This is a genomic window from Micromonospora sp. C31, from assembly GCF_018070575.1.
In the GTDB taxonomy this organism is placed as follows: Bacteria; Actinomycetota; Actinomycetes; order Mycobacteriales; family Micromonosporaceae; genus Micromonospora.
In genome coordinates this window covers 1-53,901 of record NZ_JAGPXN010000029.1, presented here as the reverse complement: position 1 = coordinate 53,901, position 53,901 = coordinate 1, and the positions used below count along the sequence as shown (strand labels likewise).

General features: G+C 73.7%; 43 protein-coding genes and 2 pseudogenes. 21 read left to right on the top strand and 24 right to left on the bottom strand.

The features are described 5' to 3' along the window. The 7 genes from KBX06_RS26255 to KBX06_RS26225 all read left to right on the top strand — a co-directional run. A partial coding sequence (locus KBX06_RS26255; RefSeq protein WP_210839629.1) for an endo-1,4-beta-xylanase occupies positions 1 to 494 on the top strand: 494 nt, incomplete at its 5' end. Between the two features lie 176 nt (positions 495 to 670). Further along, positions 671 to 1,567: a bifunctional helix-turn-helix transcriptional regulator/GNAT family N-acetyltransferase gene (locus tag KBX06_RS26250; protein ID WP_210839628.1), complete on the top strand. Its 897-nt coding sequence runs from the start codon at positions 671 to 673 to the stop codon at positions 1,565 to 1,567. Between the two features lie 162 nt (positions 1,568 to 1,729). After that, a complete protein-coding gene (locus KBX06_RS26245; protein WP_210839627.1) occupies positions 1,730 to 3,082 on the top strand; it encodes a PHB depolymerase family esterase in 1,353 nt (450 codons plus the stop codon). 140 nt (positions 3,083 to 3,222) lie between these two features. After that, positions 3,223 to 3,585, top strand: coding sequence for a hypothetical protein (locus KBX06_RS26240; RefSeq protein WP_210839626.1), 363 nt, complete (start codon positions 3,223 to 3,225; stop codon positions 3,583 to 3,585). A 184-nt stretch (positions 3,586 to 3,769) separates the two neighbouring features. Further along, entirely contained in the window at positions 3,770 to 4,747 is a 978-nt protein-coding gene (locus KBX06_RS26235; protein ID WP_210839625.1) for an ATP-binding protein, read from the top strand. A 165-nt stretch (positions 4,748 to 4,912) separates the two neighbouring features. Beyond that, positions 4,913 to 5,305 (top strand): SCO5389 family protein, encoded by a 393-nt coding sequence (locus KBX06_RS26230; protein ID WP_210839624.1) that lies wholly within the window; start codon positions 4,913 to 4,915, stop codon positions 5,303 to 5,305. Next, entirely contained in the window at positions 5,295 to 6,344 is a 1,050-nt protein-coding gene (locus tag KBX06_RS26225) for an LLM class flavin-dependent oxidoreductase (RefSeq protein ID WP_307854764.1), read from the top strand. The genes KBX06_RS26230 and KBX06_RS26225 overlap by 11 nt, the downstream gene beginning before the upstream one ends. 96 nt (positions 6,345 to 6,440) lie before the next feature. Here KBX06_RS26225 and KBX06_RS26220 read toward each other — a convergent pair whose 3' ends face one another. Together KBX06_RS26220 and KBX06_RS26215 are read right to left on the bottom strand one after the other, a co-directional pair. Beyond that, positions 6,441 to 7,643 carry a hypothetical protein gene (locus KBX06_RS26220; RefSeq protein WP_374225677.1) on the bottom strand — a complete coding sequence of 401 codons (1,203 nt, stop codon included), beginning with the start codon at positions 7,641 to 7,643 and terminating at the stop codon, positions 6,441 to 6,443. Positions 7,644 to 7,721: 78 nt separating this feature from the next. Further along, positions 7,722 to 9,176: a glucose-6-phosphate dehydrogenase gene (locus KBX06_RS26215; protein WP_210839621.1), complete on the bottom strand. Its 1,455-nt coding sequence runs from the start codon at positions 9,174 to 9,176 to the stop codon at positions 7,722 to 7,724. A 224-nt stretch (positions 9,177 to 9,400) separates the two neighbouring features. On the opposite strand from KBX06_RS26215, the gene pgi reads away from it, so the two are divergent. Continuing rightward, positions 9,401 to 11,035 carry a glucose-6-phosphate isomerase gene (gene pgi / locus KBX06_RS26210; RefSeq protein WP_210839619.1) on the top strand — a complete coding sequence of 545 codons (1,635 nt, stop codon included), beginning with the start codon at positions 9,401 to 9,403 and terminating at the stop codon, positions 11,033 to 11,035. Positions 11,036 to 11,170: 135 nt separating this feature from the next. Here pgi and KBX06_RS26205 read toward each other — a convergent pair whose 3' ends face one another. Together KBX06_RS26205 and KBX06_RS26200 are read right to left on the bottom strand one after the other, a co-directional pair. Beyond that, positions 11,171 to 12,730 (bottom strand): metallophosphoesterase, encoded by a 1,560-nt coding sequence (locus KBX06_RS26205; protein ID WP_247686714.1) that lies wholly within the window; start codon positions 12,728 to 12,730, stop codon positions 11,171 to 11,173. 348 nt (positions 12,731 to 13,078) lie between these two features. Then, positions 13,079 to 14,980, bottom strand: a complete 1,902-nt coding sequence (locus KBX06_RS26200; protein ID WP_210839614.1) for a serine/threonine-protein kinase — start codon at positions 14,978 to 14,980, stop codon at positions 13,079 to 13,081. Between the two features lie 259 nt (positions 14,981 to 15,239). Here KBX06_RS26200 and KBX06_RS26195 point away from each other — a divergent pair, with 259 nt between their 5' ends. Both KBX06_RS26195 and KBX06_RS26190 read left to right on the top strand, forming a co-directional pair. Then, positions 15,240 to 15,674 carry a hypothetical protein gene (locus tag KBX06_RS26195; protein ID WP_210839612.1) on the top strand — a complete coding sequence of 145 codons (435 nt, stop codon included), beginning with the start codon at positions 15,240 to 15,242 and terminating at the stop codon, positions 15,672 to 15,674. Between the two features lie 150 nt (positions 15,675 to 15,824). After that, complete coding sequence (locus tag KBX06_RS26190) at positions 15,825 to 16,739, top strand: mechanosensitive ion channel family protein (RefSeq protein WP_210839610.1); 915 nt, start codon at positions 15,825 to 15,827, stop codon at positions 16,737 to 16,739. Here KBX06_RS26190 and KBX06_RS26185 read toward each other — a convergent pair. Beyond that, the gene (locus KBX06_RS26185) at positions 16,697 to 17,941 is read right to left on the bottom strand and encodes a cation:proton antiporter (RefSeq protein ID WP_210839608.1); all 1,245 of its coding nucleotides are present in this window, start codon (positions 17,939 to 17,941) and stop codon (positions 16,697 to 16,699) included. The genes KBX06_RS26190 and KBX06_RS26185 overlap by 43 nt on opposite strands. Before the next feature lie 200 nt (positions 17,942 to 18,141). On the opposite strand from KBX06_RS26185, the gene KBX06_RS26180 reads away from it, so the two are divergent. Beyond that, positions 18,142 to 19,347 carry a DUF2254 domain-containing protein gene (locus KBX06_RS26180; RefSeq protein ID WP_210839607.1) on the top strand — a complete coding sequence of 402 codons (1,206 nt, stop codon included), beginning with the start codon at positions 18,142 to 18,144 and terminating at the stop codon, positions 19,345 to 19,347. Between the two features lie 58 nt (positions 19,348 to 19,405). On the opposite strand, the gene KBX06_RS26175 is transcribed toward KBX06_RS26180, so the two are convergent. After that, on the bottom strand, positions 19,406 to 20,197 hold the full coding sequence (locus KBX06_RS26175; RefSeq protein ID WP_210839606.1) for a potassium channel family protein: 792 nt from the start codon (positions 20,195 to 20,197) through the stop codon (positions 19,406 to 19,408). A 133-nt stretch (positions 20,198 to 20,330) separates the two neighbouring features. Here KBX06_RS26175 and KBX06_RS26170 point away from each other — a divergent pair, with 133 nt between their 5' ends. Both KBX06_RS26170 and KBX06_RS26165 read left to right on the top strand, forming a co-directional pair. Continuing rightward, positions 20,331 to 20,756, top strand: coding sequence for a MarR family winged helix-turn-helix transcriptional regulator (locus KBX06_RS26170; RefSeq protein WP_247686712.1), 426 nt, complete (start codon positions 20,331 to 20,333; stop codon positions 20,754 to 20,756). A 380-nt stretch (positions 20,757 to 21,136) separates the two neighbouring features. Further along, a complete protein-coding gene (locus tag KBX06_RS26165; protein WP_210839604.1) occupies positions 21,137 to 22,447 on the top strand; it encodes a cytochrome P450 in 1,311 nt (436 codons plus the stop codon). A gap of 54 nt (positions 22,448 to 22,501) precedes the next feature. Here the strand turns inward: KBX06_RS26165 and KBX06_RS26160 are convergent, their stop codons facing one another. After that, a complete protein-coding gene (locus KBX06_RS26160; protein WP_210839603.1) occupies positions 22,502 to 23,017 on the bottom strand; it encodes a DUF421 domain-containing protein in 516 nt (171 codons plus the stop codon). A gap of 214 nt (positions 23,018 to 23,231) precedes the next feature. Between KBX06_RS26160 and KBX06_RS26155 the strand changes: the two genes are divergently transcribed. Further along, positions 23,232 to 24,056, top strand: a complete 825-nt coding sequence (locus KBX06_RS26155; RefSeq protein WP_210839601.1) for a c-type cytochrome — start codon at positions 23,232 to 23,234, stop codon at positions 24,054 to 24,056. A 53-nt stretch (positions 24,057 to 24,109) separates the two neighbouring features. Beyond that, the gene (locus KBX06_RS26150) at positions 24,110 to 25,141 is read left to right on the top strand and encodes a Rieske 2Fe-2S domain-containing protein (protein ID WP_210839599.1); all 1,032 of its coding nucleotides are present in this window, start codon (positions 24,110 to 24,112) and stop codon (positions 25,139 to 25,141) included. 255 nt (positions 25,142 to 25,396) lie between these two features. Here KBX06_RS26150 and KBX06_RS26145 read toward each other — a convergent pair whose 3' ends face one another. Both KBX06_RS26145 and KBX06_RS26140 read right to left on the bottom strand, forming a co-directional pair. Beyond that, entirely contained in the window at positions 25,397 to 25,981 is a 585-nt protein-coding gene (locus tag KBX06_RS26145; RefSeq protein ID WP_210839597.1) for a DUF3558 family protein, read from the bottom strand. Between the two features lie 31 nt (positions 25,982 to 26,012). After that, positions 26,013 to 26,165: a hypothetical protein gene (locus KBX06_RS26140; protein WP_210839595.1), complete on the bottom strand. Its 153-nt coding sequence runs from the start codon at positions 26,163 to 26,165 to the stop codon at positions 26,013 to 26,015. A 105-nt stretch (positions 26,166 to 26,270) separates the two neighbouring features. Here KBX06_RS26140 and KBX06_RS26135 point away from each other — a divergent pair, with 105 nt between their 5' ends. Further along, positions 26,271 to 26,984: a hypothetical protein gene (locus KBX06_RS26135; protein WP_210839593.1), complete on the top strand. Its 714-nt coding sequence runs from the start codon at positions 26,271 to 26,273 to the stop codon at positions 26,982 to 26,984. A gap of 9 nt (positions 26,985 to 26,993) precedes the next feature. Here KBX06_RS26135 and KBX06_RS26130 read toward each other — a convergent pair. Then, positions 26,994 to 27,086: pseudogene (locus tag KBX06_RS26130) on the bottom strand (bL33 family ribosomal protein); the annotation flags it as partial. A 119-nt stretch (positions 27,087 to 27,205) separates the two neighbouring features. Continuing rightward, positions 27,206 to 27,988 carry a type I methionyl aminopeptidase gene (gene map, locus KBX06_RS26125; protein WP_210839591.1) on the bottom strand — a complete coding sequence of 261 codons (783 nt, stop codon included), beginning with the start codon at positions 27,986 to 27,988 and terminating at the stop codon, positions 27,206 to 27,208. A 66-nt stretch (positions 27,989 to 28,054) separates the two neighbouring features. On the opposite strand from map, the gene KBX06_RS26120 reads away from it, so the two are divergent. Next, positions 28,055 to 28,357 (top strand): helix-turn-helix transcriptional regulator, encoded by a 303-nt coding sequence (locus KBX06_RS26120; protein ID WP_210839589.1) that lies wholly within the window; start codon positions 28,055 to 28,057, stop codon positions 28,355 to 28,357. 85 nt (positions 28,358 to 28,442) lie between these two features. On the opposite strand, the gene KBX06_RS26115 is transcribed toward KBX06_RS26120, so the two are convergent. From KBX06_RS26115 to KBX06_RS26090, 6 genes are all read right to left on the bottom strand, one after another. After that, positions 28,443 to 29,450, bottom strand: coding sequence for a hypothetical protein (locus tag KBX06_RS26115; RefSeq protein ID WP_247686706.1), 1,008 nt, complete (start codon positions 29,448 to 29,450; stop codon positions 28,443 to 28,445). A 283-nt stretch (positions 29,451 to 29,733) separates the two neighbouring features. Then, positions 29,734 to 31,659 (bottom strand): hypothetical protein, encoded by a 1,926-nt coding sequence (locus KBX06_RS26110; protein ID WP_210839587.1) that lies wholly within the window; start codon positions 31,657 to 31,659, stop codon positions 29,734 to 29,736. Further along, positions 31,656 to 35,384, bottom strand: coding sequence for a DUF5682 family protein (locus KBX06_RS28135; protein WP_247686710.1), 3,729 nt, complete (start codon positions 35,382 to 35,384; stop codon positions 31,656 to 31,658). Before KBX06_RS28135 ends, KBX06_RS26110 begins: the two co-directional genes overlap by 4 nt. A gap of 2 nt (positions 35,385 to 35,386) precedes the next feature. After that, entirely contained in the window at positions 35,387 to 36,574 is a 1,188-nt protein-coding gene (locus KBX06_RS26100) for an AAA family ATPase (protein ID WP_210839586.1), read from the bottom strand. 113 nt (positions 36,575 to 36,687) lie between these two features. Continuing rightward, complete coding sequence (locus tag KBX06_RS26095) at positions 36,688 to 41,757, bottom strand: hypothetical protein (RefSeq protein WP_210839585.1); 5,070 nt, start codon at positions 41,755 to 41,757, stop codon at positions 36,688 to 36,690. A 5-nt stretch (positions 41,758 to 41,762) separates the two neighbouring features. Further along, on the bottom strand, positions 41,763 to 42,617 hold the full coding sequence (locus KBX06_RS26090) for a DUF4132 domain-containing protein (protein WP_210839584.1): 855 nt from the start codon (positions 42,615 to 42,617) through the stop codon (positions 41,763 to 41,765). Between the two features lie 299 nt (positions 42,618 to 42,916). On the opposite strand from KBX06_RS26090, the gene KBX06_RS26085 reads away from it, so the two are divergent. Continuing rightward, positions 42,917 to 43,972 (top strand): hypothetical protein, encoded by a 1,056-nt coding sequence (locus KBX06_RS26085; RefSeq protein ID WP_210839583.1) that lies wholly within the window; start codon positions 42,917 to 42,919, stop codon positions 43,970 to 43,972. Between the two features lie 230 nt (positions 43,973 to 44,202). Here the strand turns inward: KBX06_RS26085 and KBX06_RS26080 are convergent, their stop codons facing one another. The 3 genes from KBX06_RS26080 to KBX06_RS26070 are packed head-to-tail and all read right to left on the bottom strand — an operon-like array spanning position 44,203 to position 46,619. Then, positions 44,203 to 44,667, bottom strand: coding sequence for a hypothetical protein (locus KBX06_RS26080; protein WP_210839582.1), 465 nt, complete (start codon positions 44,665 to 44,667; stop codon positions 44,203 to 44,205). After that, entirely contained in the window at positions 44,642 to 45,280 is a 639-nt protein-coding gene (locus KBX06_RS26075) for an RNA polymerase sigma factor (RefSeq protein WP_210839581.1), read from the bottom strand. Before KBX06_RS26075 ends, KBX06_RS26080 begins: the two co-directional genes overlap by 26 nt. 31 nt (positions 45,281 to 45,311) lie before the next feature. Beyond that, positions 45,312 to 46,619, bottom strand: a complete 1,308-nt coding sequence (locus KBX06_RS26070) for a S8/S53 family peptidase (RefSeq protein WP_307854762.1) — start codon at positions 46,617 to 46,619, stop codon at positions 45,312 to 45,314. Between the two features lie 187 nt (positions 46,620 to 46,806). On the opposite strand from KBX06_RS26070, the gene KBX06_RS26065 reads away from it, so the two are divergent. Further along, a complete protein-coding gene (locus tag KBX06_RS26065; protein WP_210839580.1) occupies positions 46,807 to 49,437 on the top strand; it encodes a CHAT domain-containing protein in 2,631 nt (876 codons plus the stop codon). Positions 49,438 to 49,449: 12 nt separating this feature from the next. On the opposite strand, the gene KBX06_RS28130 is transcribed toward KBX06_RS26065, so the two are convergent. The 3 genes and pseudogenes from KBX06_RS28130 to KBX06_RS26055 all read right to left on the bottom strand — a co-directional run bounded on the left by KBX06_RS28130 (position 49,450) and on the right by KBX06_RS26055 (position 51,607). Beyond that, entirely contained in the window at positions 49,450 to 50,493 is a 1,044-nt protein-coding gene (locus KBX06_RS28130; protein ID WP_307854761.1) for a cation transporter, read from the bottom strand. 290 nt (positions 50,494 to 50,783) lie between these two features. Continuing rightward, positions 50,784 to 51,386 (bottom strand): annotated as a pseudogene (locus KBX06_RS28125) (CNNM domain-containing protein); the annotation flags it as partial. Positions 51,387 to 51,427: 41 nt separating this feature from the next. After that, positions 51,428 to 51,607: a hypothetical protein gene (locus tag KBX06_RS26055; RefSeq protein ID WP_210839578.1), complete on the bottom strand. Its 180-nt coding sequence runs from the start codon at positions 51,605 to 51,607 to the stop codon at positions 51,428 to 51,430. Positions 51,608 to 51,842: 235 nt separating this feature from the next. Between KBX06_RS26055 and KBX06_RS26050 the strand changes: the two genes are divergently transcribed. Then, complete coding sequence (locus KBX06_RS26050) at positions 51,843 to 52,115, top strand: GlsB/YeaQ/YmgE family stress response membrane protein (protein ID WP_210839577.1); 273 nt, start codon at positions 51,843 to 51,845, stop codon at positions 52,113 to 52,115. A gap of 141 nt (positions 52,116 to 52,256) precedes the next feature. Further along, positions 52,257 to 53,204, top strand: coding sequence for a cation diffusion facilitator family transporter (locus tag KBX06_RS26045; RefSeq protein ID WP_210839576.1), 948 nt, complete (start codon positions 52,257 to 52,259; stop codon positions 53,202 to 53,204). 182 nt (positions 53,205 to 53,386) lie between these two features. Here KBX06_RS26045 and KBX06_RS26040 read toward each other — a convergent pair. Next, the coding region (locus tag KBX06_RS26040; RefSeq protein WP_210839575.1) for a cellulose binding domain-containing protein at positions 53,387 to 53,901 on the bottom strand (515 nt) is incomplete at its 5' end.

Sequence of the window (53,901 nt, the reverse complement as noted above, 5' to 3'; positions counted from 1 at the left end):
TGGTCAACGACTGCCTCGCCGTCGCCCGCTGCACCGGCATCACCGTCTGGGGCATCCGCGACACCGACTCCTGGCGGGCCAGCGGCACCCCGCTGCTCTTCGACGGCAACGGCAACAAGAAGCCGGCGTACGACGCGGTCCTCGCCGCCCTGAACAACGGCACTCCCCCGCCGACCACGCCGCCGCCGACGACCGGCCCGACCACCCCGCCCCCGGGCGGGGGAAGCTGCACCGCCACGCTGCGCGACGGCACCCGCTGGGGCGACCGGTTCAACAGCGACGTCACGGTCAGCGGCGCCACCAACTGGACGGTCGTCGTCGCGGTGACGCCGCCGCAGAAGGTCTCGGCCACCTGGAACGGCACCCCGAGCTGGGACGGCAGCGGAAACGTCATGACCATGCGCTCCAACGGCAGCGGCAACGTCTTCGGGTTCACCACGATGGCCAACGGCACCTGGACACGTCCACAGGTGCGCTCCTGCACCGCCTCCTGAACACGACCGCCGGGCGATCCCGGGGTGGCGCCGGCCGCGCCGCCCCGGGACCGCCAGGTCGACGCCGGCCCCGGCCGGCACGGCGGGGCCGGCGGGGTGGTGCGCGGAGGGTTTCGCGCGTGCCGCCGGGGAGGCACCGACGCGGACGGCCATATCGCTGACTAAAGTCAGGCTTCATGGAAGCGGAACTCATCGCCGCCGTGCGGCGGTTCAACCGGACGGTGACCCAGCGGGTGGGGGCCCTCGACGACGAGTACATGGCGCGCGCCCGTCCCCTCGCCCAGGCCCGTCTGCTGTGGGAGATCGGCCCCGGCGGCGCCGAGGTCGCCGCGCTGCGGTCCCGGCTCGGGTTGGACTCGGGGCACCTCAGCCGCCTCCTGCGCGCCCTGGAGGGCGACGGCCTCGTCGCCGTCGGGCCGTCGGAGCAGGCCGGCGGGGACGGGCGGGTGCGGATCGCCACGCTCACCGGGGCCGGCCGCGCCGAGTGGGCCGAGCTCGACGAGCGCTCCGACGGGTTCGCCCGGTCGATCCTCGCACCGCTCACCGGGCGACGCCGCGAGCGGCTCGTCGCGGCGATGGCCGAGGTGGAGCGGCTGCTCGTCGCGTCGATGGCGCTCATCGGGCCCTGCCCGCCGGGCGACCCGCGGGCACGCGCGTGCGTGCGTGCGTACGCCCGGGAGGTGGCACGACGCTTCGACGGCGGGTTCGACCCGGCCCGGAGCAACCCGGTCCGCGACGAGGAACTCGTCCCCCCGGCGGGCGTGTTCCTGCTCGCCACCCTCAACGCCGAGCCGGTCGGCTGCGGCGCGGTGAAGCTCCACCGTGGCGCACCCGCCGAGATCAAGCGGGTCTGGGTGGCGGACGCCGTACGCGGGCTCGGGCTCGGCCGGCGGATGCTCAGCGAGCTGGAACGGTACGCCGCCGGACGGGGCTGGACCGCCGTCCGGCTGGACACCAACCGCAACCTCACGGAGGCGATCGCGATGTACCGGGCGGCCGGCTACCGGGAGATCGAGGCGTACAACGCCGAGCCCTACGCCCACCACTGGTTCGAGAAGCGACTGGCGCCGTGACGACGCGAGCGGCGCGACGGCCGGTCACCCGCGGCCGACGCTTGCCAGACCTTCGGCACTTATAGATACTTGTCGATGTTCTTGAGCCGGACGTGATCGGGCAGCCGGGCAGCCCTCGATCGGAACCCCACCCTGTCCACCGTCCGAGGAGAGGAACGGCCCATGAGAGCAAGACTCCGACTGCTGGGCGCCGCCCTGGCCGCCGCCGCGCTGACCGCGCTGGCAGCGGTGGCGCTCGCCCCACCGGCGTCCGCCGCGACCCTGACCGAGGTGACGAACTTCGGCCCCAACCCCAGCAACCTGCGCATGTACCTGTACGTGCCGGACTCCGTCGCGCCCCGGCCGGGGCTGCTGGTCGCGGTGCACTACTGCACCGGCACCGGCCCCGCCATGTACGCCAACACCCGGTACGCGGCGCTCGCCGACCGGTACGGCTACATCGTCGTCTACCCGTCGGTGACCCGCAGCAGCCAGTGCTTCGACGTCTCCTCCCCGCAGGCACTGCGCCGCGACGGCGGCAGCGACCCGGTGGGCATCAAGTCGATGGTCGACCACGTGCGGCAGCGGTACGCCGTCGACCCCGACCGGATCTTCGCCACCGGCATCTCGTCCGGGGCGATGATGACCAACGTCCTGCTCGGGCTCTACCCCGACGTGTTCAGCGCCGGGGCGGCGTTCTCCGGGGTCCCCTTCGGCTGCTTCGCCACCACGAACGGCTCCGAGTGGAACAGCGAGTGCGCCAACGGCCAGGTCACCAGGACCCCGCAGCAGTGGGGGGACCTCGTCCGCGACGCCCACCCGGGATACACCGGCCGCCGGCCCCGCATGCAGACGTGGCACGGGACGAACGACGAGGTGCTGCGTTACCCGAACTTCGGCGAGCAGATCAAGCAGTGGACCGACGTGCACGGGCTGAGCCAGACGCCGACGTACACCGACAGCCCGCAGGCCGGCCACACCCGCACCCGCTACGGCGGCAGCGGCGACCGGGCGCCGGTCGAGGCGATCAGCATGCAGGGGGTCTCGCACAACCTGCCGGTCGACGCGGCGCAGGCGATCCGCTTCTTCGGGCTCGACACCACCGCGCCCCCTACGACGGCGCCCCCCACGACCGCGCCGCCGACGACCCCGCCCCCCACGACCGCGCCGCCGACGACCCCGCCGCCGACGACCCCGCCGCCCAGCACTCCCCCGCCGGGCGCCTGCCGGGTGGGCTACACCGTCGACGCCTGGAACGCCGGGCTGACCGCCGCGGTCACAGTCACCAACACCGGCGCCGCGACGGTGGACGGTTGGTCGCTGGGCTTCACGCTGCCCGCCGGCCAGCGCATCACCAACGGCTGGAACGCGACGTACGCCCCGACCAGCGGCGCGGTCACCGCCCGCAACGTCTCCTACAACGCCACCATCGCGCCCGGCGCGTCGGTCAGCGTGGGCTTCCAGGCCACCCACACCGGTGACACGGGCCGGCCCTCCTCGTTCACCCTGAACGGCGCCACCTGCACGTTCGCCTGAACCGCCCGGGGGCGGCGTCGACACCGGCGCCGCCCCCGGGTCAGCCGGCGCCGGGCGTTCCGGTGACGGACGCACCAGGAGCGGGCCGCGTACGGCCGCACCGCCCCGCGAGACCGGCTGCCGGTTGCTACCCTCCCCCGGTGCGGTGGACCGTGGCCCGACGCAGTCTCGCCGTGCTGGCCGGCTGGTACGCCCTCGCCGTGCTCGCGCCGGTCGCGGCGGCGACCTGGATCCTCGGCCCGGAGTTCCTGGGCCTGGCCCCGGAGCGGCCCGGCCCGGTGCAGCCATGCACGGAGAAGACCCTGGCCTGCTACGGCGGCCCGGGCGTGTGGGACCTGCTCCGGCTCGGCGCGCTGCCGCTCGCGGGCAGCCTGGTCGTCTCGCTGCTGACGCACCGGTTCCTCGTCGACCGGCTCGCCTCGGCGACGGCCACGGGCACCCTGGCGGCGTTCACCGGCTGGCTCGGCTGCGCGCTGCTGGCCTGCGCCCTCGTGCAGCGCTGACCCGGACGCGACAGGGGCGCAATCAGCGCCCGGCTCCGCGCCTGAGCCCGGCGCGGTCCTCTTGTCGTCGCCGTCCGACCCCGACACGCCGCGCCCCGGCGGTCTCCGGACAAGCAGGGTCGCCAACCACTACAGTGCGTGTCATGGAAATGGTTTCCATATCCGGAGAGTGGGAGCAACCCTGATGAAGATCGCATTCGTCGGAAAGGGCGGCAGCGGGAAGACGACCCTCGCGGCGCTCCTCGCACGTCACCTGACCGACGGCGGGCACCCGGTGCTGGCCATCGACGCCGACATCAACCAGCATCTCGCGGTGGCACTCGGCGGCACCCCGGAGTGCGCGGCGCGGCTCACCCCGCTCGGGGAGTTCCTGCCGCAGATGAAGGAGTACCTGCGCGGCGAGAACCCACGGATCGCCTCGGCGGCGGAGATGGTCAAGACCACCCCGCCCGGCGCCGGCTCGCGACTGCTGAGGGTGGACGAGGAGAACCCGATCTACACCGCGTCGGTCCACCGGATCGGCGGCGTACGCCTCGCCGTGACCGGCGCGTTCACCGAGGACGACCTCGGCGTGGCCTGCTACCACTCCAAGGTCGGCGCGGTCGAGCTGCTGCTCAACCACCTCGTCGACGGCCCCGGCGAGTACGTGGTGGTGGACATGACCGCCGGCGCGGACTCCTTCGCCTCCGGCCTGTTCACCCGCTTCGACCGGACCTTCCTGGTCTGCGAGCCGACCCTGCGCAGCGTCGGTGTCTACCGCCAGTACGCCGGCTACGCCAGCGACTACGGCGTCGCGCTCTCGGTCGTCGGCAACAAGATCGAGGACTCCTCCGACGTGGCCTTCCTCCGCGAACACGTCGGCGCGGACCTGCTGACCTGGGTCAGCCGGTCGCCGTACATCCGGCGGGCGGAACGGGGCACCGTCGGCCCGCTGGACGATCTCGAGGCCACCAACCGGGCCGTGCTGCACCAGCTGACCGACGCCGTCGACGCGACGGTCCAGGACTGGCCGGCGTTCACCCGTCACGCGCACGACTTCCACCGCCGGAACGCCGCCGCCTGGGCCAACGAACGGACCGGGACGGACCTCACCGCCCAGATCGACCCCGACTTCCTGATGGGACCCGCGACAGTGCGCCCCAGCACGCCGGCGCTCGGCTGAGCCCGGGTCAACGGCGCCCCGAGCCCACGCGGCCCGGCTGCGACAACTCGCCCCGAAGTCACCCGACACCGGTCCACGCATTGACGCCGACCGCCGTCACGTGTGTGCTCATGCCGCTACAGGGCAACGACAACCGTAGTCATTATCGGTATCCCGAGGAGGATCATGTCCCTCACCGTCCCGCCCGCCCTGCTCGAAGCAGCCGAACGAGGTCACGTCGACGACGCCGACTTCGTCGCCTGCGTCCGGGAATCGCTCCCGTACGCCTGGCAGACGCTCAGCCGGATCGTCGCCGACCTGGAGTCCTCCTCCGCCGACTTCGCGGACAACGTCATCCCGCCGGCGAACGAGGCGGAGCGCGGTCAGCTGCTGCGGGCGCTGGCCAGTGACGCCATCAGAGGCGGTCTGGAACGACACTTCGGCGTGAAGTTCGCCTTCCAGAACTGCCATCGGGCCGCCGCGTTCCGTCCCGGCGCCGTCGACTCGGAGTCCTACCGCCGGTTCACCTCGGTGCGGGGCCAACTGCTCAACCAGTCCCCCGAGCTGCGTGACTGCTGACCCGCCCGCTGGCCTGCTGGCAGGAACGGGTGTGCACCCGCACCTGTTCCTGCTCGCAGGGCTGCCCGCCGGGACGTCTCACGCCCGGGCTCTCGCCGACGCCCACGCCTACGGTCTCGCGGCCGAGAACGCGGGCTACGCCGGGGTGTGGATCGCGGAGCACCACTTCATCTCCTACGGGGTCTGTCCCTCGGCGGTCACGTTCGCCGGGCACCTGCTGGGCGCGACCCGCCGCATCGCGGTCGGGACAGCCGCCTGCGTCCTCTCCAACCGGCACCCGGTCGCGCTGGCCGAAGAGGCCGTCCTGCTCGACGAACTGTCCGGCGGCCGGTTCCGGCTTGGTGTGGCGCGCGGCGGCCCCTGGGTCGACCTGGAGGTGTTCGGCACCGGTCTGGACCGTTACGCGGAGGGATTCGCCGAATCCGTGGACCTGCTCTCCAGGTGGCTCTCCGGGGCGGAAACCGTGTCGAGCACCGGCCGGTTCACGTTCCGACCGGTACCGGTCGTGCCCCGTCCGCGCCGCCGCGTACCCACCTGGATCGCGGCGACGTCGGCCGCCACGGTGGACATCGCGGCGGCCAGGGGCATCCCGCTGCTGCTCGGCATGCACGCCACCGTCGAGGAGAAGGCCGGGATGCTCGACCGGTACGCCGACGTGGCCACCCGCCACGGGCACGACCCGGACGAGATCCGGCACGCGAGCACCCACCTGGCGTACCTGGCGGACAGTGACCGGGCCGCCGAACGGGCGGTACGGGGCGCCCTGCCGGACCTGCTGGCCGGCACCGGCGAATACGTCCGCGTCGACGGCGCCACCGCCGCGCGACGTGACCCCGACCGGTACGTCGACCACCTGCTGGACATCCATCCGGTCGGCGCGGCCCCACGGTGCAGGCAGACCCTCGCCGCGGCCGCCGCGCTGCCCGGGGTCGGACACCTGTTGTTGATGGTGGAGGGGGCCGGCGGTCCGGAACGGACCGTCGAGAACATCACCGGACTGGCCGTCGAGGTCCTCGGCCTCGACCCCGCCGCCGGCTGAGCCGCACCAGCGGAACACCCGGCCGGCACCGTGCACGTTGCCGATGGGCATCGGGGCAACTCGCCAACTGCTGGAGCGACCCCGCCACACTGGCGGTCAGCTGAGCTTGGAGTTGGTCACCGTGGGGTTGCGGGCGCCGAGGAAGAAGATGCCGGGGTAGCCGCGCGTCTCGAAGCCGTCGCTCGGGTTGCGGCGCAGGGCGGAGTTCTCGATCCGCATCGTGCCGGTGCGGTTGTTGCTGACGAAGAAGACGGCCCCGCCGCCCTCGTTCGCCTTGTTGCCCTCGATGATCGTGCCCGCGATCCGGACGGTGAACTCGTTGCCGTCGCAGTAGATCGCCCCGCCGCTGCCGCCGCCAGGCGTGCCGGCCCTGGCCGGGTTGGCCCCGGCGCCGACCGCCCGGTTGTCGCGCAGGACGCTGTTCAGCACCACCCAGGAGACACCGATGCTGCTCAGTGCGCCGCCGTTGGCGCACACGCCGCCGTCGAACGTGCTGCCCACGACGTACACCGGCCTGTTCTCGTACTGGCTGAGCACCCGGATCGCCGCGCCGCCCAGGTCGGGGCCGGTCCGCTCGCAGCGGTTGCGGACGAAGCGCGAGTTGACCACCTTGAACCGGCCGCCCCGCACGAAGACCGCCCCACCGCCGCCACCCTCGGTCCGCTCGCCGGTGGAGTTGCCGTCGGCGAACGTCAGGTTCTGCACGGTGAGCTGCGGGTGGTCCTGGTTCTGGCAGTGGGAGGTGGTCCAGCCCTGCGCGCCGTCGCAGGTGTTCATGTACAGGATCCGGCGCTGTCCCTGGCCGCTGAGGGTGACCTTGCCGCCGCCGTCCAGCACCACCCTCGGCCCGTTGGCGTTGCGGACCTTGGCGGTGGCCGTCATCTTGATCGTCACCGGTTCCGGCCCGCAGTCGAAGGTGATGACGCCGCCGGCCGCGACCGCCTTCACCACCGCGGCCGACGTGCAGCTGGCAGCGGTGCCGCCGCCGATCGTCCGGGTCGGCTTCGACGTGTCGACGGCCCGCGCCTCGGCCGGCACGGGCGCGCCGCCTCCCGGGTTGCCGGCCCTCAGCGTCCCGGCCGCCTTCGTCGAGGGCCTCGGGCTCGCACTCGCCGAGGGCCCGCCGAAGCCGGAACGGGCCGCCGGGGTACGCCTGGAACCGGTCGCCTCACCACCGCCGGCCGGCGCCGACGCGGCTGCCGGGGCCGGCGTCGTGTCGCCGTTCGGGGCGGACTTCCCGCAGGCGGGCAGGCCCGCCCCGGCGAGGGTCAGGACGAGCAGGGCGACAAGCGACTTCACACGCACGCCGTGATGGTCGTGAACGGCACCGCCAGAGTCAAGCGGAGGCCGCAGCCACCCGGTGGCGGGCGGGCGTCCTCAGCGCCACCGCGCGTCGCCGGGCGGGCAGGCCAGGAGGGAGTCCCCCGGTCCGTGGCTGCCCGCCGGGTACTCCTGCAACGGCACCGCCCCCGCCCGCCACGCTTCGAGCACCGGCCCCACGATGCGCCAGCACTCCTCGGCGGTGTCGCCCCGCACCGAGAGCGTCGGGTCGCCGTCGAAGGCGCCGCGCAGCACCTCCCCGTACGGCGGCAGGCCTCCGGGACCGAAGTCGGCCGTCAGGTGCACCTGGTCGAGCTCCAGCGGGTTGCCGGGGCCGTTGATGTTGACGTCGAGGCCCAGCCGGTCCGGGCCGAAGCCGATCCGGAGCCGATCCGGCTGCTCGAGCCCGGTGAGGCCGGTGGGCACCCGGGGCGGCTGTTTGAAGGTGACGACGGCCTCCTTGCGGGTGCCGGCCAGCGCCTTGCCCGAGCGCAGCCGGAACGGCACGCCCGCCCACCGCCACGTGTCCACGCCCAGCACCACCTCCGCCAACGTCTCGGTCCCCCGGGTCGCCTCGATGCCCGGCTCGTCGGCGTACGCGGGCAGCCGTCGCCCGCCGACCTCGCCGGCGGTGTAGCGGGCCCGCCGGCTCCACCTCGCCGGGTCGCCGTCCCACACCCGCGTGGCCCGCAGCACCTGCGCCTTGCGCCCGCGCAGGTCCCGCGCGTCGAGGGTGGGCGGCGCGTCCATCGCCATGAGCGCGAGGATCTGCAACAGGTGGCTCTGCACCATGTCGACCAGCGCGCCCGCGCCGTCGTAGTAGCCGGCACGACCCTCGAGGCCCAGCGTCTCGTCGAAGACGATGTCCACGCACGCCACGTGCGCGGCGTTGAGCACCGGCTCGAAGATCCGGTTGGCGAAGCGCAACCCGAGGATGTTCACCACGGTGGACTTGCCGAGGAAGTGGTCGATGCGGTGCACCTGGTCCTCCGGCACGAGCCCGGCCAGGATGTCGTTGAGCGACCGCGCCGAGACCTCGTCGGTGCCGAACGGCTTCTCCAGCATCAGTCGGGTGCCGGGCGGCAGGCCGACGCGGGTCAGCGCCGCGGCGGCCCGGGCGGTGACCGTCGGCGGCAGGGCGAAGAAGATCACCAACTGGCCGTGGCAGGTGGCCAGCAGCCGCCGCAGGTCCTCCTCGCGGGTCACGTCCGCCGGCACGTACCGGGCGGCGCGGACCACCTCGGTCTCCGCCGGCCCGTCCGCACCCACCATGGCGAAGGACTCGGCCACGCGGCGACGCCACCGCTCGTCGTCCCAGTCCTCCGCGCCGCTGCCGACCAGCCTCAGCCCGGGCTGGGCTCCGCCGCCCACCAGCCGACCCAGCCCGGGCAGCAGCAGTCGCGCGGCCAGGTCGCCGCTGGCACCCAGCAACAGCAGCGTCTGGGGTACGCGGCCCCCGTCGGCGCGACGGTCGGCCACGGAACTGGCGGCGCTCGGGGTCGATGTCGTCATGCACCCACCATGCCCTGCCGGCGGGGCGGGTACGCATCGGTTGCGCGGACCTGTCCCATTCCCCGGCCCCGCGGGCGGGCTGTGGTCCGGACGGGCTCAGCATCCGGGAGTGTCCGCGTCCGACTCGCACGTCGATCTTCGTGCTGGCAGGCTGAGGTCACCTGCCCCGTCGGCAGTCCGGACGCCGACGGGATGCCGATCCTTCAGAGGAGACGATCGACCCGATGGCTGCGGACGTCACCAGCACCGCCGAATGGCAGGCACTGCACAGGCACGCCGAGGAGATCCGCGGGCTCCATCTGCGCGACCTGTTCGCCGCCGACCCGCGCCGCGGCGAACGGCTGGCCGTCGAGATGGCCGACTTCTACGTGGACTACAGCAAGAACCTGGTCACCGACACCACGCTCGGGTTGCTCACCGCGCTGGCCCGCCGCGTCGGGCTGACCGATCGGATCGCCGCGATGTTCTCCGGAGCGCACCTCAACGCCACGGAGGACCGCGCCGTGCTGCACACCGCGCTGCGACTGCCCCGCGGCGCCTCGCTGATCGTGGACGGGCAGGACGTGGTCGCAGACGTGCACGAGGTGCTGGACCGGATGGCGGCCTTCGCGCGGACAGTGCGCGCGGGGCAGTGGCGCGGGCACACCGGTGAGCGGATCCGCACCGTGGTCAACATCGGCATCGGCGGTTCCGACCTCGGCCCGGTGATGGCGTACGAGGCCCTGAAGGCCTACCGCGACGGCGGGCTGACCTGCCGGTTCGTGTCGAACATCGACCCCACCGACATCCACGGGGCCACCGCGGACCTGGACCCGGCGACGACTCTGTTCGTGGTGGTGTCCAAGACCTTCTCCACGCAGGAGACCCTGGCCAACGCCCACCAGGCGCGGCGCTGGCTGCTGGGCGGGCTCGGTGCCGACGAGGCCGCCGTCGCCCGGCACTTCGTCGCCGTCAGCACCAACGCGCAGCGGGTCCGCGACTTCGGCATCGACCCGGAGAACATGTTCGGGTTCTGGGACTGGGTGGGCGGTCGGTACTCGCTGCCCTCGGCGGTGGGCCTGTCGGTGATGTTGTCCATCGGACCGGAGCGCTTCCGGGAGATGCTGGCCGGCTACCACGCCGTGGACGAGCACTTCCGTACGGCGCCGCCGGAGCGCAACGTGCCGGTGCTGCTGGGGCTGCTGAACGTCTGGTACACCAACTTCCTCGGCGCGCAGACCCACGCCGTGCTGCCGTACGCGCAGTACCTGCACCGCCTCCCCGCGTACCTGCAGCAGCTCACCATGGAGAGCAACGGCAAGTCGGTCACGGTCGACGGCACCCCGGTGGCGCACGACACCGGGGAGATCTTCTGGGGCGAGCCCGGCACCAACGGCCAGCACGCCTTCTACCAGCTGATCCACCAGGGCACCCGGCTGGTGCCCGCGGACTTCATCGCCTTCAGCGAGCCGAACCACGACATCGGCGACATGCACGACCTGTTCATGTCGAACTTCTTCGCCCAGACCGCCGCGCTGGCGTTCGGTCGTACCGCCAAACAGGTGGCGGCGGAGGGCACCGCGCCGGAGCTGGTGCCGCATCGGGTGATGGCCGGCAACCACCCCACCACCTCGATCGTCGCCCCCAGACTGACTCCGGCCACGTTCGGGCAGCTGGTGGCCCTCTACGAGCACGTCGTGCTCACCGAGGGCGCGATCTGGGGCATCAATCCGTTCGACCAGTGGGGCGTCGAGCTGGGCAAGGTGATGGCCAACCAGCTCGCGCCGCTGCTGCACGAGGGCGAGCCGGACCTCGGCGGCACCGATTCGTCCACGGCCGCCCTGATCCGCCGCTACCGTCGGCAGCGCGGACGCGACTGACGCCCCGGGAGCCGCGGCGGCCGGATCCCCCCGGCCGCGGCGGCCGCCACGAGCCGCGGTGACTGCTGCACCGCCCTGCTCTCCGGCTGTCGCTGCGGAACAGGCGATCGAGCTGGTGGCCGGCGGGGGCTCGACCTACCGGTCCCCGGGGCGGACCGTGGGGCTGGGCACAGCGGACGGGCTGGGCGCAGCCGCCGGGCTGGGCACGCCGGACGGCACGGTGGCACTGATCGCAGGCGCCTCGATCACCTTCCGGTCGAGGCTGACCTGTGCGGTGCCGGTGCCACCGACCCGGATGTCGTCGTACGCCTTGAGCTGGCGGTCCGGGCCGAAGTAGAGCACCGACATGGCCAGCGGAGTCGGCTCCTCGCCTTCGAGCCCCCGCAGACCCGCCCCACCGGTGGATCCCTGCACGGCCAGTCGCGTGGTCACCTCACCGGTCTTCGGCAGCACCGTCACCTCGCGCCGGTGCGTGTGCCCCGCGAGCACGACCGGCGTGACCCCGTTGAGCGCGGCGGCGGACGCCGGGTCGTGCACCAGTGCGATGTCCACGGGTGCGTCCAGGGCCCGGATGGTGGTGGCCAGGAGCCTTCCGGCGCCCTCGACCGTCGTCGGCGACTCTGCCCAGGGACCGGAGGCGTCGTCCCGTTTGTCGGGGGTGAAGCGGGGGTCGGCGATACCCGCGATCCGCAACCCCGCGACGACCGTGACGGAGTTGTCGAGCACGATCGCGTTACGCTGGCTGGCCACCGCGGCGGCGGTGCGGGGCGAGTCGTGGTTGCCGCGGATGTAGACGTACGGCACGTCGAGCTGGCTGATCATGGAGACGTAGTTCGTCTCGGGTTCGCTGCCCCAGTCGGTGATGTCGCCGGTGTCGATCACCGCGTCGATGTCGTACTGCTCGACGACGGTCCTGATCACCGGCCAGGCGGCGGGGTTGAGGTGCAGGTCCGAGACGTGCAACAGCCGGGTGGTGTCGGGGGACGGTTGGTAGATCGGCAGGCTGGACACGGAGGCGTACAGCTTGCCGACGTTGCCCACCAGTCGTTGCAGCTGCTCGGCGTAGCGGCCGTAGTCGTCGGCGATCCGCTGGGCGTCACCGATCAACGCGGGGGCGTTGGCCAGTAGTCCCTCGTAGCGCGGCTCCGCCAGCGCCTGCGGTCGCAGTGTCGCGGCGGCGGTGCCGAGGGTGCTGCCGGTCATGAGCAGTGCCAGGCCGCCGGCCCAGGCGACCCGGCGGACGGACCGGAAGGTCACGGCCGCGAGCAGCATCGAGGCCAGGACCGCCACCCCGAGCGTACGCAGCCCGAGGCGCACCAGCGCGTCACGGAGGTCCTGCGGTGCGCTCTCCCCGGCGTGGGCGAGAGACGCGGGGTCGTTGATCAGCGCCTCGGTCCGTCGTTGGTCCAGCGAGTCGAGGCGAGCGGTCAGCTGGGCCGGACCGTCGTGGCTGTCGAGGAAGAGTGATCCCAGGGGTGGCACGGCCACCTCGGTGCCGCCGTCCGTGGCGAGGGTCACGTGGAACGCGACCCGGAACGGGCCGACGTCGCTCTCGCCCCGGCCACCCAGCAGGACACCGACCGTGACGCCGATGGTGGTGACGGCCACCACCGCGGCCACGGTCATGACCCGCCTGGCCCACCGGGAGCGGACGAGTCGGGACGCACCGGTCCTGATGCCTCGTATGGTGGGCAGCACGTCGCGGTAGCGCGACCGACGGGCACCGGGGTGTGGGGTCACGGTCGGAGTCCGATCTGTTGCTCGGGAGGGGGTGGCCGGACGCGCAGCACCACAGTTCCGGTCCCGACCGCGCGGGCGTGCGCCTTCCGGCTGCCCTGGCCTTCGACCTCACCGACCGAAACCTGCACGCATGCAACAATCCCTGCGCGATGCCACGCTACCCGCAGGAACGCCGGCGGGCCAGATCGACCCACGGCCCCGACCGTGGGCGGGCGCGCAGGTGCGAGGGCCTGATCCCCCCGCACGGTCGGACGGGCGCCACACTCCGTCCACCCGTCACGGCGGCCGACCCTGGCGGGGCTGTCACACCGCGATCGGCGGTGCTCCGGTCGCGGATTCGTCCACCTCCGTCGGCGACCCGGTGACGGACGGGCCGACGGTGGTCGGTGTGGCGCTGGGTCGAGGGCCGGAGGTGGGCCCGTCGCCGGGCGGCGGCGGTGGCGGGGGGCTGCTCGGCGCGGGCTCGCCGCTCGGTGACGGGTCGGTGCTCGGTGACGGGTCGCCGCTCGGTGACGGGTCGCTGGTCGGCGAGGGTTCCGTGCTCGGCGACGGGTCGCTGGTCGGCGAGGGATCGACGGGCGCTGGAGGGGTGGCCGTTGCCTGCGGGTTCCCGGTCGCCGGCGGGCTGGCGGGCGGCTGCGGGCCACCGCCCGGGCCGGGTCCCGGCGGGAGCGGATCGCTGTCCGCCGGGGCCGTGGGCGGCTCCGGCTCGTCGCCGGACGGCGGCGGGGCGGCAGCTTCGCCGGCCGGCCCGCTTCCCGGTGCCGCCGGGGCGGAGGCGGGTGGCGGGGCGGATCCGACGACGGGCGACGCGATCTGACTGACCACCCGGTCACACGGAAGTCCGTTGACGGAGAACACGACCGGGGCCTTCAGCCGCTCGGCCTCGACGGTCCCCCGCAGCGCCGCCGCCAGGGTCGCGCCGGGCGCCAAGGGACTGGCCGGGTCGAGGGTCACGTGGCGGCGGTCCTGGTCCCAGGACGTACCGGTGGTGAGGAGCCGGTGGCCGGGCGGCAGGGCGAACGCCAGTGACCAGTCACGCAGCCACTGCCCTCCGATGTTGGTGACGGTCAGGTCGGCACGGAACCCGCCGTCCGGCATCCGGTGGGCGGTGTACCGGGCGGCGCAGCCGCCGGACTGTGCTTCGGCGCCGCCGGTGTCGCTGTCCGCGGCGTCGTGCAGCGTGGTGAGGCCGGGTAGCTGACCGGCGAGTACCGCGGCGAGCAGGACCGCCGGCACGCCGACCGCGGCCCGGGAGCGGAGCCTGCGCAGGCGTGTGGGGCCCGCCGCCCGGACGGTCCCCGGTCGCGTGCTTCCGGTGCGGGCCGGAGCCCTCGGGCCATCGGTGGGCGCACGGGTCGATCCGGTGGCCGACGGCAGGTCGGACACGGGGCCCGCGGGCCGCACCACCACCGGCACGCCGGCGGTGCACCGGAGGGCGACTGCCACCTCGGCGGCCTCCGGCCGGTGATCCGCGTCCGGTGACAGGCAACGCCCCAACAGATCGGCCACCCCGTCGGGCAGTCCGGGGACGGACGAGAGTTCGGCCCCACCCCCGTCGTGCCGCAGCCCGGCGGGGCTCTGTCCGGTGACGCACTCGGCCAGCACCAGACCCAGGGCGAAGACGTCACCGGCTGGGGACGCCGTGGCACCGGCCGCCTGCTCCGGAGCCAGGTATGCCGGCGTACCCCAGATCAGCCCTCCCTCGTCGGCGGGATCCTGGCCGACGCCCGCGGCGATGCCGAAGTCGACGACCTTGATCCCCCGGGAACCGAGCATCACGTTGCCGGGCTTGACGTCGCGATGGACGAGTCCGTCGGCATGCGCGGCGGCGAGGGCGTCCGCCACGGCGGCGCCCACCCGGGCGACCTCGTGCCAGGGCATCCGTCCCGACCGGCCCAGGCAGGCGGCCAGGGTCTCGCCGTCGACGAACTCCATGACGAGGAAGGGCGCCGGTCCCCTGCCCCGGCGCCGCTGCTCGCCGTAGTCGTAGACGCCGGCGACGTGCGGATGGTCGAGCCTCGCCGCGGCGAGTGCCTCACCACGCAGCCGCCCACGGGCCGCCGGGTCGTCCAGCAACTCCGGGGAGAGCATCTTCACGGCGACCGTACGCTGCAACCGCAGGTCGAAACCGCGCCAGACCACCGCCATGCCACCCTGCCCGACCGGTTCGTCGAGCCGGTAGCGCTGTTGCAGGAGTCGCATGTCTTCGTCTCCCCGGTCGTCGTACGGCTTCGACGCGGATCTGGGTGGCGTTGCGCCCCGGTCGCGCCGATGTTCCCGTCGACGCTGGGCGGTACCCGGCACCCGTGATCCAAAACCCCTGCTCAGCGACCCTGCCGTCAACGGCGGGGATCGTCACGCAACCGTCATGGTTTCGCGATTGTGCCGCCACACGCGGGGGAAGTTCCTGTACATGCGGCATGACGGAGAGCATTCGGCACGACGAAGCGGAGCGACCGCGATGGGCGGATGGCACAGCCGGGTGCGTCCGGCGCTGGCGGCGCTCCCGGTGGTGGTCCTGCTCGTCGCGGGTTGCACGAGCCCGCCCGCGGCGCCGCCGCCCAGCCCCGAGCCGGTGGTGCCCACCACCCGACCGGGCACCGTCGCCCGGGCGGAGGTGGGCGACCGGCTGACGGTCACCGCCGCCGTCGACCGGGTCATCACCGACAGCGCGTTCGTCGTACGCGACGCGGACCTGACCGGCGGAACCCTGCTCGTGCTGACGACGGGTCTGTCGGCGCCGGCTCCGCCGCAGCTCGTGACCGTGCGGGGCACCGTGATCCGGTTCTCCCACCGCGACCTCAGCGACCGTTACCGTCTCGGGTCCCCGGGACCGTACCGGGCCTTCGAAGGCGGGCGGGCGCTCGCCGCACAGGAGGTGAAGGTCTGGCAGTGAGTCACCTCGCCGCTCGGCGGATCACCGGCTGGGCGGCCCAGGCGTATTCCGAGATGTCGCCGCCGAGGGCTGCCTATGGTGGAGGCGACGCGACGGCCACGCATCGCCGGTCGCCACCGAGGACGATGGGCAAACAGCATGGACCGGTTCATGGAGGCTTTCTGGGACACGAGCAGCGTGGGTGGCCGCCTCGTGACCAGCGCCGTCCTGATCCTGCTGGCCCTCGCGCTCGCCCCGCTGGCCGGCCGCCTCGCCACCCTCCGGGTGCACGACACCACCAACCGTTACTACCTGCGCAAGGCGGTGCACTACCTGACCGTCGTGGCGTTGCTGTTCGCGCTGGCGCTGCTGTGGCGACCGTTCGCCGGCCGGATCGGCTTGGTCGTCGGACTAGTCGGCGTCGGTCTCGCGCTGGCCCTGCAGGAGGTCATCGGCGCGTTCGCCGGGTGGATCAGCATCCTCACGGGGCGGCAGTTCCGCGTCGGTGACCGGATCCAGATGTGCGACGTACGCGGCGACGTCCTCGACATCACCCCGCTGCGCACCCGCATCCTGGAGAGCGGCTCCTCCACCGATCCGGGATCCTGGATCCGCGGCCGCCAGTACACCGGCCGGGTGGTGTCCCTGTCGAACCGCTTCGTGTTCTGCACACCGGTCTACAACAGCAGCACCGTGCTGGACCACCTGTGGGACGAGCTGACCTTCCCCATCCCCTACCAGGCGGACTGGCACCTCGCGGAGAGCATCCTGTGCGAGGAAGCGCGGAACATCTCCTCGACAGCCGAGGCACGCAGCGCAATCGAGCAGATGCGCCACCGCTACCCGGTCGCCGAGGCGGAGGTGGACGCCCGCGTGTTCGTTCGCGCCACCCCCAACTGGGTCGAGCTGTCGGCGCGGTTCGTGGTGCCGGTGCGTGCCGCCCGACAGGTCAAGGACCAGGTCACCCGGCGGGTGCTGGACCGCTTCGCCGAGCACGGCATCCGGGTGGCGTCGGAGACGCAGGACATCACCATCTATCCGCCTCAGGCATCGGCCGCCGGCGCCGCCCCGGACAGCCGTCGGTGACCGGTCGGCGACCGTCGGGCGTACCAGCGACGGCCGGGCATCGCGGTGATCCCGTGCAGCACGGTGCTCGCGACCACGACCAGGCTGCCGACGGCCCACAGCCGGGGGTCCCGGGCTCCCTCCTCCTGACTGTGGGTGAGATAGAACAGCGCCGACACGCCGATCGGCCCGAACCAGCCCAGGAACACCACGCTCCGCCAGGACATCCCCAGTACGGGCTTCAGCGCGAGCACCACCGGCAGACGGCGCAACACCAGCACCGCGGCCACGAAGGCCACCAGAGGCCAGCCCAGAGCAACCCAGTCACGCCACGGCACCTCGATGCCGAGCAGGAAGAACAACGGCAACACCAGGTAGCGGGTCAACGCGTCGTCGAGCTGCTGCTCCGACGCCCGCGACCGGTCCCCGATGACCGCGTTGTAGGCCAGGCCGGCGACGAACACCGCGAGGATGCCGTCCGTGCGCGCCAGTCGGGCAACTCCCAGCGCCGCGACGCCGAGCACGAGCGTGAAGATCAGCAGGGAACCCTCGTCCACGTCCTCCCGCGCCTCGGCCGTCATGACGGCCCGGCCTGCCGCGTAGCCGACCGCCAGACCGACCACCACGGCCCCCACCACCCCCCACGCCGCCTCGGCGAGGTGCCCGGCGAGGGACCCGGATGTCACGGCGGCCAGCGCAAGCACGACGAACACGAAGGCGAGCCCGTCGTTGGCGCCCGACTCGCCGCTGATCACCTGACGTAGCCGAGCGGGCAGCTGCCGTTCCGCGGGGCCCCCCGAGACGATACTGGAGGCCAGAACCGGATCCGTCGGCGTCAGACAGGCGCCCAGCAGCGCGGCCAGGGCCACCGGAAGGCCGAGCACGAGCCAGGCCAGGCCGGCGCTGACCACGGCCATACCCGCCATCGCGACGGCGAGGAGCACACCGACCGGACGGATCACCGACCGGTAGTCCGGCAGCGGGAAACGCAGCGCGACGGCCATCAGCGAGACGGCCAGCAGGATCCGGCTCGCCTCCAGCGTCAGTACGGATGCCTGGCGCTGGGGCAGGTCGATCAGCCCGAGGAACGGACCGACCAGTACGCCCAACAGCAGCGCGAGCAGAGGTTCGCTGACCGGTGCCCGACGGATGGCGCTGGACCAGAAGGCCAGCAGCACCCCCAGGACGCCGACCAGGGCGTAACCGAGGTGAAGCAGATCCATCCCACCGCGCTACCCCCGGCGTCCCCGGTTCACACAGACGCGGGTACGCCTCACGCGGGGACGGTTCGCGTGCCGGCCACCGCTGAGGCCGGCCAGGCGTACCGTCGAAATTCGCGTCCGGTGGCCGCGTCGAGGCGATGGAGCGCGCCGCAGACCGACGTACGCCACGATGAGTGGGTGACGTTGAGGAACCGGTCGTCGTGAGCCGACCCCGTACCCTGTCCGCGCGGCTCGCCGAGGTGCGGGAGAGCTTCTGGCTCGTGCCGGGGATGTTCGCGGTGGGCGCGGTGGTGGCGGCCGTCGGCCTGTCGATGCTGGAGCTGCAACTGGACCTTCCCATCGAGGGGATCCTGCCCAGCAATCCCGCAGGCGCCCGGTCACTGCTGTCGTCGATCATCACGGCGATGATCTCCTTCACCGCGCTGGTCTTCTCCATCACGGTCGTGGCGCTGCAACTGGCCAGTAGTCAATACACCCCGCGGGTCCTGCGGACGTTCCTCCAGGATCGGATCATCCAGGCGACGCTCGGTACGTTCGTCGCCACCTTCCTGTTCGCCATGGTGGTGCTCGCCGCGCTGCCGGCCCGGGACGGAGAGCGGTTCCCGGAACTGTCGCTCGCGATGTCCATGTTGCTCGTCCTGGCCAGCAGTGGCGTCTTCATCTACTACCTGCACCACATCACCACGGTGATGAGGGTCTCGCACATCATCGCCTCGATCGGCGCGCAGACGCGGCGGTCGATCGCCCGCCTTCCGGCGCCGGACGGGCGGTCGGCGGTGGTGCCCGGCGAGGTCACGCAGACCGTGCCGGCCCCGGACCCCGGCATGATCACCCACGTCGACATCCCCCTGCTCGCCCGCCTGGCACGCGGGCACGACTGCGCCATCACCGTCGTCCCCGCCCCGGGTGACTTCGTCGTCGAGGGGGCACCCCTGGTGCGCGTCCACCGGACAGCCGGCGCGACGACTCGCCCGGTGCCGAGCGACGAGGTCAACCAGGGCGTCACCATCGACATGGAGCGCACCCCGGGCCAGGACGTCGGTTTCGGTTTCCGACAGTTGGCCGACATCGCCGAGCGCGCGCTGTCCCCGGCCGTCAACGACGTGACCACGGCCGTGCGGGCGGTGCAGGAGGCGCACGACCTCCTGCGCCGACTCGCCAACCGCCCCGACCCCGTCCACGTCGTCCGGGACGACGACGGTACGGTGCGCGTCCGGATGAACGGGGTCCCGTACGACATCCTCCTGGCCATGGTCGTCGACGACGTCCGCCTCGTCGCCGGTGAGCAGCCGCGCGTCGCACGGCTGCTGGACGCCGTCCTGCGCGACCTGGCCACCGTCGCGCTCCCCGCGCACCGGACGGCGATCGTGCGTCGGCTACCGTCGACTTCCGCCGGTAGTCACTGACAGCCTGGCCCGGGCGACGCCGGGCCCGCGTCCGTCGGCGGGTGCGGAGCGACCGTGGTCAGCGGGCGGGTCGGGGTACGTCGTCCCGCCCCTGCCGTTCGTCGCCGGTCCGCGGCGCCGACGGGTCGAGCTGCTGACGCAGGGCCGCGATCTCGGCGCGGAGGACGGCGATGTCCTCGCTCGTGGCCGCCGCCGGCTGCCCCTTGTCGGAGACCCGCTCCACGATCCAGGTGGCCAGCGAGCCCGTGACGAAACCGATCAGGCCGATCCCCCCGACCATGAGGCCCAGAGCGACGAACCGTCCGGCGTCGGTGACCGGATAGTGGTCCCCGTAGCCGACGGTGGTGATGGTCACCGCCGCCCACCAGAGGGCGTCGTCGAACGAGACGATGTTGGCGTCCGTGGCGGACTGCTCGGCGTCGAGCACGGCCAGCGCGGACACCAGCACGAGCAGCATGGTGGTCACGCCGACATAGATCGCGAGCCGGCCACGGGCCCACGTCTCCGTCCTCCGGCTGAGCGTCAGCACGACGGTGACCAGCCGTAGTGCGCGCAGCGGCCGCAGGACGGGCAGCGCCAGCACGGCCAGGTCGAACAGGTGGTCCCGCAGGAACCGTCGCCGGTGGTCGGTCAGCGCCAGGCGCACCGCGAGATCGGCCCAGAACACCAACCAGATGACGATGGTGGCGACCTCGCACGTCCGCTGCCAGGTCGCGCCCATGTCGGGCCGGAGGATGGGCGCCGCGTAGACGACGAGGAAGGCGACCGCGATGATCGTCAGTGGGAGCCCTGTGCGGCGTTCCCAGCGCGCCGCCCGGTCGGCGGGACGCGTGTGGTTTTTCGCCTGCATGAGCGGTTCCGTCCCGAAAGTTTGCGTGTATCCATGCAATCATTGCCGGGTGGGACTTTACGCGGGAAGCGATACGCGGTCGACACTCGGCGGCGAGGATCTGGTCGACGGACTCTCGGCCCTCAGCCGCACCATGGTGGGAATCACCGCCCGGACGCTGGCGACCCTGGACGTCGAGGTCACCCTGTCGCAGTACCGGACCCTGGTCATCCTCGCCTCCCGAGGCCCGCTGCGCACCGTGGACCTGGCGGCTGCGCTGCACGTGCACCCGTCCACGGCGACGAGGACCTGCGACCGCCTGGTGCGCCGCGACCTGGTGGCCCGGCACCACCGGCCGACGGACCGACGGGTGGCCCTGCTGACGCTCACGGAGGCCGGCAAGACCCTGGTGGGCGACGTCATGCGGCACCGGAGCGACGAGATCCGACGCCTCGTGCAGGCGGTGGCCAGCGGCCCGCAGACGACCGCCGAGATGATCAACTCATTGGTGATCGCGGCCGACGAGCCCACGGAGGAACAGTGGTGGCACCGTTGGCAGGAGTGCACCAGACTCCCCTAGCCCTGCCCCCGCATCGGCGCCGACGCTCCGCACGGTCACCGCGCGACGAGCGGAACGTCGGACCTCGGGTTCGCGGTCGCCGGGGCACCACACGGCACGAACCCATTGCGCGCACGTCGCCCCTGTGGGAATGTCAGGAGGTCCCATCCGCATTCATCGATGCGAGGTGCTTCATGGCACAGACCCTGCGAAAGGTGGCCGTCCGCCTGCTGGGCAGGAAGCGGATCAGCGGTCGTTACATCTACTGGCCCTACCACTACGAGTAGGCCGGCCCCGCCGGCCAGAAGACGTCCACCGGGAGGTGGATGGCGGGCGAGCACAGGATCCTGGCTGCCAGGATCCTGTGCTCGTGTGGTGCGACAGGCGCGAGAGGCGCGGCGATGCGGGACGAGGAGAGCCGACGGCCACCAGGTCCGCCCGGGCACTGGCTGAGGGGCAACAGCCCCGCGTACGAGGCTGACCGGATCGGGTTCCTCCGGCGCTGCCACCGCGAGTACGGTGACGTCTTCTCCTTCGACGAGCAGACCGTCTGCGTTGTCGACCCGGACCTGGCCCACGAGGTCCTCACCCGCACCGGCTCCGGGTTCCTGACCGAACTGCCCCCCTTCGACGCCCGGCCGGACCTTGACGGGGCAGCGGCGCAGGCCCATGCCTGGATGTCCGCCCGCCGCACCGTGTGGCCGGGGCTCAACCACACCGCCGCCGCGGCCCACGACGGGCGGATCGTCCAGATCCTCGACACGATCGTCGGGCCCGCCGCCGGTCACGAGATCGACGTGCTGGCCATGACGCACCGATTCACCGCCGAGGCGGTCACCGACTACTGCTTCGGCCCCGGCCCCTCCGAGATCCCGGGCCTGCTCCGCGAGAACGCCGACGCCGTCGAGCGGTTCGCGGCGGGGTCGCACCGCCTGCCCGCGTTCATTCCGCGCCGCCGCGACCGCCGCTTCTTCCGGGTGCACCGGCGTACCGTCGACACACTGACCCGTATCGTCGGCGCACGGCGGGCCGAGGGCGCCGGCACCCCGCCGGCAGACCTGCTCGACCAGCTGCTGGACGCCGACCCCCGACTGCCGGACCGGACCGTGGTGTCGACGCTGCGCGGCGTCCTGCTGGGCGGCCACGGCGTGCCCGCCGCCGCGCTCGCCTCCATCGTCCGGGAGCTCGCCCTGCGCCCCGGCCTCGCCGCCGAGCTGCGTGACGAGGCCGGCGGGACCGCCGGCGGCTGCGCTCCACCACCGGCCCGGCTACGGCTGGCCGAAGCCGTGGTGCGAGAGGTGCTCCGGCTGTATCCACCGGCGTGGCTGATGACCCGCACCGCGCGGACCGCCCAGCCCCTGGCGAGGTGGTCACTGCGCCCCGGCGACGAGGTACTGCTGCCCGCCTACCTGATCCACCGCGATCCACGATGGTGGCGGCGACCGGACGACTTCGACCCGGGCCGCTGGTTGGCCGGGCGGCCGGCGCGGGGCACGACGTACCTCCCGTTCGGCGCCGGTCCCCGAGTCTGCCTCGGCGCGGCACTGGCCATGCGGCAGCTCTCGCTCGCCACCTCACGCCTGGCGCAGCGCTACACCATCACGTCGTCGAACGCCACCTCCGCCGTTCCGAAGCCGGGGGGCCGGCTGGCACCCGACGGCCTGCGGGCACGCTTGCAGCCGGTTGTTCCGCACGCCACCGCCACATCCTGAGCCCCCGGCCCCGCCGTTGCCCTGATCCGGCTCGCCACCAACCGGTCCTGCGCGTTACCCCTCGTGGTCGACGACGTCGGCGAGACTGCTGCCGTCGCCCAGCTGTGACCGCGTGACGACGCTCATGCTGCCATCGGTCTCCAGCACCACCGCCGCGAGGCCGTGGAGATCACCCGTGCCCTGGCTGCGAGCGGCCTGCCGGATCTCGCTCTCCGCGACCCGGGCGCTGCGCATCGCGGCGTGGCGCAGCTGCCCGTCGCACAACAGCATGGTCGGTCGTGCCTTGATCAGCCGCTGTGACGGCGGCCAGCGCACGCCGAGCAGCGCGACCACGTACTGCAACGCCACCAGCAACGCCAACGCCAGGATGCCCTCCACCAGGGAGACGTCGCGCGACAGGAGGATCGTGGCCAGGGTGGAACCCAACGCCACGGTGACCACGAGATCGAACGCGTTGAGCTTGGACAGGGTCCGCTTGCCGGACAGTCGCAGGATGAACACCAACGTCGGATAGACGATCATCGCGACCACGAGTAACCGCAGCAGGTCGGCGGGGTTCTTCAGCACCATCTCACCGCCGTACCCGCGATGCCCGCCTCGCACGCGCCGACGTGCGTCCTCGCGCGCACGAAGTCGGGAGGGGTACGCGGCAGGGTGCCGACGGCGTCGGTGGCCAGCGGCACCGGGCAGGGGCGACGAAACGCGGCACCGCGACCGCAAGGACGTATACCTTTAACCTGCACATAAGCCGTCTTTCGGACTGCCCCGAAGAACAGAGGACGCCATGCACGACCCGCACCCCGGACGCACCCGGCCCGGAGGACCTGCCCGCCTCAGCCGAGCCCGACGAAGAGCCGCCGGCGTCGGGCGGATGGTCGCCGCGCTGCTCCTGGCCGGTGGCGCCTACGTGCTGTTCGCGCCCACCGCCGCGGCCCAGGAGGAACCACGGTCGAGCGCGGCCGCGGCCGAGGGCGAGGCGTTGTTCGAGGTCGGCTGCATCACCTGTCACGGCCGCAGCGCCGGAGGCGTCGAGGGACGCGGACCCAGCCTGATCAACGTCGGTGGCGCCGCGGTGGAGTTCCAGGTCGGCAGCGGCCGGATGCCGCTGGCCCGCCAGGAGGCCCAGGCACAGCGCAAGCCCCCGCTGTACACCGACGAGCAGGTACGTCAACTCGCCGCGTACATCGACTCCCTCGGCGTGGGACCCGTGGTACCGGATGACATCGACGCCCTGGTCGACGACGCCAACCTCGCCCGCGGCGGCGAGTTGTTCCGGGTCAACTGCTCGCAGTGCCACGCCTTCGGCGGCGGTGGCGGGGCGCTCTCCTCGGGCAAGTACGCCCCCAGCCTCTACCCCGCCAGCGACCGGATCATCTACGCCGCCATGCTCAGCGGCCCGCAGAACATGCCGGTCTTCGGCGACAGCACCCTGACGCCCGAGCAGAAGGCCGACCTCATCGCCTACATCCAGCAGGTCGTCCAGACCGACAACGATCCCGGCGGGTTCAACCTCGGCCGCTACGGCCCGTCCACCGAAGGCTTGGCGATCTTCCTGGTCGGGATCGTCGCGCTGGTGTTCGCCAGCATCTGGATCGCGGGCAAGTCGTGACCGGACACACCGGCCGGCGGAGCGGCAGACCGGTCGACGTCACCGATCGGGCGATGTCCCGCTTCGAGGTGACCCGCGAGGGTGCGCGGCGTGACGACATCGAGATCGTGCACTACGAGCCCCAGGTCGCCGCCGGCTCCAAGGGCGAACGACGGCTGGTCCGCACCATCGCGGCGTTCTTCCTGGTCGCGGGGCTCGCCAGCACCGCGTTCCTGGTGGTGTTCATCTGGTGGCCGTGGCGCTACCAGCTCCTCGGCGAGATCGAGGAGTACTACACCCCGCTGCTCGGGACGACGATGGGCATCGCCCTGCTGGGCATCGGGTTCGGCGTCCTCGTGTGGGGCAAGAAGCTGCTGCCCAAGGAGGTGTCGATCCAGGACCGCCACGAGGGTGCGGTCTCCCCCGACGACCGGGCCGTCACCGGGCAGACCATGCTCCACATGGCCGACGAACTCGGGGTCAAACGCCGTCCCCTGCTGGGTGTCTCCCTGCTCGCGGGCCTCGTTCCCCTCGGCGCGGTCGCCGCCGCGCCCCTGGTCGGCGGTCTCATCACCGACCCCCACGCGGACAACCAACTGTTCCGCACCGGCTTCGCCCCCGCCGACGACCAGGGCGCCGTCACCCGCGTGCGGATGGTCCGCGAGGACGGCCGGCCCGTACGCCCCGCCGACCTGCTGCCCGGCGGGCAGGTCACCGTCTTCCCCGGCATCCCGCACGGCGTCAGCAACCAGTACGCCGACTCCGTCACCCTGCTCATCCACCTGCGGGCCGAGGACGCCCGGCAGGCGCGTGAGAACAACGAAGAGGCCGGCAAGCAGGACTGGATGTGGGGCAACTACATCGCCTACTCCAAGATCTGCACCCACGCCGGCTGCCCCGCCAGCCTCTACGAACAGCAGACCAACCGGCTGCTCTGCCCCTGCCACCAGTCGCAGTTCCTCATCACCGACAACGCCAAACCCATCTTCGGCCCCGCCAGCCGGCCCCTTCCCCAGCTGCCCATCGAGGTCGACGACGAGGGCTTCTTCGTCGCCACCTCCGACTACCAGGATCTCGTCGGCCCCGACTTCTGGGAACGCCCCTGACACGCGTCGCCGCCCACCGAGACGGCAGCGCCTTCCACCACGAGGGCCGACTCGTCGCACCGCTCGGAGGGGTACGTGCTGCGCGTCGACCCCGCCACCGGCCGGCCGGGCCCCGACGCCGACGGCCGCTACCAGTACGACCTCCGCGGGTACCGCTGGACGCGGTGACCGTCGACCGGCACGCCGCGTCGGACGGAGCCCGGCATCCGCGGTCTCGTCCGGCGCGGTATCGAAGGCACGAGCCGGTGACGCCGGTCAGACGCGTGTGACGAGCACCTGGGCGACCTGCCTGGCGTCGGCCAGGTTCTGCGCGTCGGAACCGCCGCGGGAGTAGACGTCGATCTGCACCGTGCCGTGCAGGAAGTAGAGGTGCCCGGAGTGCCAGTGCGCCTCCTCGCCGACGCCGTCCACCGGCTTGGCAGCCGCGACGGTGACCCCGAACTCGACGGCGGTGGTGCGGCTCAGGCATACCGCGAGCTGACCGCTGGCCTGCTGCCACTGGCAGAAGCGGGTGACGTCGCCGGCATCGCCGCCGTCCTCGTCCCTGCGGATGACGGTGCGGCCGGTCAACTCGACCACCTCGGCCCCGGTGAGCAGGGTGCACGGGTCGGGGATGTCGCCGGAGTCCTTCACCAACCCCGAGCTGCCGCCCCCGGTCGCGCTCGGCGTCGCGGCGGCGGCGTCAGTCGCGCTCGGCGTCGCGGCGGAGGCCCCGGCGGTCGGCGCGATCGTGGCGCCCGCGGTCGGTGGCCCCTCGGCGGTGGTGGACTCGATGAGGTCGCAGCCGGTGGTGAGGCAGACGGCGACGAGGGCGGCCAGGGTGACGAGACGGTGCTTCACGAGATCTCCTCGCAGGGGTACGGGATCCGGATCACTCGGTGCCGAGGCCCTTGTCGAGCACCTTGGCCGAGGCGGTGACGGTCGTGGAACGCACGGGGCCGCCGCCGACCGTGTAGAGCGCGTAGGTGTGTGTCTCCGTGCTGCCGGCCGCGCCGGTGATCTTCCACTCGATGACCAGGGGCACCGGTTCGGCCCGGAAGACGGCGGTGCCCGGCCGTGAGGTCCATCGTCCGCTGCGCGCAGAGCGGCGACGGACTAGGCTCGTGAAGATCCACTTAAGGAGTTGGCCATGCTGAACCTGTCGTCGGGCGCCACGGCTGTCCCCCGTGCCGCCGTCGCGGTCGCGCTGGCCGTTGGTGTCGCCGCGTCCATGCCGGCCTGCACCACGGCGGCTCCCACGGCCGGGGAGCCCACCGCCTCGCCGGTGCCGTCGGCACCCGCCAGCGGGACCGTCGACACGCCCTCGCCGACCGGCTCGAAGCCGACGACCGAGTCGCCGCCGGCCAGCCCGGGGGCGGCCGGCGACGCAGACCCGATCATGCGGGGCGAACGGCAGGTCGTCCTGCGGCCGATCGGTTCGTTCGAGTCGATCCTGGCGGTCGACGCCAAGGGCCGACTGAACCTGACCGACGGCGACACGGACAAGAGCCTGTTCGTGTTGCTGCCCGCCAGGGACAACCGCTACCAGATCCGGACCGCGCAGGCCCACGGCGGCGGCGAACCCGACTGCATGGGCCTACGTGACAACGGCAGCTCCCCGGCGACCGTCGTCGCCACCGCCTGCGACGCCGGCCGGGCCGGCCAGCTGTTCGCCATCGAGAAGACGCGGGAGAAGAGCGAGGGCCGCCCGACCTACACCATCAGCGGCGAGGGCAGGGTCTACCTGCGCGCGACGGACCGGCAGGGACTCGTCGCCCAACGGGTGGGCGAGGGCGACGCCGGCGAGGGCCTGGCCTTCGATCTCGTCGACAACGGGGCCGCGCCGGCAGGCCCGGGCGGCTGAGCGGCGCCGTCAGCGGACCTCGCCGAACTCGACCTGCCGCCGCACGACCGGGTCGTGCCTGCGCAGGACCAGGCGGTCCGCATCGTTACGGCGGTGGAGACGGCCCCGCGCACCGACCGGGTGTCTCGTCCGCCGGTCTCGTCACGCGCGCCGTGCTGCTGGCGAAACGGCGCCGGCGGGCGGTGATCCGTCGGGGGCGGGGAACGCGGACGGCTGTCACCTCATGGTTGCGGCTGCTTCGGCAGGGTGAGGATCTCGGCTCCGTCGTCGGTGATGGCGATCGTGTGCTCGCTGTGTGCCGTCCGGCAGCCGGTCGCGCTTCGGAGCGTCCAGCCGTCGGCGTCGGTGACGAGTTGGGCGGTGTCCGCCATGACCCATGGTTCCAGTGCCAGCAGCAGCCCGGGACGCAGCCGGTATCCCCGGCCGGGCCGACCGGTGTTGGAGATGTGCGGGTCCTGGTGCATCGTCGATCCGACGCCGTGACCACCGAACTCGGTGTTTATCGGGTATCCCGCTTCGCTGAGGACCGAGCCGATGGCATGGGAGATGTCACCTACGTGGGCTCCGGGACGGGCCGCGGCTATCCCTGCGCTCAGGGCGCGCTCGGTCGCGTCGATCATCGCAGCGCTCTCCGGGGACTTGCTGTCGCCCACGATGAAGCTGATGGCGGAGTCGGCGACGACTCCGCCCTTGGCGACAGCGAGGTCGAGGGTGAGCAGGTCGCCGTTGGCGAGGGGGTAGTCGTGCGGCAGCCCGTGGAGCACGGCGTCGTTGACCGACGTGCAGATGTAGTGGCCGAACGGCCCGCGTCCGAAGGACGGCTCGTAGTCGACGTAGCAGGACTGCGCCCCGGCCTCGGTGATCATGGTCTGGGCCCACCGGTCGATGTCCAGGAGGTTCGTGCCGACCGCGCTGCGGCTCTTCAGCGTCTGAAGTATGCCGGCGACCAGGGCGCCGGTTTCCTTCGCTCGCAGCAGGTCGGTGGGGTTCAGGATCTCGATCATGCGGCGCCCTACTCGTACGGCCAATAAGTATCCCGGCCATACTATCCCGGTACTAGTATCGGAGCCATGGTCAGGTTGCCGCTCACTCCCGCGGAGGTCGAACGCGGACAGCGTCTCGGCGCCCTCCTACGCCGAGCCAGGGGGGAGCGTTCGATGCTCGTCACCGCGCTGGCCGCAGGTGTCTCGCCGGAGACTCTTCGGAAGATCGAGTCCGGTCGCGTAGCCACCCCCGCCTTTCCGACCATCGCTGCGATCGCCGACGTCCTCGGCCTCTCCCTCGATGCGGTGTGGTCGGAGATCAACCAGCCGGACGGCGGGGCCGGGCTCGCGAGACCAGGTCGCGCCGCAGGCGAGCGACTGGCCTCGTGAGTCTCGACCCCGCAGCCCTGCAGCACCTTCCGACGACGGAGAACACCTGGGCGCAGTCGTCAGGCGACGTTCCCGGCCGGCACCGCTAGACCGCGCGGGCCACGCAGATCCTGGCGCCGAGACGGGGCCCGGCCTCGTAGAGCATGTAGTGCACGCCGCCGTCGGTGCCGAACGTCGGCGACGCCACCCGGCCGTTGTCCGACGCGATCGGCCGGTGGAACACTCCGAGGTGGACCTCGCGGTCGAAGTTGTTGCCGACCTCGGTCAGATACATGTTGCCGCTGCTGCCGTGATAGGCGACGTACGCGGTGCCGTTGCGCTTCAACAGGTGCGGCGCGGAGATGTCGGTCAGCCTGTCGCCCGACGGTGACACCAGCGGGTCCGGGGCGAACTGCCAGCCACTCCAGCCGTTCGGCGACCAGCCCCAGAAGATCTTCCGGGTGCCCGGCCGGACCGTGTGGGCGCCCATGAACACCATCACGTAGCGGTTTCCCTTGCCGGCCACCGAGTGCTCGAACACCCGCGCGTACGAGGTCTCGGTCGTGTTGGGCACCAGGTTCGTCGACAGGATGGGCGTCTCGTTGGTGAAGTGGACGCCGTCGCTCGAGCGGGCGACCCGGGTCGTGTGGTTCTCGCCGTGGAAGTACAGATAGAACTGCCGGGTCGGCGCGTCCCACACCACGTGCGGCGACGACACGTGGCTGACCGTCGTGGTCGGCAGCACCCGGTCGATGACGGGGTTGCCGGCGTACTCGGTGTAGGGGCCCTCGAGCCGGTCGGCGTAGGCGAGACAGATCCCGCCGGGCGCGTCGTGCGGCGCGTAGTAGAGGTAGTAGCGGCCGAGATAGCCGCTGATCTTGTCGTAGACCCCACGCACGCACGGGAAGATGAACTCGCCGGTCGGGTTGTAACGCAACGGCCGGTCGAACGCGTCGCGCACGTACCGGTAGGTGGGGAAACCGGCCGGTCCGGCGAGCGCCGGTGCGGAGGTCGTGGCAAGGCCGGCGCCGGTGGTCGCGGTCGCGACACCGGCGGCCGCCGCACCACGCAGCAGGGTTCGTCGGGAGAAGGAGCCTTCAGGGGTACGCGTCATCGCGTTCCCTCCGTTCGTGGGGGCGAGCGGACGGGGGCAGGCGGGCAGGGCGGGCCGGCCGTGACGAAGCAAGGTGTCACCCGACCTCGCGGAGCGGCCGAACGGTGTGGACGTTCGTCGCGGACGGGGTCGTTGGTCGATGAGTCTGCGCGCGGCGACTCAGCGGCGTCAAGATGCTAATACGAATTAGCAAGGCGTTCCGGCGGTCTCGACTCGCCCGCGCCCCGGCGCCCGCCCGGGACTCGGGCGGGCGCCGGGGCGCGGGCGGCCGGTGCCGGCGGGTTCAGCCGACGGGTGCAGCGGTCCAGGAGGACCGGATCAGCTCCCGCTCCGCCGCGGCGAGATGGGCGGTCGCGGCGAGCCAGGCCCACGCGTACCCGTCCGGATCGGCATTGGCGAGCCGGCCGAACGCGTCCCGGCCACGCCGGGCGGACTCGTCGGCCAGCGCGGTGGTGAGCGCGGCGGCGGTGGTGAAGCCGGCGCGGCGCACCGGGCCGGCCAGGCCGGTGCCGTCGCCGCGGGCCGCCTCGGCGACGGCGCGACGACCGCCCGAGACGGCCAACTCCACCAGCCGGCGGACCCGCCACAGCGGGGACTCCGCAACCGCGTCCGCGCCGACGGTGCGGACGGTTCCGGTCGTCTCCGCCGGGTCGCGCGGCGGCAGGTGGCCGCCCTGGAGTTCGTCGTAGCCCAGGTCCGCCCGGCCGTGCCAGTCCGCCGGCAGCCGCAACGTGGCGGCGGAACCGGGCACCGGGCCGACCGCGAGCGGTCGCAGCGTGCTGGCCCGGTCCGGGTCCAGCCGGCCGACCACCCGGACCCGCAGGCCGGGCCGGGAGGCGAGCCGCCGCAGGTTGGCCACATGGGCCAGCATCGGATGGGAGTCGACCGGCACCAGCCGGATCAGCGGCCCGTCCGGCACTGGCGCCCGCTCGCCTCCTTCGTCGGTGGCGGGGGCCAACTCGCGGGCCAGCACCTGGTCACCGGCGGCGCCCACCACGATCAGGTCACCGCCGACCAGCGCGGTTCCGGCCCGGGCCGGGTCCTCCGGGTCGTCGGTGGCGAGTTGCGCGGTCACCACCTCGGCGAGCGGGCGGGTGAACAGTCGCGCCAGCGGCCCGGTGGACCAGTCGGCCGCGGTGAGCGGGGTGGCCCGGACCCCCTTGCCGGCGCCGAGCCGGCCGTCCGGGGAGACGGTGGTGCCGGTGATCCGCAGGCCGCCACGGGCCAGCACCGCGTGGTTGACCGCGACCGCGCCCATCTCGGTGACCGCCCGGGCGCAGTCGCGTGCCCGGTCCGGGCCGCCCGGTTTCACGTCGCCGAAGGAGAGCTGGCGCCCGTCGGCGGCGACCAGGTGGGTGACCACCCCGGCGTACCCGGTCGCGCTGATCACCGGTTCCCGGCAGACGCCGTACACCTCCAGGGTGCCGTCCGGCTGGTAGGCCCGCCGCAGGACGCCGACCAGCGCCGGATCGGGATCACCGGCGGCCAGCCGGCCGGCGACGTACAGCAGGTCGTGCAGCACGTCGACCAACTCGGCCAGCCGGTGGCCGTCCTGTCGTCGCCGGTGTGCGCGCAGGCCACGCACGGTGCGCAGCGCGGCGCTCTCGGCTCGGGGCAGACCGGCGAGCCGGGCGCTGTGGGCGGCCCGCAGCAGTTCGGCCTGGGGCACCGCCCCGGCGGCCGGCACGCCGGCCGCGAGCACCGCGGCGGCCGCCCGCCACAACGCGTCGGCGGCGGCGCGTTGCGCCTTCGTCGGTGCCGCGCTCCGGCCGGCACGACCGACCGTGCCGGCCGATGTTCCGGTACGCCCGGTCCGGGCGGCGGCCGCGCCGGCGCCGTCCGAAGGAGACACCATGGCGGTGGTGGCCGCCGGATCGGGGTGGGTGGCCGGGTCGGCGACCGGACAGGCGAGCAGGACGGCGGTGCGGTGCAGACAGCGGGGTGCCAGCAGGCAACTGCACCGCGCCTGGTGCGGATCGGTGACCGCGCCGGTCGCTGCGGGCGTCAGGGTGACCGACGCCTCCGGGCCGCAGTCGACCGACACGCCCCCGTCGACCGGGCCGACCGGTGCGCCGGCGAGCCGCTCGACGGCGGCGTCCAGTCGTTTGTGCAGTCGGGGTGGCAGGGCCGCCACCGCCGCGGCGGCGACCGCCGGCAGCACCGGCGGCAACCGGTCGGTGTCCACGGCGGTGGCTGTGCGGTCCGTCAACGTGATCCTCCGCGGATGCGGTCGCCCACCCAGCGGGCGAGTTCGAGCGGGCTGAGGGCGGCGACCGGCATCCCGGCCGCGACGAGCTGTTCGGCGACCGGCACCGAGTAGCAGGGCACTCCCCCGTCGTCCAGCGCGGCGCAGCCGAGCAGATGCACGCCGGAATTGACCAGCGTGCGGACCTCGCCGAGCAGCCCGGCCAGCGCGTAGCCCTCCTCGAAGTCGCTGACCACCGCGACGATGGTGCGGCTCGGCACGGTCACCAGCGAGCGGGCGGCGGCCAGCCCGGCGGCGATGTGCGTACCGCCGCCGACGCGCACCTCCAGCAGCAGCGAGAGCGGGTCGTCGACCCGGTCGGTCAGGTCGACCACCTCGGTGGAGAAGGCGAGGAAGTGGGTGGACAGGGTGGGCACCCCGGCCAGTACGGCGGCGGTCAACGCCGACCACACCACCGACGCCTCCATCGAGCCGGACACGTCGACCACCAGCACCAGCCGCCAGTCGGCCTCCTTGCGGGTGCGGCTGTTGAAGACGGGGCGTTGCGGCACCACCACCGTCCGGCCGTCGCCGAGCCGCTGGGTGTGCGCCAGGTTCGCCCGCAGCGTACGGGCGAGGTTGATCCGGCCGCCGGGGCGGTGGGTCGGACGCGGGTTGCCCAGCCCGGTCAGCGCCGGACGCACCTGGGTGGCCAACTGCCTGGTCAGCTCCTCGACCAGCCGCCGCACCAGTGGCCGCAGCCTGGCCAGCTGCCCCTCGGGCAGCCCACCGGCCAGCGACAGCACCGAGGTCAGCAGCTCCATCGAGGGGCGTACCGCCGCCGGGTCGAGCTCGGTGAGCACGTCCGTACGGCCGGTCTCGGCCGCCCGGGCGATGACCTCCTCGCGTACCGCCGTGCCGAACAGCGCCTCGAGTTCGTCGGCCCACTCGCGGGCGGTCGGGAAGGACGCCTCCTGGCCGCCGCCGGCCGCCTGACCGAGCTCGGTGGCGCCCTCGCCCCGACCCGCCCCGTACAGCTCGTCCAGGGCGCGGGCGTAGCGGCGGGCGTCAGCCGGCAACCGGTCGGGTTGGCGGCCGAGCAGCAGTCGCCACCGGTCGGTGGGGGTGAGCCGGGCGTGCGGTGCGTCCGGCACCGGCGCGGCGTCGGCGGTAAGGCCCGGGGTCGCGGTGGAGCCGGGGGTCGCGGTAAGGCCCGGAGTCGCGGTGGAGCCGGGAGTCGCGGTGGGGCTGCTCGACGTGCCCGGAACCGGGATGCGGCGGGCGAGCAGGGCGGCCCGCCCGGCCGCGTCGGCGGCGGCCCAGCGGGCCAGCAGCTCGGGCGGGGCCGACAGGCTCAGATCGAGCCGGTCGCCCAGCCGGTCGGTGACGGTGTGCAGCAGCCGGTCCCGGGCCGCCGGGGTGAGCACGTCGAAGCCGCCGCGCAGCGCGGGCAGCCGGTCCACGAAGTCGGCGTCGGGGAGCCGCTCGATCCGCTCCAGCAGGGGGTCCAACGCGGCCGGGGCGGACTGCAACAGCGGGTGCGCCCCGGCGAGCAGGCCGCCGAGCGACCGGCGCAGGTGCCGACGGGTGTCCGGTGCGGTCGCCGCGTCGATCCAACCGGCCACCCGGGTGCCCAGCGTCTCCAGATCGGTCAGGTCGAGCAGCACCCGGGCGGCCAGGGCGGCGCCCTGGATCAGCGGCGAGCCGGCGCGGGCCAGGTCGTCGAGGGCCTCGTCCAGGAGCAGGCCGACGCGGTCCTCGCCGGCCCGGACCGCGAGGTCGACCAGCGCGGCGGCGTCGGTCGGCGCGTCGCTGCCGGCGAGGCCGGGCAGCCCGCGTACGGCCGCGTCCAGCAGCACGACGGCCAACTCGCCCGCCCGCGCCCGGCCGTCGGCGGAGGTGCCGGGCAGGTGTTCGCGGCGCAGCGCCTCCAGCAGGTCCAACGCGTCCAGCAGCTCGGGCAGCGTGCCCGTCCCCGGCAGCACCGAGGCCGCCAGCTCGAGCCGGTCGGTGACCAGCTCCGGCAGGTCGCACCGGGCGGCGTCGCGCAGCCCGGTGAGCAGTTGCGCGGCGGTGGGTCCACCGTCGGCGGCCTCCCGGCGGAACCGCTCCCGCAGGGTGCCGGCCGCGGCCAGCGCCGCGGTGACCCCGCGTACGCCGACCAGATCCAGCCGGGCCGCCACGGACGGCGTCCAGGCCAGTTGCCAGCGGGTGGTCAGGGCGGCGCCGTCGCCGGTGCCGGACACCGCGATCGCCTCGCCGTAGCCGACGCCGCAGACCTGCAGGCGTTGCAGCAGGATCTCGCGCCGCCCGTCCAGCTCGGTGCGCAGCGGGTCCAGGCGGACCTCCCTGGCCTTCGGGCTGCCCGGGTTGGGCAGCCGCAGCGTGGTGAGGTCCGCCTCGACCGCCGGGCCGAGCCCGGAGCGCGGCGTGCCGGGGGCGACGCGGCCCCGTTCGGCGCCGACCAGCACGGTCTCCAGCGCCTTGGCCAGCGCTCGGCCGCGGCCGAGCAGCTCGCCCTGGCCGAGCACGGTGGTCACCGCCTCCAACACCTCGCCCCGGCCCGGGGCGGGCAGGTCCCGCAGCCGGGCCAGGTCGTCGGCCAGCCGTACCGTCTCGGTCGCCTCGCCGGTGCCGGCGGTGTGACCGGCCGCGCGCAGTTCCCGGCACAGGTCGGTGACCGCCCGGGCGGCGGCGGCCCGGATCCGTTCCGGATCGCCGGCGGCGGCGAGGACGGACTGCTGCCAGCGCGGATCACGGATCCCGGCCGGGTAGCCGGACCGGGAGTCGAGCAGGTCGAAGGCGTACGGCACCAGCGAGGTGACCGCCGTGCCGGCAGCGTCGGCGGCGGCCGGCGCGGGCCGGGTCGGCACGGACCGGACCGGGTCGCCCGGGGCGGCGACCGGGCCGGAGCACGCGGCGGCGACGTCGGCGCTCGACCCGGTGGTGAGCAGGGCCGGGGCGTGGAAGGCGCCGACGACGGCGGCGACCCGCCGGCCGTCGGCGCCGGCCCCGTCCAGCACCCGGCGCATGTGCCGCTCGCGGGCCAGGTCGCGGGCCGGTACGCCGCCACGGTCGGCGCTGTCGGTGCGCATCGCCCAGCCGACCCCGAGCGCGGCCCGGCGCAGCGCCTCGGGCGGGCTGCCCGGGGCACGCACCTCGACCACCCGGTCCCACAGGTCGTCACCGTCGCGGCCGGTGCCGCTGGCGCGCAGCGCGGCGGCGTAGGACCGGCGCAGGCCGCCCACCGGCTCCCCCGCGTCCGGTGCGGGCTCGCCACCGGCGGTCGGGTCGGGCTCGGTGGTGCCGGCGCTCCAGCCGGGATCGGCCAGCGGCAGGTCGCAGCAGAGCACCTCGACGCCGCGCTGCCGGGCCCAGCGGATCGCGGCCAGCTCCGGGGAGAAGTCGGCGAACGGGTAGAAGCCCATCGGCCCGTCCGCGCCGTGGCTGCCGACCAGGGCCAGCGGGGCCCGGGCGGCCGGATCGGACAGGTGGGGCAGCCAGCGCTGGAAGTCGGCCGGCAACTCGATGCAGACCACCTCGGCCCCGGCGGCGTCCAGCAGCGCCGGGACCACCGCCGCCAGCGCCGGGCTGTGATGCCGCACCCCGATCAGGTACGGCCGGACCGAACCGGCGAGCGCGTCGACCACGGCGCGCGGGTCGGCCGTCGTCGGGTCGACCGCCGACGGGCCGGCCGCCACCGGTTCGACGGTCGGCGGGGCCGCATCGGGCGACGTGCTGGAGAGCATCGTCACCGCAGGTTCTCCCGCAGGTCCCAGAGCCGGCGCCACATCGCCGAGCCGTCCTCGGCGCGGCGACGGACCGGGCCGTCCCAGTAGCCGAGCAGCCGGGCGTGGTCGTTCTGGTCGTCCTTGCGCACCACGCCGAGCAGGTGCCCGGGCACCAGGTCGAGCGCGTCCCCGGCGGGCAGGTACGCGGCCGACAGGCCGAGCGACACCGCCACCTGCACCGCCTCGGCGGTGGACATCACGGTGCCGGGCCGCTCCACGTCCCAGCCCTCGCCCGAGCGGCCGGAACGCAGGTCGCGGAACACGGTGACCAGGGCGTCGAGCACCGCGTCGTCCACCGTGTACGCCGCGCCGGCACGCCGCACGGCGGCGGTGGCCTGCTGGCGGACCAGGTCGGTCTCGACGTCCGCGTCGGCGATCGGGTGGATGGTCTCGAAGTTGAACCGGCGCTTGAGCGCCGAGGACATCTCCGACACGCCCCGGTCCCGCAGGTTGGCCGTGGCGATCACGGTGAACCCGGGCAGGGCGCGGATCAGCCCGTCCCCGGTGCCGGACAGCTCCGGCACGTTCATCCGCCGGTCGGACAGGATGGACACCAGCGCGTCCTGCACCTCGGGCAGGCAGCGGGTGACCTCCTCGATGCGCACCACCCGGCCGGTGCGCATCGCGGTCAGCACCGGCGAGTCGACCAGCGCCTGCGGGGTCGGGCCCTGGGCGAGCAGCAGGGCGTAGTTCCAGCCGTAGCGGAAGGCGTCCTCGGTGGTGCCGGCGGTGCCCTGCACGGTCAACGCGCTGGTGCCGCAGACCGCAGCGGCCAGCAGCTCGGACAGCATGGACTTGGCGGTGCCGGGCTCGCCGACCAGCAGCAGTCCCCGCTCGCCGGCCAGGGTGACCACGCACCGCTCGACCAGGCTCCGCTCGCCGACGAACTTCGCCGGGATGGTCATGCTGGCCGGCAGTTCGGTGCCGTCCGGGCCGGTACGCCGGTCGGCGGGCAGCCTCAGCGCCTCGCCGGCACTGCCCTGGATGAAGGTGACCACGGCGCGCGGGGTCAGCGCCCAGCCCGGTGGCCGGGCCCCGTCGTCGTACACGGCCAGGAAGGCCAGTTCGTCGGCGTAGCGCTGCTCGGCGGAGAGGACCTGGGCGGCGGTCTCCGGCGCCCCGGTCAGGCGGTGGTCCGTCACGGTCACGGGTGTTCCTCGATCTCTCTCTCGGGGTGTTTCGGGACAGGGGTCGGCAGCGCGGTGGTGTCCGCGACGCCCGGGGAGGTCGACGCGGACACCACCGCCGGCGCGGGTACGGGTCAGCGGTGGGTGCCGCGGGCGGGCAGGTTGTCGAAGCGGGGCCGGTCGCCGTCGCGCAGGCGTCGCCAGGCCCGCCGGTAGAGCTCGGCGGCCGGTTCGAACGGCACGGTCACGCCGAGCGCTGCCGTACCGTCGGGGGCGAGGTCGAACAGGGCGGCCTTCCAGCCCTCGATCGGCGCCTGCCCGTTGCCGCGTTCCAGCCACGGGCCGGGCAGGAACAGCGACCGGCCGGCCCGGGACCGGCTGGCCGCGACGACGAGGTCGGTGCCGGCCAGTTCGGCGCGGGCCGCCTTCAGCCGGGCCGGCTTCCAACCGGTCCACTTCGCCGTGTCGCGGTCGGTCGGGTCCGGCATGGCCAGCAGCATGAGGTACGCCGTCGCCGCGTCGGTGCCCAGGCCGTGTTCCCCGGCCACCTCGGCGACCAGGTCGGGCACCGAGCGGGTCGGGTCCTGCGGCCACCAGGTCCCGTCCGCCGCCCGCGCGCCGCCGTGCGGCTCCCCCGGATCGCCGAGCAGCGCCGCGAAGCGTGGGTCACGCACCAGGCGCAGCGCCACCTCGATCGGGTACGGCTTGGCGGCGTCCCCGCGCAGCGCCGGCAGGTACGGGTCCGTCCCGTCAGCGTCGAGCAGGGCCGGCCGCAGCGCGGGCGACGGCTGGTCGTCGTGGGTGGCCAGGACGATGGCGCCGTACCGTTCCCAGCCCGGCGCGGTCTCCGACGGGGTGCCCGCCACCTGGCGGAACGCGGGCAGGGAGACGTACTGATCGAGGTCGAGCAGCAGGCCGGGGTTGGCCAGCCGGTCGCGGATCGCGGCCAGCGCGGCCGGCAGCGCGGCCCGGCACGCATCACCCGCCGGCGTGTGGTGGGCGACCCAGGCCGCCAGCGCGACCGTGGAGCGCAGCACGTGACCGGTGAAGCCCGCCGCCCCGCCGTCGACCGGTCGGACCCGGTCGCCCCGGATCTCGAAGGCCAGGTCGGTGCTCAGCTCGGCCGAGTGGGCCGGGTCGAGCAGCGCCGGCAACGCCTTCGCCGGTTCCCAGCCGGTGCGGACGGCCCGCGTCGCCCCGGCGAGCAACTGTTCGGGCACCACCACCCGGCGCCCCAGGGCGGCGTTCCACACCGCCGCGGCGGCGGCCACGTCCGGGCCGTCGGTCCACAGCCGGGCCGGGTCCTCCGGCAGCAGCGCCGAGACCACGGCCCGCCGCAATCCCGGCCGGGCCTCCCGCAGCACCCCGAAGGCCAGCTTGACCTCCCCGGCCTGCCTGATCCCGAGCGCCCTGCGCAGCTCGACCGGCACGGTGCCGGCCGAGTCCACGTACGGCAGACCGGCCAGCAGCAGCTTCGCGGCGGTGGGGGTGACGCCGGTCAGCTCGGCGAACCGCTCGGCCGCCTCCGGCCGCCAGGGCAGCGGACCGCGCGCGGCCCACTCGGTGCGGAAGCGGGCCAGCCAGTCGGCCGGCCGGCCGTCACCGACCGGCTCCGAGGAGTGCGGCGTGTACGGCTCGGGCACGGCGAACACGCCGGCCGGGTCGTGGTGCAGCGCGTCGAAGAAGTAGCCGGTGGTCGTGCCGCTGGAGTTGAGGACGGCGAGGAACGCCCCGTCGGGCAACGGCAGGATGCCCGGCCTGGGGTAGCGGCGCGATCCGTCGGGGTTCTTCAGGTCGTCGTCGCACAGGTGCAGCCGGCACCGGCGCCACCTCCCGGGCTCGGCCGCCGCGCTCAGGTCGAGCACGTCCAGCTCCGCGAGCAGGGCGCACAGCGTCTCCCGGTGTTCGTCGGGGGTGACCGCCGCCACGGCCCGGTAGGCGACGGCGGCGACACCGCCGAGCAGGGACCACCAGTCCAGCGTGGACGGCAGCGGCGGTCCGTCGAGATGCAGCCGTACGGCGGGGCCGCCTGCGCCGGTGGCGGAGCGCTGGATGGCGAACATCTGGAACTGGGTGAAGGCGTGGGTCGTGGTGCCCGTGCCGTGCACCGAGCCGCGCAGCCCGTCCAGCGCCGCGTTGAGCTGCCTGTCGGTGGGTCCGGCCGCGGTGGCCGCCGGCACCACCGCGACGGGGGCGGACAACGACCTGGTGAGCCGCTCGGTCACCGCGTCCAGGTCGGTACGCACCCGGGCCGCCAGCCGCAGCACCCCGGCCACCCCGGCCAGCACGGCGTCGTGGCTGACCGCCGGCAACGTCGCCCGGACCAGCTCGACCAGCGCGTCGGTGTCTTCGTCGCCGGTGGCGGCAGGCCCGGCGGTGGCGGCAGGCCCGGCGGTGGCGGCAGGCCCGGCGGCGGACGCCGGAAGGGCGACGGGCCGGCCGGTGATCGCCGGCGTCGCCACGGTCGATGCGGATCGCGTCGCCGCGCGGGCCGTGGCCCGCGCGGCCTCTTCGGCCAGGGCGGCGCGGCGCTCGTCGAGAGCGACCTCGAACAGCGCGGCGGCGGTCTCCCGGTCCGTCCGGCGCAGGGCGGTGGAGCCGGCCGGGTCCCGGGGCAGCAGGTTACCGAGGAACGCCGGTGCCGGCAGCGGAACCGCGTTCGGGTCGTAGTCCCGGCTGGACGGCGGTCCGACGGCGGCCGTGACCACCCCGTCCGGGTCGACCAGGACGAAGCCCTTGAGCACGGCCCGGGGCCGGTCGTCGCCGGGCAGGACCAGGGCCGCGATCGGCTCCTGCCCCGCGGCCACGGTGACGGTACGACCGGCCAGGTCCTCGCCGCGTACCGAGCCGTCCGGCAGCGTGACCACCCGCCAGCCGAGCAGGCCGTCCACGGGGACGGCGGCCGGGGTGGCCCGGTCGGACAGGGCCGGGCGCAGCCAGCTGGCCGACTCCCGCAGGCGGCTGCCGCCGACCGGAAGGTCGGCCAGGAACCGGGGCAGAGAGCGCCGGCCGTGGGTGTTGCCGACCGGGTCGTACTCGCGCCAGCCGGGGGTGTCGTCGTCACTGTGCCGGTAGACCCAGTGGGAGGTGCCGTCGGTGATGACCGGCAGCTCGGACGGAACGGCGGTGTCGCCGGCGTGCAGCACGCCGGCGCCGGTGACCCGCCCGCCGCCGGCCAGCGGCAGGGTGACCTCCTTCCTGCGGGGCTGCCTGCCGTGGCAGTCGCCGTGGATGGGCTGCGGTTCGCCCGGCGACGAGTGCCAGTAGCCGCGCAGGTCGTAGTCGAGCGCCTTGGAGCGCCAGTAGACCAACAGCTGGCCGTCGACGTAGTGGTAGCCGGGCTGGCCCCAGGAATCGCCCGTCGGGATGCGCAGGTCGTGGCGGAGCACGATGCCCTCGGCGCCGAGCACGCGCACCGTGGTCGGCCCGCCCAGGATCACGTACGGCCAGGCTTCCTGCCGGGTCACCTCGACCCGACGGTCGCCGCCGGTCACCTCCTGCCAGGCCAGCTCCCAAGCCGGCCAGCCCAGCTCGTCGAAGATCCCGCCGCGCAGGCTGCGGGCGACGCGCTCGGCGAGGTCGACGTCGAGGGCCCGCCCGAGGTCACCGCCGGGACCGGGCGCACCGGATCCGTCGATGTCGTCGGAGACCAGGCGCAGCGCCTCGACCGGGATCCTGCCCAGCCAGTCCACCGACGCCGCCAGGTACGGCAGTCCGGTGGCGAACCGGTCGTGGATCCGCGCCCGCAGCCAGTCGGTCAGCACCGGCCGGACGCCCGGCGTCTCGACCATCCGGCACAGCGCGTCCGGCTGGTCGTCGAGCTGCTCGACACCCCGGCGCAGGGCACCGGTGAACCGGTCGTCGCCGGCCACGGCGAGCAGGTCCCGCTCTCCCCCACGGGTGGCCCAGTTCGCCAGGTCGAGGACGTCGCGGTCCTTCGGCGCGGCCACCGGCAGGTCGAGGGCGAGCAGCAGGTCGAGCAGTTCCAGGTCGCCGTCGGCGTCGAGGGTCTCGCCGCCGTCGGTCAGCTCGACGCGCAGCCGGTCGGCCATCCGCTCGACCAGCGGGTACAACTGCGGCAGGCGGCGGCGATGGCGACGGTGGCCGGAGTTGGCCCGGCTCACGAAGCGGCGCAGCCAACCGACGGAGCCGTCGCGCGGGCGGGCCGCGACGGGCGCGTCCGGGTCGCACAGCCCGCTGAGCGCGCCGGTGTCGGTCAGCAGGGCCAGCCAGGTGACCAGGTCGTCCCGGTCGGCGGGCATCAGGTCGAGCAGGCTGCCGCGGACCGCCGGGTCGCGGCCGGCCAGCGCCGTCACCGCCGGCAGGTGCGCCTTCCACCAGCCGGCGGGCGCCTCGACGGCCACCGGCAACCGGAGCAGCCCGGTCAGGTAGGCCGCCTCACGGTCGGCGACGGCGGCAGCGGCCCTGCCGGCGGCTCTGGTGGCCGTCCGGACGAGCCGGTTCACCGCGGTGGCCGACTGGGTGGACGGGACCACGCCGGCGGCCGCGGCCCGCAGCGCCAGCCGGCAGAACCGCTCCAGCGCCTCGTCGGCCGGCAACTGGGCGGACAGTTCCTTCGCGTAGCCGGCCAACGCGGTCGCGGACACCACCTTGGCCGACGCGAACTCCACGTAGACCTCGTCCAGCCGGTGCAGGTCGACCGGCAGGCCGTGCTGCGCCTCCGCCTTGCGCGCCTTGTTGAACAGTTGCGTCGCGTACGCGTCCTGCCCGGCGGCCAGGAACACCCGTGCCGCCTGCTCGAAGAACGTCGGCAGGAAGTGCGGCAGCGTACGCGCGAACCGGTCGGCGATGCTCTGGTACGCGTCCAGGGCGGCCTTCGGGCGCGATCGCACCTGCTTGGCCAGCTTCTGCAACTCCGGTACCACCGCCAACGCGTGCCGGCCGTCCGCCGGGTGGTGCACCAGCACCCACTCCGGGAAGGCCAACGGGCGGCGGGGCCCCAGCCCGACGACGACCGGCTCGGCGCCCGGTGTCAGGCCGAGGAACTCGAGGGCGATGTCCTCGCCCTCGCCCAGTGCGGCGTCGACCAGGCGGACCACCTGCCGGTCGTCGAGGGCCGGGTGTCGGTAGGTGCGGGCGGTGAGGGGAACCGCCCGCTCCGCTGCCCCGGCGGTGCCGGTCGGTAGCACCGCGCCGGCGGTCAGCAGGCTCTCGACCGGGTATCCACCCGTGGTCGTGGTCATCCCGGTCACGCCTTCTTCCCCGTTCCGGTCACGGCACCGGACAGGGCCGTCGCCATCCGCATTCCTTCCGACCAGGCCACCGGCCCGACCTCGGCCAACCGCAGCGTCGGTCCGTCCACGACCGCCCAGGAGAGGGCGCCCAGGGTGGCCTCGGAGTCCCAGTAGTCCTCGTCGAAGGACAGGGCGGCCTCGATCGTGCGGCCGGCTTCCCAGACGCGGCACCGGATCTGCGAGCCGGAGACCCGGAAGCCGGACGTGGCGGCCCGGGCGGCCAGCCGGTTGGGGACCGTGGTGCCACGGAAGTCGGTGATCGTGGTTTCCTGCGGCCTGAGGTTGTCGGGTCTGTCCCAGGTGCCCCGGTGCAGCTGCTCGATCCGCTGGGTCACGTCCAGTTCGTCGGCGAACTCGCGCAGGTCGGCCAGGTCGGGCAGGCGCACCGGGTGGGGCAGCGTGGCGGTCGCCGGCGAGAGCCGCACGGTGTCCCCGTCGAGGTTGACCACGCGCAGGTCGCCGCTGTCGGTGACGTCGCGCAGGAAGCCGGACTCGGCCGGGTCGCCGCCGAGCACCACGAGGTCGCGCAGCGCGTCCTGCCAGGCCGGGTCCGGCCAGACCCGGGCCAGCAGCCCGGTCGGCACCGGCAGCGAGGACACCACCCAGGCGTCGACGCGGGCCTGACATTCGGCGGCGTGCCGGTCCAGCCACTGGCCGAGCTGGCGCAACCGGTCCACCTCGGGGTCGTCGCGCAGCGCCTTCGGCAGAGTCTTCAGTGGACGGCCACCGGCGCGGCCGGTGGACCGGGCCGCCACCCTTCCGTCCACGAGAGAGATCTCGTACGAGTCCCCCACCGGTAGCCAGCCCATCAGGAACACCCTCCGCAGTGGCAGAACAGCCAGATTTCGCCAGCAATCGGCCGTGATCGACAACGAGGGCACGCTAACAGTAGTGACCGACACGACAGCGACCCATCGGCCGAGCAGCCGGAGCCGAGGCACATCCGCCGCTACGCGGCCTTCGCCGGCTTGATGCCAACCATCGCCATCTGACATCGTCCGCGGACGACAGATGTATCTATCTCGGTCGATCGGGCTCCGTAAGGATGTCCACCCGCCCACGCCGCCGACCCGGGGCGTCCGGCGAATCCCCAGCACCGGGAGGAAATGTGTCCACCAGACTCACAGGAAGAGCGCGACGTTCGACCCTCGCCCTGCTCACCGGCGCGGCCCTGGCGACGCTGTTGTCCGTCACCGCAGCCGGCGCCGCGCCGCTGGCCGGCCCGGCGGACAGCCGCGACGGGGGCGCCACCACCGCCGCCGCGGTCGACGTGTACATGAAGGACACGCCCGCCGACGTGGGGCTCGAGCCGCACGCGCTCGAGCCGCTCTGGCAGAGCGCGGACATCAAGGTCTGCCACACCGCCATCGAGTGCGCGACCAGTCAGAACCCGATCGTCGGCCAACGGAACTACATCTTCATCAACCTGCGCAACCCCGGCCCGTACGGCGACAGCGTCATGGAACAGGGCACGATCTGGGTCTACCGGACCACGCCCGGCGGCGGAGCGGCCTGGCCCGGCGCGTGGACGCAGATCGGGGCGATGGCGGTGCCGGTCTACCCGGGCGCCACCTCGGTGACGATCCCGTGGGACAACGTGCCCGGCCCGGGTCACTTCTGTCTGCTGGCCCGCTGGGTCTCCGCGAACGACCCGATGACCTTCGAGGGACCTGACATCGGCGTCAACACCCGCCACAACAACAACATCGCCTGGCGCAACGTCAACTCCGTGGCGGTGACCGCCGGCGGTCAGGCGCAGACCCGCCCGTTCGCCATCGGCAACACCCTGACCCGGCCGGCCCGCAGCAGCGTGGTCTTCGGCCAGACCGGCGCCCCGTTCCAGGCCGCCGGCGGCCGGCTCGTCGCCGACCTCGGGCCGACCCTCTTCGAGCGCTGGGTCAGGGGTGGCAAGGCCGGCAAGGGTGTCCGCGAGGTGGGCCGCAACCAGGTCGAGATCGTCGACATCGGCCAGGCCAGCCTCGACAACCTGGAGCTCAACCCCGGTGAGCGGCTCGCCTTCTCGCTCAACTTCACGGCGACCGTGCCGACCTGGGAGAGGACCGCCGTCACCGTGACCCAGATCGGCCCGGACACCACCGGTGCCGCGCGGGCCGACCTCGGCGGCGTCCGGTACGACGTCACGGTGACCCAGCGGGCCAGGTAGCCGTCCCCGGGGGGTAGGGACGGAGGTCGCGGACGGGGCCCGCGACCTCCGTCCACCTGTCCGGCCGGGTCAGCGGCAGACCCGCGTCGTCCGGCGGCGGGCCGGGACGGCGGTGACAGCAGGACGTACGGCATCGTCTCGTCGGATCGGCTCACGCCCGGCACTCACGACGGTGCCCGGCGCCGGCCCGCTCACGGCGGTGACCGGCCCCGGCCCGCCCGGTGCCCGGCTCAGCGCAGGCTGACCCAGGCGGTCGCCACCGCGTAGCCGGCGGTGCGGGCGCAGAGCTGGACCGGGCCGGTGGGCGGCACACCCATCGAGAAGAAGCCCACGGCGTCCACGGGCACCTCCTCGTACGGACCGGCCGACGTCCGAGCGGTGACCCGCCCGCCTCGCGCCGGCGAGAGCTGCCCGACGATGCCGGCCCGGGTCACCTCGATCTCGACCACGACCCCGCCGCAGCGGAACGTCAGCGTACGGACCGAGCCGGCGGACCGGGTCAGACCGGCCGGCTCCGGGTCGCAGGACGAGTCGAACGTCAGCTCGGCGAGGGCCAGCTCGGCGTCGACGGTCCGCCAACCGAACGCGGCCCGGGCGGCGACCAGGAACTCCTCCGGCACCGGGTCGGCGTCTCGCAGGGCCGCTCTCAGATCGGCCAGCAGGGCGTCGTCAGCGGCTGGCGGCCACGGCTCCATCCCGGTCACCTCCGCTTCCGTCGTGCCCTCGGCCCGCCCCGAGGAACGGGGCGAGTGCCGGACAGTTCCGCAGCCTGTGCAGGCACCGGGCCTGGGTCGGACCGACGCTGCCCACCGGCATGTCCAGCCGCGCGCCGATCTCGCGGTAGCTGACCGGCGGATCGGCCATCAGCAGGGCGAGCAGCTCCCGGCAGCGCGGCGGCAACTGCGCGAACGCCTCGCGCAGCGCCTGCTGCCGCTCGACGCGCAGCAGGTCCTCGTCCGGGGTGGCCGGGTCCACCAGCAGGGACGCGCCGACGTGCCCGTCGACGGAGTCGTCGTACGGGTCGAACGGCTGGGTCCGCCGGCCGAGGCGCAGCAGCCGGTAGCACTCGCGTCGGGTGGTGGTGATCAGCCAGGCGGGCAGGGCGTTCGACTCCCGCAGCCGTGCGAGGTGCTCCACGGCGCGCAGCCAGACGGTCTGGTTGACGTCCGCCGCGTCGGTCTGGTCGAGTCCGTGGGACCGGATCACCGAGAGCACCAACGGGGTGTAGCGGCGGACCAGCTCGCCCCACGCCCGTTCGTCACCGCAGCAGGCGGCGGCGACCAGCCCGACCGTGCCGCGCTCGCTCATCGGGACGCCACCCGTCGCGCCGGGGCCGGCCTCACGCGACGAGTACGCCGTAGTCGGGATGCCAGCGGGGGCCGGCGGTCAGCGCGGCGTGGGCCGCCTCGGCGCTGAGCCCGGCGCTGGTCATCAGCGCGGCCAGCCGCCCGGCGACGTGGCCGGTGGCGAACGAGGTGCCGGCCCAGGCGGCGAAGCCGTCGAAGTAGCGGGTCGGCTGGCCCGGCAACTGGAGCCGGCCCCTGACGTAGGTGCTGCTCCGGTCCCCCAGGGTGCAGGCGTCCACCCACGACCCGTGGTTGCTGTACGACGCCGGCACCGGGCCGCCGGGACCGGCGCTGACCGCGCCCACCGCCAACACCCCGTCCAGGGCGGCCGGCCACGCCCGCCGGCTGGTGCCGGCGTTGCCCGCCGACGCCACCACGGCTCTGCCGGGCAGCCCGGCCAGCGCGTCGAGCAGTGGCAGCGGCGGTTGGTCGTCCTGGGTGAAGTAGCCCAGGGAGAGGTTGACGACCGACACCTGCGGACCGAGCCGCCCCAGCGCCGCGACCAGCATCTCCTCGTCGCCCACACCGGTGGCGTTCAGCGCGGTCTCGGGATCGAGGCGTACGCCCGGCGCGGCCTGCCGGACCACGCCGGCGACGAACGTGCCGTGACCGCCCTGGAGCGCCAGCAGGTCCCCGCCGACGTAGACCGCGTCCTCGTCGTCGGCCTCGGGAAGATAGCTGCCGGCCAGCCACTGCGGATGACGGGAGCCGGCCTGCCGCCAGATGCCGGTGTCGCAGATTCCCACCGTCACTCCCGCGCCCTCACCCGCGCGCGCCGGGTCCGGGGCCGGCAGGGCGGCGGCGACCCGGGGCGGGCCGCCCGGGTTGCCCATGATGTTGCCGAAGCCGAGCAGGACGTGGTGCGGCTGGACCAGGGGAACCTGCTGCCCGGGCCACTGCTGCGGGTCGCGGAGCCTGGTCACCACCGACGGGATGTCGGTCTCGGTGGCGAAGCGGAGCCGGGCGACCCCGCCGAAGCCCACCCCCTCGGTGACCGGAAGGCCGTAGCTGCGCAGTCGGTACACCACCCGCGGCACGTCCGGGTGGGCCACCAGGAGCTGCCGGGGCCGGTGGAGGAACTCCCGGCCGGCGACGGCGTACCGACGCACGTCGGGATCGGCGGCCAGGGCCTCCAGGAAGACCCGCTGGTAGGTGGCGTCGGGCGACTCGCCGGCGACGGCCGTTCCGCCTGTCCCGAGGAGACCGAGCGGCGCCGCGGCGGCCAGGGAGGACCAGGCCATGACCTGCCGGCGGGACAACCCGACGGGTGGGCGCGACGCGAGGGGGTCGTCAGACGGCACCGGTCCTCCAGGCGGTCGAAGAGCGTGGTCGGCGACGGGCCGGGGCAGCTACGGAAGCGCGCTGCGAGGCACGGGACGATTATTTCAAAGGATAGTCGGGTGTCAATTGGTCGTCGTCGCGGCGACGGATTCCCGATGCCTTCCGGCGCGATTGACCTGGGAGCTGGACTACGGGATTCTCCTTGGCATGGCCGACAGTGCCGGTTCCGGTGCCGGCACGGCCCAGGCCGCGCTCGACGCGGTCCAGCGCTACCCCCGCGAGGCGATCACGATCGGCCGGCGGGTCCTCGCCGCCGGCCACCCCGACGCCGACGAGCGTTCCACCGCCGAACGCGCCGTCGGGCTGGCCCTGCGGGAGACGAACGACCTGCCGGGGGCGCTGCGGCACCTGCGCCGCGCGGTGCGGGTCGCCGGCTCGCCCCGGGTGCGGGCACTGGCCCGGATGAGCCTCGGTTACGTCCTGGCCAACGCCGGACGCACCGGCGCCGCGCTACGCGCGGTGACCCTGGCCCTGCCCCTGCTGACCGGCGCCGACGCCGGCCGGGCCCGGATGCAGCGGGGCGTCGTGCTGCACTACCGGGGGCGGTTCGACGAGGCGGTCCGCGACTACGGCATCGCGGTGGAGATCGCCCAACGGGAGGGTGACCTGCTGCTGGAGGCGCGGGCGCGCAACAACCGTGGGCTCCTCAACGCCCATCGGGGCACCGGGCGGGACGCCGACGACGACCTGTCCCGCTCCGCGGCCATCTTCGGCCGGCTCGGGCTCGACCTGGCCGCCGCCGACGTCCGCTGGAACAGCGGCATCGCCGCCGGGCAGCGCGGCGACGTGGCGGGCGCGCTGCGCGGCTTCGCCGCCGTCGACGAGGAGTACCGCCGGCTGTCGGTGCCCCGGCCGGCGCTGCTGTTGGACCGGTTCGAACTGCTGCTCTCGGTGCCGCTGGTCGACGAGGCGGTCGAGGTCGCCAACACCGCCGTGACGGAGCTGCGCCGGCGGGGCATGGCCTCGGATCTCGCCGAAGCGCTGCTGGCCCGCGCCCGGGCGGCCCTGCTCGCCGCCGACCTGGACACCGCCGCGACCGCCGCCGTCTCGGCGCGGGCCCGCTTCCGTCGGCAGGGACGCCGCACCTGGGCCGCCTTCGCCCGGCACGTCGAGCTGCGCGCCGAGTTCGCCCGGGGCACCCGCTCGACCGCGCTGCTCACCGCCATGGTGCGAACCGCCGGGCAGCTCGACGCCACCGGCTGGCCCTCGCCGGCCCTGACCACCCGGATCGAGGCCGGCCGGCTGGCCGCGGCGTTGGGTCGACCCGCCCGGGCGGCCGAGTTGCTGGCGGTGGCGGCCCGCGCGCACCGCCGGGGCACCGCGCCGCACCGGGCCCAGGGCTGGTACGCGCTGGCCCTGCGCCGTCGGCTCGACGGTGACCTGCGGGGCGCGGCCCGGGCCCTGCGTCGGGGGCTGGCGGTGCTCGACGGCCACCGGGCGTCCCTGGGTGCCACCGAGCTACGCGCACACAGCGGGGCGTACGGGCAGGAGCTGGCCGCCGAGGGGCTGGACCTCGCGGTACGCACCGGCACGCCCGCCCAGGTGCTGGCCTGGGCGGAACGCTGGCGGGCCAACGCCCTGCGGATGCGCGCGGTGCAGCCGCCGCAGGACCCGGGGCTGGCCGCCGCCCTCGCCGAGCTGCGGATGGTCAGCACCGCCCTGGAGGACGCGTTGCTCGGCGGCCACCCGGTGCACGCGCTGCGGCGCAGCCAGGGTCGACTCGAGCAGCGCATCCGGGAGCTGGCGCGCGGAGTGGACGGCCGAGCCCGGGGCGCCGACGGCGCCGGCCTGCTGGCACCGACCACGGTGCGCGCCCTCGCCGCCGCGCTCGGCGACGCCGTGCTGCTGGAGCTGGTGGCGCACGGGCCACGGCTGCGGGCGGTACTCGTCCGCGACGGCCGGACCAGCCTGCACGACCTCGGCCCGCTCGACGAGGCGCTGGGGCAGGCCCGACTGCACCGCTTCGGGCTGCGCCGGCTGGTCACCACCGGCGACTCGGCCAGCGCCCGGGCCGGCGTAGAGTTCGCCGCCACCGCGCTGGACCGGCAGCTCTTCGACCCGGTACGCCGGCTGCTCGACGACCGGCCACTGGTGGTCGTCCCGATCGGCGCGCTGCACGCCGTGCCGTGGCCCGGCCTGCCGACCTGCGCCGGCCGCCCGGTGACGGTGGCGCCGTCGGCGACGGTCTGGTTGCGCGCCACCGCTCGGACCGTCCCGACCGGTGCGCCGGTGCTGGTGGCCGGGCCCCGGCTGCCTGCCGCCGAGACCGAGGTACGCCAGCTCGGCGCGGCCCTGCCCGGCGCGCGCCACCTCACCGGCCGCGCCGCCACCGCCGACACGGTCACCGACGCGCTGAACGGGACGGCGCTGGCGCACATCGCCGCACACGGCACCTTCCGCGCCGACAACCCGCTCTTCTCCGCGCTGGAGTTGGCCGACGGGCCGTTGACCGCGTACGAGTTGGAGCGGCTGACCCGCCCACCGGGCTGCGTCGTGCTCTCCGCGTGCGACTCCGGCCTCTCCGGGGTCCGGCCGGGCGACGAGGTCATGGGCTTCACCGCCGTGCTGCTGGCCCTCGGTGCCCGCAGCCTGATCGCCACCGTCTTGCCGGTCCCGGCGAACCTGACCACCGCGCTGATGCTGGACCTGCACCGACGGATGCGCGCTGGCGCTGCCCCGTCGGTGGCGCTCGCCGACGCCCAGCGTGCCTTCGCCAGCGGTGGTGGCGGCGCCGCCCACGCCACCGCCGTCGCCTTCGTCTGCTTCGGCGCCGGCTGAGCGGCGGGGCGTCTAGAAGGCGAGGATGAGGGTCATCGCCGCGTAGCTGGCCAGCAGCAGGACGCCTTCGAAGCCGAGCCGCCCCCAGCCGCAGGCCTGGCGGACGAGGAGACCGCCGAGGAGGGTGGCGGTCATGAAGAGAGCGGTGGCGGTGACGAAGAGCTCCTCGGTTCCGGCCGTGTGGTAGATCGAACCGCGACGGTAGGCGATGTCGCCGACGACCAGGTTCAGGGCATCGAGACTGTTGCCACCGAGGACGGCGGCGATGGCGAGGGTGGGGGCACCACGTCGGACGGCAGCGACGGCGGTGACGGTCTCGGGCAGCGCGTTGACCGCGCCCATCAGGATCGCGCCGATGAAGCCGGCGCTGAGCCCGGTGAGGACGACGAGACTCTCCGCCGCGAGGGCGATGGCCCAGCCACCGACGGCGACGATCAACCCGACGGCGACGAACCGGCTCCACAGCCAGGACGCCGTGCGCTGGTCGAGCTTGCCGTGTGCGTGCGGAACGTCGGGGAGCGTTTCCGTGGTGGCGACAGCCTGCCACAGCGGGCTGGCTCCGGTCCTGCGGATGAGGTGCAGGCCCCCGAGGTAGCAGCCGATCATGGCGAGTGAGGCGGGGTGCAGGCCGGCGACGTTCGTGTTCGGGGCGAAGGTTCCGAGCAGTGCGAGGGCCAGCATGGCGATGAGCAGGGTGCCGAAGAGCACGTTCGACAGGGACGCGGCGGCGTGCTCCAGGTTGACACGGCGATGGAAGGCGTCGGCGACCGCGACCGCGGTGGTCTGGGCGGCGATACCGCCCACGGCGTTGCTGTAGCCGAGTTGCGGCTGGTCGGTCGCGGCGGTGACGGCGGTCATCACGATCCCGGACAGGGAGGTGGCCAGGCCGAAGAACACGGCGCCGAAGAACGCCTCACCCCACCCGGTGCGGTCGGCGAGGGTGTCGCCCAGGGTGACCAGTCGGATGCTCCCGAGCACGGTGAGGGTGCCCGCGACCAGGAACACGGCGGCGCTCCATCCCAAGGGCCAGGGCAGACTGGTGAGAACCTCCGGCACCGGCGGCGGTTTCCCCGATCAGCGGCAGAAATGCGTACGTCGTACTGCTCCGGCGCGTTCGGACCCGATCGTCGCGGCCGGCGCGTCGAGTTCTCACCGACGTCTTCGAGGGCGGCCAACCCGAGGATCTGTCCGGTGGTGTCGACGATCGTGGCGAGGTGGGCGCCGCGGTGTTGCATGACGGTGAGGGCGTCGCCCAGCGGCCGCTGGGCGTCGAGGGTGACCAGCGGGCGGATCAGGCCGGGGTCGAGGGGCTGGTCGTGCCGCTCGGCCGGCAGTCCGAGGACGTCCTTGACGTGCACGTAGCCGGCCGGCCGACCGTCCGGGTCGGTGAGCGGGAACCGGGAGTAGCCGGTCGCCGCGCACTGGCGTTCCAGCTCGGCCGCGGTGGTGTCCTGCGGCAGGGTCACCAGGGACGACAGCGGCAGCGCCACGGTGGCGGCATCCTGGTCGTTGAAGGCCAGCGCACCCGTGAGCAGGTCGTGCTCGTCCTGGTCGAGCAGCCCCTCCTGTCGGGACTGGGCGATGAATTCGGCGTTCTCCTCGTTGGTGAAGGTCGAGGCGACCTCGTCCCTGGGGGTGACCCGCAGCAGCCGCAGGACGGCGTTGGCGATCTGGTTGAGCAGCCGGATCAGCGGGCGCAGGACGGTGACGATGCCGTCGAGCACGGGGCCCAGGACCAGCGCGGAGCGTTCGGGGCCGGCGAGGGCGATGTTCTTGGGCACCATCTCCCCGAGGACCATGTGCAGGAACACCACGAGGGCCAGGGCGATGGTGAACGCGGAGACGTTCTCCATCGGCCGCAGGGTGAGGCGCGCGACGGACGAACCGGCCGCCGCCCGCGGCTCGACCTGGGTACGGCGGGCGGAGATGAGGGCGAACTCCGCGCCCACGAAGAACGCGTTACCGGCCAGTAGAATCGCGGCGACGTCGCTCACGACCGGGCTTCCTCGGGGTGCTGGTCGACGGGGGCGGGGACGCGGCGGAGTGTCAGCCGGTCCACGCGGCGACCGTCGAGCCGGGTGACGGTGAGTTCGGCGCCCGCTGGGCTCGGCAGGCCGTCGGCATCGGGGTGGTTCCGATCGGCGGCGGCCACGGTGATGGCGTCCTTCACCCGGGGTAGGCAACCCGTACTTCCGCACCGCCAACGCCCTGGTCGCTCTCACCGGCGCGGAGTAGCACCACGCGGATGCCCGGTGGTCGGAGGAACCCCGCAGGTCACCGGGCATCCGTCCGTCTCACGCCGGCTCTGCCGGAGTGCCCGGTGGCTGGAGCGACGGTGTTTCGGCCCCTGACGGAGGGGGCAAGGATCGCAGCCGACCACACATTCCTCCGGAGGGACGGCTCTCGTGGAAGTTACCGGCTTCTTCACCGCGATCATCATCGGCCTGATCATCGGCGCGCTGGGTCGGCTGGTCGTACCGGGCAAGCAGAACATCCCGATCTGGCTGACCCTGCTCATCGGCGTGGTCGCCGCGATCCTCGGCACCCTCGTCGCCGGCGCCCTCGGCGTCGACGACACCAGGGGCATCGACTGGATCGAACTGGCCCTCCAGATCGTCTTCGCCGCGATCGGTGTGGCCGTCGTCGCCGGCGCCTACGGCCGCCGCCGGGTCCACTGACCTGGACAGCGCGTACGCCGGCCCGTCCCTTAGGGGGACGGGCCGGCGCGTGCTCGGACGCGATGCTGGTGGAGGACTCTGACGTACGGGTGTCGTCGCGCGGACGCCCCGATCGACGACGTGACGAGGGAGAACGGGCCGATGGCGGCTGAAGGCAGTACCAAGGCCGTGGTGACGGCCCTGATCGCGAACCTGGGCATCGCGGTGAGCAAGTTCGTCGCGGCGGCGATGACCGGTTCGGCATCGATGCTCGCCGAGGGCGTGCACTCGGTCGCGGACTCGACCAACCAGGCGCTGCTGCTGATCGGCGGCAAACGCGCCCGCCGCGCCCCCTCGGCGCTGCATCCGTTCGGGTACGCCCGGGAACGCTACATCTACGCCTTCATCGTCGCGATCGTGCTGTTCAGCATCGGCGGCCTGTACGCCCTCTACGAGGGCTACCACAAGGTCAGCGACCCGCACGAGCTCACCTCACCACTGATCGCCGTCGCCGTCCTGATCATCGCGATCGCGTTGGAGAGCTACGCCCTGTACACCGCCGTGAAGGAGGCCAACAAGGTTCGCGGCAGCCGAGGCTGGGTCTCCTTCGTTCGCCACGCCCGCGCCCCCGAACTGCCGGTGATCCTGCTCGAGGATGCTGGCGCCCTGCTCGGCCTGGTCCTCGCGCTGGGCGGTGTGGGACTCAGCGTGCTCACCGGCAACGCCATCTTCGACGGCATCGCCACCCTGTGCATCGGCGCCCTCCTGGTCGTCATCGCAGTCGTCCTCGCCGCCGAGACCAAGAGCCTGCTCATCGGCGAGGCCGCCCTGCCCGAGGAGATCACCGCGATCCACACCGAACTGGTTTCCACCCCGGGCGTGGACGGCGTCATCCACCTGCGCACCTTGCACCTCGGACCGGAAGAACTCCTGGTCGCGGCGAAGATCGCCATCGGAACCGTCGACCGGGGAGCCGACGTCGCCGCCACGATCGACGACGCCGAGGCGAGGATCCGCAGGGTGCTGCCCACCGCCACGACGATCTACCTCGAACCCGACATCGACCGCCGGTCCGCCCCCGCCCTCGACTCGGCCGGCCACACCGGCTGACCGCCCGCGGGGCGCCGCGCCCCTGGCCGAGGTGCCGCTGCCGGCGCACCGCGCACGCGACCCGGAGGGTCCCCGGCCCGACGACAGGATCGGCGACGCGCGGGGGTGCCCTCCGCGATCCGAACAGCAGCAGGTCGGCGGCCCGGTGCGGGAGTACCTTCCCACGCCGGGCCGCCGACGGTTCAGCTCGCGGTGCAGGTGGGCGTGCCGCTCGGTCCGGTCCCGGTGCCCTGGAAGCCGAACTCGGTGACGGCCCCGGCGGAGAGCCGGCCGTTGTAGTCGACGTTGCGGAACGTCACGGCACCGCTGGCACCGCTGGCGCGCGCGTTCCACGTGTTGGTGACCGTCGCGCCGCCCGGCAGGGTGAGCGCGACCGCCCAACCGTCGATCGCCGTGTCTCCGGCCGTGACGCGGACGGTGGCGACGAAGCCGTCGTTCCACGAGTTCAGCGAGACCGTCGCGGCACAGTCACCGGACGGCGGCGGGGTAGAGGGCGGCGGGGTGGTCGGGGGCGCGGTGGTGGGCGGCGGGGTGCTGCCCGCGTTGAGGGCCTCGAGGGTGGCGGTGTAGGCCGGCTTCTTGTTGCCGTTGCCGTCGAAGAGCAGCGGGGTGCCGCTGGCCCGCCAGGAGTCGGTGTCGCGGATGCCCCAGACGGTGATGCCGGTGCAGCGGGCGACGGCGAGGCAGTCGTTGACCA

Excerpts from the sequence above, each read along its gene's own strand:
- KBX06_RS26135 (WP_210839593.1), top strand. The coding sequence starts at position 26,271 with ATGCTGAACCTGTCGTCGGGCGCCACGGCTGTCCCCCGTGCCGCCGTC.
- KBX06_RS26075 (WP_210839581.1), bottom strand. The coding sequence starts at position 45,280 with ATGAGCGAGCGCGGCACGGTCGGGCTGGTCGCCGCCGCCTGCTGCGGT.
- KBX06_RS28135 (WP_247686710.1), bottom strand. The coding sequence starts at position 35,384 with ATGCTCTCCAGCACGTCGCCCGATGCGGCCCCGCCGACCGTCGAACCG.
- KBX06_RS26175 (WP_210839606.1), bottom strand. The coding sequence starts at position 20,197 with ATGCAGGCGAAAAACCACACGCGTCCCGCCGACCGGGCGGCGCGCTGG.
- KBX06_RS26235 (WP_210839625.1), top strand. The coding sequence starts at position 3,770 with ATGAAGATCGCATTCGTCGGAAAGGGCGGCAGCGGGAAGACGACCCTC.
- KBX06_RS26160 (WP_210839603.1), bottom strand. The coding sequence starts at position 23,017 with ATGGTGCTGAAGAACCCCGCCGACCTGCTGCGGTTACTCGTGGTCGCG.
- KBX06_RS26195 (WP_210839612.1), top strand. The coding sequence starts at position 15,240 with ATGGGCGGATGGCACAGCCGGGTGCGTCCGGCGCTGGCGGCGCTCCCG.
- KBX06_RS26120 (WP_210839589.1), top strand. The coding sequence starts at position 28,055 with ATGGTCAGGTTGCCGCTCACTCCCGCGGAGGTCGAACGCGGACAGCGT.
- KBX06_RS26245 (WP_210839627.1), top strand. The coding sequence starts at position 1,730 with ATGAGAGCAAGACTCCGACTGCTGGGCGCCGCCCTGGCCGCCGCCGCG.
- KBX06_RS26045 (WP_210839576.1), top strand. The coding sequence starts at position 52,257 with ATGGCGGCTGAAGGCAGTACCAAGGCCGTGGTGACGGCCCTGATCGCG.
- KBX06_RS26250 (WP_210839628.1), top strand. The coding sequence starts at position 671 with ATGGAAGCGGAACTCATCGCCGCCGTGCGGCGGTTCAACCGGACGGTG.
- KBX06_RS26080 (WP_210839582.1), bottom strand. The coding sequence starts at position 44,667 with ATGGAGCCGTGGCCGCCAGCCGCTGACGACGCCCTGCTGGCCGATCTG.
- KBX06_RS26190 (WP_210839610.1), top strand. The coding sequence starts at position 15,825 with ATGGAGGCTTTCTGGGACACGAGCAGCGTGGGTGGCCGCCTCGTGACC.
- KBX06_RS26200 (WP_210839614.1), bottom strand. The coding sequence starts at position 14,980 with ATGCGACTCCTGCAACAGCGCTACCGGCTCGACGAACCGGTCGGGCAG.
- KBX06_RS26115 (WP_247686706.1), bottom strand. The coding sequence starts at position 29,450 with ATGACGCGTACCCCTGAAGGCTCCTTCTCCCGACGAACCCTGCTGCGT.
- KBX06_RS26215 (WP_210839621.1), bottom strand. The coding sequence starts at position 9,176 with ATGACGACATCGACCCCGAGCGCCGCCAGTTCCGTGGCCGACCGTCGC.
- KBX06_RS26165 (WP_210839604.1), top strand. The coding sequence starts at position 21,137 with ATGCGGGACGAGGAGAGCCGACGGCCACCAGGTCCGCCCGGGCACTGG.
- KBX06_RS26230 (WP_210839624.1), top strand. The coding sequence starts at position 4,913 with ATGTCCCTCACCGTCCCGCCCGCCCTGCTCGAAGCAGCCGAACGAGGT.
- KBX06_RS26185 (WP_210839608.1), bottom strand. The coding sequence starts at position 17,941 with ATGGATCTGCTTCACCTCGGTTACGCCCTGGTCGGCGTCCTGGGGGTG.
- KBX06_RS26065 (WP_210839580.1), top strand. The coding sequence starts at position 46,807 with ATGGCCGACAGTGCCGGTTCCGGTGCCGGCACGGCCCAGGCCGCGCTC.
- KBX06_RS26155 (WP_210839601.1), top strand. The coding sequence starts at position 23,232 with ATGCACGACCCGCACCCCGGACGCACCCGGCCCGGAGGACCTGCCCGC.
- pgi (WP_210839619.1), top strand. The coding sequence starts at position 9,401 with ATGGCTGCGGACGTCACCAGCACCGCCGAATGGCAGGCACTGCACAGG.
- KBX06_RS26095 (WP_210839585.1), bottom strand. The coding sequence starts at position 41,757 with ATGACCACGACCACGGGTGGATACCCGGTCGAGAGCCTGCTGACCGCC.
- KBX06_RS26170 (WP_247686712.1), top strand. The coding sequence starts at position 20,331 with ATGGTGGGAATCACCGCCCGGACGCTGGCGACCCTGGACGTCGAGGTC.
- KBX06_RS26150 (WP_210839599.1), top strand. The coding sequence starts at position 24,110 with ATGTCCCGCTTCGAGGTGACCCGCGAGGGTGCGCGGCGTGACGACATC.
- KBX06_RS26090 (WP_210839584.1), bottom strand. The coding sequence starts at position 42,617 with ATGGGCTGGCTACCGGTGGGGGACTCGTACGAGATCTCTCTCGTGGAC.
- map (WP_210839591.1), bottom strand. The coding sequence starts at position 27,988 with ATGATCGAGATCCTGAACCCCACCGACCTGCTGCGAGCGAAGGAAACC.